Origin of the sequence: Mesorhizobium hunchu (assembly GCF_040081975.1) — a bacterium.
Taxonomy (GTDB): domain Bacteria; phylum Pseudomonadota; class Alphaproteobacteria; order Rhizobiales; family Rhizobiaceae; genus Mesorhizobium; species Mesorhizobium hunchu.
The window spans coordinates 278193-330818 of the sequence record NZ_JBEBMG010000006.1; the positions used below are offsets into that span (position 1 = coordinate 278193).

Consider the following 52626-nt stretch of genomic DNA (forward strand, 5'->3'; position numbering starts at 1 on the left):
ACGGCAAGATCGCCATGAAGTTCGACGAGGAGGGCGATGCCATCCTCGCCGTCGAGACCTGCACGGACAATGACGACGTGCTTCTGACCGCCGACAGCGGCCAGTGCATCCGCTTCAACGTGGGCGACGTGCGCGTGTTCGCCGGACGCTCCTCGCAGGGCGTGCGCGGCATCGCCATGGCTGAGGGCGAACGGGCGATCTCGATGACGATCCTCGAGCATGTCGACGCCGACCCGGCCGAACGCTCCGCCTATCTCAAGCGTTCCGTGGCAGAGCGTAAGGCGGCTTCGGCCGAGGCCGAGGAAGAGGTCACGCTGACCAACGAGGAGGTTGGCGAGGACGCGCAGCTTTCCGACGAGCGCTACGAATTCCTGCAGCAGCACGAGCAGTTCGTGCTGACCGTCACAGAATTCGGCTATGGCAAGCGCTCGTCGTCCTACGACTTCCGCCTGACGAACCGCGGCGGCAAGGGCATTCGCGCCACCGACGTTTCCAAAGTCGACGAGATCGGCCGCCTGGTTGCCGCGTTCCCCGTCGCCAACGAGGACCAGATCATGCTGGTGTCCAACGGCGGCACCGTCATCCGCGTGCCGGTCGGCAATATCCGCTTCGCCAGCCGCACCGCCAAGGGCGTCACCGTATTCAATACGGGCGAGGGCGAGAAGGTGGTGTCGGTCGACCGCATCTCCGAGCCGGAAGATGAGGAAGGGATGGAGGTCGTCGACGAGTCGGGCGACGCCGCCTCTGATGATTCCGAAACGCCGCCGCCGGCTGACGACACGCCGCCTGCCGGGGAATGAGCACGGCGGCGGCCACCGGCGGCGAGACGGGCGTTTTGCGCCTCGCCGGCGCCGGTGACCTGCCGTCTATCTGGGCACTGACGGAAGAGGCGTACAAGCCTTACACGCAAGTACTGGACGCGCCGCCTATCCCGGTCACCGAGGATTATGCGCCGCGTATTGCGCGGGGCGAGGTCTGGCTGCTCGACGTGTCTGGCGAGATGGCGGGATCGATTGTCCTGGAACGCCATGCCGATCACATGATGATCTTCAGTGTCGCGATGGCGCCCAGGTTCCAGGGCAGGGGACTGGGGCTGAAACTGCTGCGCTTTGCCGATGAACAGGCAACGCAGGCGGGCTATGAAGAAATCCGGCTCTACACCAATGCGCGCATGGAGCGGAATATCGCGCTCTATACGGCCTTCGGTTATCGGGAAACGGGACGCAGGCCAAACCCCATGCGGAAAGGTTGGATTCTGGTCGACATGACCAAGAGGCTCTCTCGCGAGAGCCCCGGCCCGTAGATCGTTCAGAAGCGGCGATGACCGAAACGGTCGATGCGCCGAGGCTCGTATTTGAGGCGCTGGGTTTCCTGGTACATGCCGAAGACGGTGGCGATCAGCATGGCGACGGTCATTGCGGCGGCGAGCATGAAAATCATCATGGCATTGGTCTCCTGGTCCCAACAACGGCCGGGCCGCAGATTGGTTGCACCCTTACGCTCACCTCTTGTACGGGCCGAGAATTTAACCAGTGCTGACCGGCCCGTTCATCTGTCGTTCATGGTTTCCGAAAGGTTCACGGCATTCGGGAAGCGAATTGCCTTTGCCGGAGCAGACCGCTAGAAGCCTGCCATGAGCGAACGCACCGCCCTCTATGCCGGCTCTTTCGACCCGCTGACCAACGGGCATCTCGACGTGCTTAAGGCGTCGCTGGCGGTCGCCGACACGATCTACGCAGCCATCGGCATCCATCCGGGCAAGACGCCGCTGTTTTCCTTCGAGGAACGGGTCGCGCTGATCGAGGAGACGGCGAGGGCGGAGATGGGCGGAGACCACAAGCGTATCAAGGTCGTCGCCTTCGGCGGGCTGGTGATCGAGGCGGCGCGCAAATACGGATGCTCGATCATGATTCGCGGCCTGCGCGACGGCACCGACCTCGACTACGAGATGCAGATGGCGGGAATGAACGAGACCATGGCGCCGGACCTGCAGACGGTGTTCCTGCTGGCCAGTCCTTCGGTGCGCACCATTACGGCCACACTCGTGCGCCAGATTGCCTCGATGGGCGGCGACATCCGCCCCTTCGTGCCAGCGGCGGTCGCGCCGGCGCTGGCGGCAAAGTTCGCGAAATAGGTTTCTGTCGGAGACGTTCCATGAAGCTCAAGGGCCTCGCTGCCTCGCTCGTCATTCTTGCCGCCCTAGCGGGCGGCGCCACTTCGGCGCTTGCCGCCGACCCCGAGAACACGATGGTCATCACGTTGAAGGACGGCGACGTGACGGTCGCGCTGAGGCCCGACCTCGCGCCCAAGCATGTCGCCCAGATCAAGAAACTGGTGCGCGAGCATGCCTATGACAACGTCGCCTTCCATCGCGTCATCGGCGGCTTCATGGCGCAGACCGGCGACGTGAAGTTCGGCAACATGAAGAAGGGCTTCGATCCGAATCTGGTCGGCACGGGCGGCTCCGAGTTGCCGGACCTTCCCGCCGAATTCTCCAGTGAGCATTTCGTGCGCGGCGTCGTCGGCATGGCGCGTTCGCAGGACCCGAATTCCGCCAACTCGCAGTTCTTCATCATGTTCGCGCCGGCGCCGCCGCTCGACGGGCAGTATACGGTCGTCGGCGATGTCGAGAGCGGTATGGAGGCTGTCGACAAGATCAGGAAGGGCGACGACGCGCAGAACGGCGCGGTGTCCCAGCCCGACCGTATGGTCAAGGTCCGCATCGCGGCGGACAAGTAATTCAACCGGCATCGATTGTGGCAATCACGAAAGGATTTTAAAAATGGCCGACATCAAGGATCGCGAAAACACGCTCATCATGGAAACGACCCAGGGCAAGGTGGTCATCGAGATGCTGCCGGACCTGGCGCCCAACCACGTCAAGCGCATCAAGGAACTGGCGCGTGAGGGCGCCTATGACGGCGTCGTTTTCCACCGCGTCATCGACGGCTTCATGGCGCAGACGGGCGACGTGAAGTTCGGCAATTCCAGCAGCCCGAACTACGCCCCGTCCCGTGCCGGCATGGGCGGTTCCGACAAGCCGGACCTGAAGGCCGAGTTCAACAACATGAACCACGGCCGCGGCACATGCTCGATGGCGCGCGCGCAGAACCCGAACTCGGCCAACTCCCAGTTCTTCATCTGCTTCGACGATGCCTCGTTCCTCAATCGCCAGTACACCGTCTGGGGGCAGGTGATCGAAGGCATGGACAACGTCGACAAGATCAAGCGTGGCGAACCCGTGCAGGACCCGGACAAGATCGTCTCGCTGAAGGTCGCCGCCGACGTGGCGGCCTGACATCCATTCGCGTCATTCCGGGGCTGCGCAGCGGAATCCGGAATCTAGTACGCCGGTCTTGCTCGCGCAGTCTCGGATTGGCAACGTTACCGCTCTGGATTCCGGGTTCTGCTGCGCAGCCCCGGAATGACGGTCGGTGTGTGCCACTTAAAGCGGGAGAACATGGAATGGGGCTGGTCTGGTCGCTGCTCGGCATCCTGTCGGGCGCTTTCATTGCCGTGCAGGCGCCGATCAATGCGCAGCTTGCGCGCGGGCTCGGCCTGCCCGTGGCCGCCGCCGCCTTCTCGTTCCTGTCGGGTGCGATCGTGCTCGGCATCATCTCGATCGTCGTGACGCGCTTCGACGGGATCGCGCTCGACTGGAAAGCGCCGGCGCCGTGGCTGTTCGTGGCCGGCGGCGTGCTCGGCGGCTTCTATGTCACGCTCTCGACGATCCTGATCCCGCGCATCGGCACGGCCGCCTTGATGGCGTTTCTCGTCGCGGGTCAGCTTATGGCCGGCATGGTGCTCGACCGGATCGGATTTCTCGGCATTGCGGTGCGCGAGATTTCGCTCGGGCGCATCGTCGGTGCGGTGCTTCTTCTGGCCGGCGCGCTGCTGGTACGGCTGACCTGACGGCTGTCCGCTATCGCTTCGTCACCACCACATGCATGGCGCGTTCGGACTGTTCCATTGAAGTGACGGCATAGCCGAGCGCGTCGAGGTCGAGCCCCTCGAACAGGTTCTCGCCACGACCGAGCAGGACCGGCCCGACCGCAAGGTGCATCTCGTCCACCAGACGCGCCTGCAGATACTGCCGCACGGTCGAGACACCGCCGCCGATCTTCACGTCCAGATCTCCAGCCGCCTTTCTCGCTTTGTCCAGTGCGGACTCGATGCCGTCGGTAACGAAATAAAAGGTCGTGCCGCCTTCCATGACAATTGGATCGTGCGGATGGTTGGTCAGCACGAACGTCGGGGCGTGATAGGGCGGATTGTCGCCCCACCAGCCCTTCCAGTCCTCGTCCGGCCAGTCGCCACGGATCGGCCCGAACATGTTGCGGCCGAGGATGAAGGCGCCGAAGCCGTCCATCGCGCGGAAGGCGTATTTTTCGTCTAAACCCTCGGAGTCGCCTGTTTCACCTTCACCGTGCATCGCCCGGAACGTCTTCGTGTGGAAGAACCACTGGAAGATTTCCGGTCCGCGCTTGCCAAGCGGATTTTCAAGGCTCTGGTCTGGGCCGGCCGAATAACCGTCGAGAGATACCGCGAACCCGCCGACACGCACTTTGCCCATGTGATCTCCCGAGCCGTTTTTGCGAAAGCGGCAGAAGAGTACCCTGCCGATTGCGAACCGCAAGTTGATCGCGGGAATTCGCTTCCCTGTCGTTGTTCTTTCCTGACAGAAACTGAAACGACGTGTTCCTAGTGGAGGTGCTGCAACAAGGCGGTGGCGATAGCGGCCGCATCGGTTTATTGCCTCGGCCATGAAAGTTGATCTTTTCGATTTCGATCTTCCCGAGGAACGCATTGCGCTGAGACCGGCGGAGCCGCGGGACGCCGCGCGGCTGCTAGTGGTGCGGCCGGGGGAGAAACCTTCTGACCGTGCCGTGAACGACCTTCCCTCGCTGCTTCGGGCCGGCGACGTCCTGGTGTTCAACGACACAAAAGTGATCCCGGCGCAGTTGCGCGGCATCCGACGGCGCGGCGAGGCGGCGGCGCAGGTCGAAGCGACCTTGCATATGCGCACGGCGCCCGACCGCTGGCTGGCCTTCATGCGGCCGGGCAAGCGCGTCGCCGTCGGCGACCGCATCCATTTCGGCCATGACGGCAATTCCTGCTTTCTCGGCCAACTCGACGCGACGGTTCTGGAAAAGCATGACGGCGGCGAGGCGCTGCTCGGTTTCGATCTTTCCGGCGCGTTTCTCGACGAAGCTTTGCACGCGGTCGGCCATATCCCGCTTCCGCCCTATATCGCCTCGAAGCGTGACGACGATGCGCGTGACCTGAGCGACTACCAGACCGTCTATGCGCGGGAGGAAGGGGCCGTCGCCGCGCCCACCGCCGGCCTCCACTTCACGCAGGCCCTCTTCTCCGCGCTCGACGCCGCGGGCGTGGAGCGCCGGTTCGTCACGCTGCATGTCGGGGCAGGGACCTTCCTGCCGGTCAAGGCGGACGACACGGCGGACCATAGGATGCATTCGGAGGTCGGGGTCGTCTCATCCCAAACGGCCGCCGCGCTGAATGCGGCGAAGCGAAGGGGCAGCCGTATCGTCGCCGTCGGCACCACGTCGCTGCGCCTGCTCGAAAGCGCGGTGAGGGAGGACGGGACGATCGAGGCGTGGTCGGGGCCGACGGACATCTTCATCACGCCGGGCTACCGTTTCCGCACCGCCGACATGCTGATGACCAATTTCCACCTGCCGCGCTCGACACTGTTCATGCTGGTTTCCGCTTTCAGCGGGCTCGAAACCATGCGCGGCGCGTACCGCCATGCCATCGACAGCGGTTACCGCTTCTATTCCTACGGCGATTCCAGCCTGCTGTTCAGGGACGACGCCGTGACGGCATCCGGTCAGAACCAGTAGTCGGCCACGCGCTTTCCGTCCCGCGGCAGGTCCTCGAAGCTGTGCAAACCGTCGAAGTGGTCGATGGGTATATCGGCGACCGCCTCGGGTTCGGCCAACCTGACATTGACGGCAAGACGCCGCCTGCCGTTCTTGCCGATATGGTTCGATCTCCACGAGACCACGCAGCCGCATTCGGGACAGAAGTTGAAGTTCAAATATTTCCTGCCGCGCGCATAGGCCTTTGTCGGACCGTCCACGAACACGTCTTCGCCTTCGTGACCATATATCCACAGCACGCCATAGCGGCGGCAGACGGTGCAGTTGCAGGCCGTCGCGCCTTCCGGCGTCGCTTCAAAGCGCCAGCGCACCGCGCCGCAATGGCAGGACCCCTCGATCACCCTTTGCCCTCGAATACTCTGGCCTCGACCGGCGGAAGCGTATTCGGGTGATCGATAAGCGGCAAGCGTCGCTGCGGCCGCTTAGCGATTGTCTTGGCGCGCCGTGGCCGCTAAGGGCAGGGCCATGAGCACTCCGTTTTCCTTTTCCATTCTCGCCACCGACGGCAAGGCCCGCCACGGCGAGATCTCGATGCCACGCGGAAAAATCCGGACGCCGGCCTTCATGCCGGTCGGCACCGGCGGCACCGTCAAGGCCATGTATATGGAGCAGGTGCGCGGCGTCGGCGCCGACATCATCCTCGGCAACACCTACCATCTGATGTTGCGGCCCGGCGCTGAGCGGGTGGCGAGTCTCGGCGGTCTGCACGACTTCGCCCGCTGGCCGTGGCCGATCCTGACCGATTCCGGCGGGTTCCAGGTGATGTCGCTGGCCGGATTGCGCAAGCTTAGCGAAAGCGGCGTGACCTTCCGCTCCCATATCGACGGCAAGCCTTACGAGATGACGCCCGAGCGTTCCATCGAGATTCAGGGACTGCTCGATTCCGATATCCAGATGCAGCTTGACGAGTGCGTCGCGCTGCCGGCCGAGAAGAAGGAAATCGAGCGGGCGATGGAACTGTCGTTGCGTTGGGCGGAGCGCTGCAAGGCTGCTTTCGGCGACCAGCCTGGCAAGGCGATGTTCGGCATCGTGCAGGGCGGCGATAGCGCTTCTCTGCGCGTGAAGTCCGCGCAGGCACTGGCCGGCATGGACCTCAAGGGCTACGCCGTCGGCGGGCTGGCGGTCGGCGAGCCACAGGAGGTGATGCTGGACATGCTCGACATCACCTGTCCCGAACTGCCGGCCGAAAAGCCCCGCTACCTGATGGGCGTCGGCACGCCGGACGACATCCTCAAATCCGTGGCGCGCGGCATCGACATGTTCGACTGCGTGATGCCGACGAGGGCAGGGCGGCACGGTCTTGCGTATACGCGGCGCGGCAAGGTCAATTTGAAGAACGCGCGCCACGCCGACGACCCGCGCCCGCTGGACGAGGAAAGCGACTGCCCGGCAGCCCGCGATTATTCCCGCGCCTACCTGCACCACCTCGTGCGCTCGCAGGAGGCGCTGGGCGCAATGCTGCTGACCTGGAACAATCTCGCCTACTACCAGAGCCTGATGCAGGACATCCGCGGCGCGATAGAGGCGGGAAGGTTCGAACAGCGCACCGAAGAAATCTCGGAAGGCTGGAAACGTGGCGACCTGCCTCCGGTCACCTGACAAAAAGGTGAAATTGATATTCAAGTTTTTACTTGCTCATGACGGGAATAATCCTCATTTCGAGACGTTGAAACAAGGAAAAGGACCATCAAAGCATGATTTCCAGCCTCGAGACCGTTTGGGCGCCGCGTCTTTTGTCGGTGCTGCGCATCATGACCGCGCTCCTGTTCATGGAGCACGGTACGATGAAGCTGCTGAATTTTCCGGCATCGGACAATCCCGGCCCGGTGTTGTTCTCCCTGATGGGCTTCGCCGGCATGCTGGAACTCGTCGGTGGCCTGCTGCTCGTGCTTGGCCTGTTCACCCGTCCGGTCGCCTTCATCCTTTCGGGTCAGATGGCGGTCGCCTATTTCATGGCACATGCGCCGCACAGCTTCTTTCCGATCGTCAATAAGGGCGAAGGCGCGATACTGTTCTGCTTCGTCTTCCTCTATCTGGCGGCCGCCGGCGCGGGACCGTGGAGCGTGGACGCCGCCCGCAGGTCGAACGCCTGAGGAACCGTCCTACCGCTGTCACCGGCCCGCTTGAAAGCGGGCCGGGAGTTTGCGACAAGGCAGCCTGGCGATGCGGCACAGGCGAGTGAGGCGATGAAGACGTTTTTCGTGCAGATCAAATGCGACCTCGGCCAATCCTATGAGGTCGCCAGCGCGCTGGCCGACGCCGAGATCGCCTCGGAAATCTATTCCACCGCCGGCAATTTCGACCTGATGGCCAAGTTCTATGTCGACGACGACGTGGATGTGGGGCATTTCGTCAACGAGAAGGTCCAGGTGATTTCCGGAATCAAGGACACGTTCACGACCGTCACCTTCAGGGCATTCTAGCGCCGCTTTCCGACGAGTGCCGCGCGCAGAGGCAGCGCTTGCCCGGCCGCCGTTGTGGTTGCCCAAAAAGCGGGCAGGTTCTCCCAATCGGCGCGTCCTGACCCGCAAATAACCGATTGCGCTTGATTTTTCTCCCTTGCCGACTTTCAAATAGCGGCACGGGGAGTGCGCGATTGGTCGCTTTTGACGAAATGCTTCCGGAAACCGCCGGTACGAGACGGCCTTACGCCGCCTATGACGACTGGCTGAGGGAGCAGGACTCCGCCAGGCTGATGCAGAAGATGGAGGATGCCGAGCGCGTCTTTCGCAAGACCGGCATCACCTTCGCCGTCTATGGAGAGCAGGAAGCGTCGGAACGGCTGATACCGTTCGATATCGTGCCGCGCATCATGTCCGGCCAGGAATGGCGGCGGCTGACGCAGGGTATAGAACAGCGCGTCCAGGCGCTGAACGCCTTTCTCGACGACATCTACCACCGGCAGGAGATCCTGCGCGCCGGCCGCATTCCGAAGGAACTCATCGCCGGCAACGATGCCTTCCTGCCGGAAATGATCGGCGTGAGGCCACCCGCCGGCGTCTACACCCACATCATCGGCGTTGACATCGTGCGCACCGGCGAGAATGATTTCTTCGTTCTGGAGGACAATGCGCGCACGCCCTCGGGCGTTTCCTACATGCTGGAGAACCGCGAGACGATGATGCAGCTCTTTCCGGAGCTGTTCCAGCAGATCAAGGTTCGACCGGTCGAAAATTATCCGGCGCTGCTGCGCCAATCGCTGGCGGCGGTGAAGCCCGATGGGGTCGCCGGTGCGCCCACCATCGCCGTGCTGACGCCAGGCAGTTTCAACTCCGCCTATTTCGAGCACGCCTTCCTGGCTGACCAGATGGGTGTGCAGCTTGTCGAGGGGCAGGATCTGCGTGTCTCCGACGGCCATATCGCCATGCGCACGACCGAGGGCTACAAGCAGGTCGACGTGCTCTACCGCCGCGTTGACGACGCTTATCTCGATCCGTTGACGTTCCGGCCGGACTCCGCGCTCGGCGTACCCGGCATCATGGACGTCTACCGTGCCGGCAACATCACCATCGCCAACGCGCCCGGCACCGGCATCGCCGACGACAAGGCGATCTATTCCTACATGCCCGAGATCGTGGAGTTCTACACCGGCCGCAAGCCGATCCTCGGCAATATCCCGACCTGGCGCTGCTCGGAGCCGGACAGCGTCAAATACGTGCTGGAACACATGGCCGAACTGGTCATCAAGGAGGTCCACGGCTCCGGCGGTTACGGAATGCTGGTGGGGCCGGCATCCTCGAAGAAGGAGCGCGAGACCTTCGCGGAAAAGCTGAAGGCAAAGCCTTCCAACTATATCGCCCAGCCGACCCTGGCGCTCTCGACCTGTCCGATCCTCACCGAAAAAGGCCTGGCACCGCGCCATGTCGACCTCAGACCCTTCGTGCTGGTCTCCGACCGCATCCAGATCGTGCCGGGCGGGCTCACAAGGGTTGCGTTGAAAGAGGGATCGTTGGTCGTCAACTCATCGCAGGGTGGGGGGACGAAAGATACGTGGGTGTTGGATGACTGAACCGGTGAATGGTGAATGGTAAAATGGTGAATAGTCGCTTCGATCGCGAAACTAAGCCAAGGCTCAGTGGAGCTGCTCGAGAAATCTTTGTCCATTCGCCATTCACCATTGACCATTCACTCGCCCGAAGGACGGCATGACATGCTTCTCGGCCGCACCGCCAACGGTCTCTATTGGATGAACCGCTATATCGAGCGGGCCGAGAATATGGCGCGGTTGGTGGACGCCGGCCTGCGCATGGCGCTCACCCGCACACAGAGCGCATCCGACGAATGGGCCTCGGTGGTCATCAGCGCCGGGTCGGATGTGGCCTACAGCCAGAAATACTCGGAGCATAATGCCGCCAATGTCTCCGATTTCCTGCTTCGGGACTGCAAAAATCCTTCGAGCGTGCTTTCCTCCATCGAGACCGCGCGCGCCAACGCGCGCATGGTGCGCACGGCGCTGACCCGCGAAACCTGGGAATCGATAAACGAAGCCTGGATGGCGCTGAAGCGTATTCTGGCCAGGCCGATCGATGAGCGCGACCTGCCGACGGTGCTGGATGCCATCAAGCGCGAGACGGCGCTGATCCGCGGCGCCTTCTACGGCACCATGCTGCGCAACGAGATCTTCGACTTCTCGCAGCTCGGCACCTATGTCGAGCGCGCCGACAACACCGCCCGCATCCTCGACGTCAAATACTACGTGCTCTTGCCATCGATCTCCTGGGTCGGCTCCTCGCTCGACAACTATCAGTGGGAATCCATCCTGCGCTCGGTCTCGGCGCACCGGTCCTACCGCTGGGTCTACGACGCCGACTACAAGCCCACCAACATCGCCGACTATCTGATCCTGAACGCGCGTATGCCGCGGTCGCTGACCTTCTGCTACCGCTTCATCCTCGAGCATCTCAATTTCCTCGGCAGCGACTACGACGCGCGCCATGCCTGTCACGCGATGGCCGAAGGAATACACGGCACGCTCAAGGTCGGCTCGATCAAGGACATCTTCGACGCCGGCCTCCACGAGTTCCTGTCCGGCTTCATTCGCGAGAACACGCGTCTCGGCGACGAGATCGCCCTCGACTACCGGTTTCACTGATGCTGCTGAAGATCACCCATCGAACCGAATACAGCTATGATGCACCCGTGTCCTACGCCCTGCAGCGGTTGCGCCTGGTGCCTTCCAGCGGGCCGCTGCAGACCGTGCGCTCCTGGAATCTGGCCATCGAAGGTGCGCGCGAGGAGGTGAAGTTTCCCGATCATTTCGGCAACGACACGCGCCTGCTGAGCGTCGAGGGCGCTCCGCACGCCATCGTCGTTGAGGTATCCGGCGAGGTCGAGACCAGTGACAAGGCCGGCATTCATGGACCGCATACCGGCTTCGCGCCGCTCTGGGTCTTCCGTCAGGAAACCGCATTGACGGCGGCGGGCGACGGCATTCGGGCCATGACGGCCGCTCTCCCCGATGGATCCGAGCTCGACAGGCTGCACGGCCTGATGGCGGCGATCACCGGGAAGGTCGCCTACACGCCCGGCACCACCGGCATCGAGACCTCGGCGGAAGAGGCGCTGGCGCTCGGCGCCGGCGTATGCCAGGACCACAGCCATGTCTTCATTTCCGCCGCGCGCGTCATCGGCTTTCCGGCGCGCTATGTCAGCGGCTACCTGATGATGAACGGCACGATCGAGCAGGCCGCGAGCCACGCCTGGGCGGAAGCCTATGTGAACGGCCTGGGCTGGGTCGCCTTCGACGTGGCGAACGGCATTTCACCGGACGAGCGCTATGTGAGGGTCGCGACGGGCAGGGATTATCGCGACGCTGCACCAGTTTCGGGGATTCGCCTTGGTCAGGCGCAGGAAGCGCTTGCGGTAACGATTACCGTAGAGCAGTAATCCACGCTGGAGCGTGACGCCTGAAGAGATTCCATGACGTATTGCGTTGGCCTGAAGATCGACCGCGGACTCGTGTTCATGTCCGATACTCGCACCAATGCGGGCATCGATTCCATTTCCACCTTTCGCAAGATGCATGTCTGGGAGCAACCCGGCGAGCGCGTCATCGTGCTCATGTCGGCCGGGAATCTCGCCACCACGCAGGCGGTGGTCAGCCTGCTGGACGAGCGCGCCAAGGCAATCTCCGAGCGTCACCAGACACTGCTCGAGACGCCGTCCATGTACCAGACGGTGCGCATGGTCGGCGACACGGTGAAGGAGGTCATCGCCTCGTCGGCGCCGGTCGGCGAGAAGGCGGATTCCTATTTCAACGCCTCCTTCATCCTCGGCGGGCAGATCAAGGGCAGCGAGCCGCGCCTGTTCATGATCTACCCGGAAGGGAATTTCATCGAGTCGAGCGAGGACACGCCCTTCTTCCAGATCGGCGAGACGAAATACGGCAAGCCGATCATCATCCGCGCCTACGACCGGAAGGCCAGCTTCGCCGAGACGGCGAAACTGCTGCTGGTTTCCTTCGACTCCACGCTCAAGTCCAACCTTTCGGTCGGCCTGCCGCTCGACCTGCTGTTCTACGAGAAGGACACGTTCAAGGTGGGGATGAAGAAGCGCATCGCGCAGGACGATCCCTACTATCGCACCATTTCCGAAGGCTGGTCGGACGCGCTGCGGAACGCCTTCCTGCAATTGCCGGACTTTCCCGGCTAGCCTCGTTTTCCGGAACAGCCCGGCCGGTGGCGTCCGTTTTGCACAGGCCAGTCTGGAGTTAGGAAAGAACCAACCCGTCCGCCTGGAGGAGCGCCTTGGACGAGAACAGCTTTCGCGAGTGGTCGCGGCGCGCAGCGGACTGGGGCGTGGACTATCGCCGCTCGCTGCCCGAAAAACCCGTGCGGCCGCGCATGGAGCCGGGCGCCGTATTCCGCTCCATAGAGGCGTCGCCGCCCGAGCAGGCGGAATCGATGGAAACGGTCTTCGCCGATTTCGAGGAAAAGATCCTGCCGGGCATGACGCACTGGCAGCATCCGCGCTTCTTCGCCTACTTTCCGGCCAACTCCGCGCCGGTTTCGGTGGTCGCCGAATATCTGGTGTCGGCCATGGCCGCACAGTGCATGCTGTGGCAGACCTCGCCGGCCGCCACCGAACTTGAGACGCGCGTGGTGGATTGGATGCGCCAGGCGCTCGGCCTGCCTGAAGGGTTTTCCGGAGTCATCCAGGATTCGGCCTCGTCGGCGACGCTCGCCGCCGTGCTGACGATGCGCGAAAAGGCGCTGAACTGGCAGGGCAACGGCAAGGGCCTGGCGGGGCAGGCCGCCGTGCGGGTCTATTCGTCAAACCAGGTGCACACATCCGTCGACCGCGCCATATGGGTGGCCGGGATCGGCGAGGGCAATCTGGTCCGCATTCCCACGGCCGGTCGCTGGCGCGCGATGGACGCTGAGGCACTGGACGCCGCGATCCTGGCCGACCGCGCCGCCGGCCTGCTGCCCGCCGGCATCGTCGCGTGTGTGGGCGGCACCAGCACCGGCGCAACCGACGACATCGCCGCGGTCGCCGCGGTGGCGAAAAGGCACGGGCTTTATCTGCATGTGGATGCCGCCTGGGCGGGCTCCGCCATGATCTGTCCGGAATACCGGCATTTCTGGGCGGGCGCGGAGAGTGCCGATTCCATCGTCTTCAATCCGCACAAATGGCTGGGCGCGCAGTTCGACTGCTCGATCCAGTTCCTGCGCGATCCGCAAAGCCATGTCCGTACGCTGGCGATCCGGCCTGATTATCTGAAGACCCATGGCCATGACGGAATCGTCAACTATTCCGAATGGTCGGTGCCATTGGGGCGCCGCTTCCGCGCGTTGAAACTGTGGTTCCTGCTGCGGGTGCACGGGCTGGAGGGCCTGCGCACCATGATCCGCAACCATGTCGCGTGGAGTACCGGGCTGGCGCGCCGCCTGGCCGCCGAACCCGACTTCGAGATCGTCACCGAGCCGATGCTGTCGCTGTTCTCGTTTCGCCATCGGACGGCAGAAACGGATTCCGACACGCATAACCTCGCCCTGGTGAATGCGATCAACGACGACGGCCGCATCTATCTGACGCAGACGACGGTCGACGGACGCGTCGCCATCCGTTTCCAGGCGGGCGCCTTCGCCACGACCGAGGCGGATGTCGATCAGGCGTTCCGCGCAATCACCGAAATCGCCCGCCGGACGGACCGATAGCGGGCGGGAGTTGGAAAAGCCGCTTTCCGCTTTGCAAACAGGCAGTTTCGATTAGCCGGCTCATGCCTTTGCATCGTTTTCGTTTTCCTTTATGACTATTGAAAACGAAAACGGGAGGGATCGAGATGTATCTGTCGCCGCGTCATTCGGAAATCATCCAGCTTGCCAAGGACAACGGGCGCGTGCTCGTCGAGGAACTGGCCGGGCATTTCGCGGTCACGCCCCAGACCATCCGCAAGGACCTCAACGATCTCTGCGACCAGCGCCTGCTCACCCGCATCCACGGCGGGGCGCTGTTTCCGTCCGGCATCGAGAATATGGAGTACGAGGCGCGCCGCAAGATCGCTGCCGACGAAAAGGAGGCGATAGGCCGCGCCGCCGCACGGCTCATCCCCGACAACGCGTCGCTGTTCATCAATATCGGCACCACGACCGAGGCGGTCTCCAAAGCTCTTCTCGATCATGCCGGCCTCATGGTCATCACCAATAACATCAATGTTGCCAATAGGATGCGCGTCTATCCTTCCATAGAGGTCGTCATCGCGGGCGGGGTCGTGCGCGGCTCCGACGGTGGCATCGTCGGCGAAGCGGCCGTCGATTTCATCAAGCAGTTCAAGGTCGATTACGCCGTCATCGGTGCGTCCGCCATCGATCATGACGGGGCGTTGCTCGATTTCGATTTCCGCGAGGTGAAGGTTGCGCAGGCGATCATCGCGAACGCCCGGCACGTTATCTTCGTTTCCGACCGGACCAAGTTCGAGCGCACCGCGCCGGTGCGCATCGGCCATCTCAGCCAAGTCGACACTTTCATCACCGACCGCTGCGACATTCCCTCGATCCGCCGGATCTGCCAGGAATCCGAAGTCGAGCTTCTGGAAACCGCCTTGGAATAGCGACATCTTCTCTCCGTCGAGACGCAGGTCACGTTTTCGTTTGACATTCGTTCTGATTTCGAAATAATCGCGAGACGGTTTCGAAACAAACAATAATGTTGCAGTGCGAAATCGCGGGAGGGACATGGTGAGCGCAACCCCGATGGTTGACGTCTTCGTCATCGGCGGCGGCATCAACGGCTGCGGCATCGCCCGTGATGCGGCGGGCAGGGGGTTTTCCGTTTTCCTCGCCGAGATGGGCGATCTGGCGAGCGGCACCTCATCCGGCTCCACCAAGCTCATTCACGGCGGCCTGCGCTATCTCGAGTTCTTCGAATTCCGGCTCGTGCGCGAGGCGCTGATGGAGCGGGAGGTGCTGTGGCGCAACGCGCCGCACATCATCTGGCCCATGCGCTTCGTGCTCCCGTTCTTCAGCGGCGGGCAGCGGCCGGCGTGGATGCTGCGGCTCGGGCTTTTCCTCTACGACCATATCGGCGGCAGGAAGCTGCTGCCGGCGACCCGCACGCTCGACATGCGCGGCGACCCGGCGGCGAAGCCGTTGAAGCCGTTGTTTTCGAAAGCGTTCGAATATTCCGACGGCTGGGTCAACGACGCCCGCCTGGTCGCCCTGAATGCGCGCGACGCCGCCGATCGCGGCGCGGTGATCCGCACGCGCACGAAGGTCGTCAGCGCGCGCCGCGAGAGCGACGGCTGGACCGTCGTCCTGGAAGACGCGCAAAGCGGCGATAGGGAAGAAGTGCGGGCGCGCCTGCTGGTCAATGCGACCGGTCCCTGGGTCGATCATGTCCTGTCGGAGGCCGTCGGCCGCAACGACGTTCACAACGTCCGCCTGGTCCAGGGCAGCCATATCGTCGTGAAGAAGAAGTTCGACGATCCGCGCGCCTATTTCTTCCAGAACAAGGACGGCCGCATCATCTTCGCCATTCCTTACGAGGAGGATTTCACGCTGATCGGAACGACCGATCGCGATTATCCCGGCGATCCGCACGACGTGAGGATTTCCGAGGAGGAGATCGACTATCTGTGCGCCGCCGCCAGCGAGTATTTCATCGAGTCCGTGCGGCGGGCCGACATCGTCTGGACCTATTCGGCGGTGCGCCCGCTCTATGACGATGGCGCGTCGAAGGCCCAGGAAGCGACGCGCGACTATGTGCTGAAGGCCGAGGGCGGCGAGGGCAGGGCACCCCTGATCAACGCCTTCGGTGGCAAGATCACCACCTACCGCCGCCTTTCCGAACATATGCTGGAAAAGATCGAGGGCTTTCTCGGCCGGCGCGGCCCATCGTGGACGGCGGAGGCACCGTTGCCGGGCGGCGACTTCCCGGTGACCGGATTCGACGTGGAAGTCGGCAAGCTCAAGAGCGCCTATCCGTTTCTCGATGCGAGGCTGGCGCGACGGCTGACCCGGCTCTACGGTACGCGTGCGCGCAAGCTGCTGGGGCTGGCACGGTCCGTCGCCGATCTCGGGCGCAATTTCGGCGCCGATCTCTATGAGGCCGAAGTGCGCTATCTTGTCGAGAATGAGTGGGCCGTCACGGGGGAGGATGTTCTGTGGCGGCGCACCAAGCGCGGCCTGCATCTCAGCCGCGAACAGGCGGCCGCACTGGACGAATTCATGCGAGAGCTGGACGCCGGAAGGACGGAAGCGGCGGAATAGCGCTCGTATCGGGGGAGAAGTGAATGCTGGAACTGCGCAACGTGTCGAAGGTCGTGGGCGGCGTCACGCACATCCGTGACGTGTCGTTGACGCTGGAGCACGGCTCCCTGAACGTGCTGCTGGGGCCGACGCTGTCCGGCAAGACCAGTCTCATGCGACTGATGGCGGGACTCGATGCGCCGACTACGGGCTCTGTCTGGTTCGACGGCAAGGACGTGACCGACAAGCCCGTGCAGCAGCGCAGCGTCGCGATGGTCTACCAGCAGTTCATCAACTACCCGGCCATGACGGTCTACGAGAACATCGCCTCGCCCTTGCGGGTGGCCGGCGTGGACAAGGCCAGGATCGACGGGGAGGTTCGCAAGGCCGCCGATCTGTTGAAGCTGACGCCCTATCTCGACCGCACGCCGCTCAACCTCTCGGGGGGCCAGCAGCAGCGCACGGCGCTGGCGCGCGCCATCGTCAAGAACGCCAGCCTCGTGCTGCTGGACGAGCCGCTGGCCAATCTCGACTACAAGCTGCGCGAGGAACTGCGCGAGGAACTGCCGAAAATCTTCGCCGAGTCGGGCACTATCTTCGTCTATGCCACGACCGAGCCGCACGAGGCGCTGCTGCTCGGCGGCAACACGGCGACGCTGAGCGAAGGACGGGTGACGCAGTTCGGCCCGACGGTCGAGGTGTTCCGCAGGCCGGTCGATATCGTCACTGCGAAGACCTTCGCCGATCCGCCGCTCAACACGATCGTGCTGCGCAAATCCGGCGGTAATTTCCGCCTGGACGGCGGGGTGGACCTGCCGGTGCCCGCCGATCTGGCCGGCATTGCCGATGCAAGCTACACGATCGGCTTCCAGCCGCATCATCTGTCCCTCGAACGACCCAATGCGGCGGCGGTTCCGGTTCGCGCCAAGGTGTTGATCACCGAGATCACCGGCTCCGAAAGCTTTGTGCATCTGCACTTCGCCGACGCGCGCTGGGTGATGCTGGCACAAGGCATCCGCGAGTTCGCGCCCGACGAGGAGGTGGAGGTGTTCATCGACCCCCGTCATCTCATGGTTTTCGACGAGCAGGGGCGCTCGATGGCGGCCACTCGCAAGATGGCGGCGTGAGGAGCGAAAGATGGCCCGCATAGACCTCAACCACATCCGCCATTCCTATCTTCCCGACCCGTCGAAGGAGTCCGATTTCGCGCTCAGGGAAGTCGACCATACGTTCCAGGACGGCGGCGCCTACGCGCTGCTCGGCCCTTCGGGCTGCGGCAAGACCACCCTGCTCAACATCATATCGGGCCTGCTCAAGCCCTCGCACGGCAGCCTGCTGTTCGACGGCAGGGATGTGACCGGCCTGTCCACGCAAGAGCGCAACATCGCGCAGGTCTTCCAGTTCCCGGTCATCTACGACACGATGACCGTCTACGATAATCTGGCCTTCCCGCTGCGCAATCGCGGCGTGCCGGCCGATGCGGTCGATCGCCGCGTGCGCGAGACGCTTGACATGATCGACCTGGCGGATTGGGCCAAACGCAAGGCGAGGGGGCTTACCGCCGATCAGAAGCAGAAGATCTCGCTCGGTCGCGGCCTGGTGCGCTCCGATGTCAATGCCGTCTTGTTCGACGAGCCGCTCACCGTCATCGACCCGCACATGAAATGGGTGCTGCGCTCGCAGTTGAAGCAGCTCCACCGCCGCTTCGGCTACACCATGGTCTACGTCACCCATGACCAGACCGAGGCGCTCACCTTCGCCGATCAGGTGGTGGTCATGTATGACGGCGGCATCGTCCAGATCGGCACGCCGGCCGAACTGTTCGAGCGGCCGAAGCATACCTTCGTCGGCTATTTCATCGGCTCGCCGGGCATGAATTTCCTGCCGGTCTCGGTCGATGGCCGCCGGGCGAAGCTCGGGTCGCAGTCGATCGAGCTGCCGGGCACGCCCGAGAGCAAGGGCGGCGCCATGGAACTCGGCATTCGTCCCGAATATGTGCGCGTGGGCCGCGAAGGGATGCCGGTTTCGGTATCCAAGGTCGAGGACGTCGGCCGCCACAAGGTGGTGCGGGCAAGCCTCGAAGGACGCGACGTGGCGGCGATCGTCGGCGAGGACGAAGAGATACCCGCCGAGCCGAAACTGAGCTTCGACCCCGCCGGCATCAACATCTACGCCGATTCGTGGCTGGTCGAGATGGGGCGCGTCGAGAAGGGGCGTGCCGGGGTGGGAGGCTGACCGTGGAAAAGACCTGGAACAACAAAGCCTGGTTCCTCGTGCTGCCGGTTCTCGTGCTGGTGGCGTTCTCGGCTGTCATCCCGCTGATGACGGTGGTGAATTATTCGGTACAGGACACGTTCGGCAACAACCAGTTCTTCTGGAACGGCGTCGACTGGTATCAGGAACTGCTGGCGTCGAACCGCTTCTGGGAATCGATGTTCCGCAACCTGATCTTCTCAGGCGTCATCCTGGCCATCGAGGTGCCGCTCGGCATCTTCATCGCGCTCAACATGCCGCGCAGCGGCTGGGGCGTCCCTGTCTGCCTGGTGCTGATGGCGCTGCCGCTCCTGGTGCCGTGGAACGTGGTCGGCACGATCTGGCAGGTGTTCGGGCGCAGCGACATCGGCCTGTTCGGCTATTATCTCAACGCGCTCGGCATCGACTACAACTACGTGCAGGATCCGTTCGACGCCTGGGTCACGGTCGTCATCATGGACGTCTGGCACTGGACGAGCCTGATCGTGCTGCTCTGCTATGCCGGGCTGGTCTCCATTCCCGACGCCTTCTATCAGGCGGCCAAGATCGACGGCGCGTCGCGCTGGGCGGTGTTCCGCTACATCCAGTTGCCGAAGATGCAGCGCGTGCTTTTGATCGCCGTGCTGCTGCGCTTCATGGATTCCTTCATGATCTACACCGAGCCCTTCGTGCTGACCGGCGGCGGCCCCGGCAACTCGACCACCTTCCTGTCGATCGACCTCGTCAAGATGGCGCTCGGCGAATTCAACCTCGGGCAGGCCGCCGCGATGTCGCTGGTCTACTTCCTCATCATCCTCCTGCTGTCATGGGCGTTCTACACGGTCATGACCAACTACGACGCGAAGCGCTGAGCCATGACCGAAGTCAACGAGAGAACGCGGCAGGCGATGGGCGAAGACGACGCCACGACGGTCGACGCCGCGACCCGGGAGCGCCTGGCGCGACGCATGCGCCGGCGCGGCGACGAGCCCCGTTGGTGGTGGCTGGTGCCGACGCTCTACATCGTCTTCCTGCTGGTGCCGATCTACTGGCTCGTCAACATGAGCTTCAAGACCAACCGGGAGATCGTGACCTCGCTCACGCTCTATCCTCATGCGCCGACGCTGAGGAACTACCACATCATCTTCACCGATCCGTCGTGGTATTCGGGTTACATCAACTCAATCAGCTATGTCGTTCTGAACATGGTGATTTCGGTCGCGGTAGCGCTGCCGGCGGCCTATGCCTTTTCGCGCTATCGCTTTCTCGGCGACAAGCACCTGTTCTTCTGGCTGCTGACCAACCGCATGGCGCCGCCGGCGGTGTTCGCGCTGCCCTTCTTCCAGCTCTATTCGGCCTTCGGCCTGATCGACACCTATTGGGCGGTGGCGCTGGCGCACTGCCTGTTCAACGTGCCGCTGGCGGTGTGGATCCTTGAAGGCTTCATGTCCGGCGTGCCGAAAGAGATCGACGAGACCGCCTATATCGACGGCTATTCGTTCCCGCGCTTCTTCATAAAGATCTTCATGCCGCTGATCGCGAGCGGCATCGGCGTGGCTGCCTTCTTCTGCTTCATGTTCTCCTGGGTGGAATTGCTGCTCGCGCGCACGCTGACCACCACCGACGCCAAGCCGATCGCCGCAGTGATGACCCGCACCGTCTCAGCCGCCGGCATGGACTGGGGCCTGCTCGCCGCCGCCGGCGTGCTGACGTTGATCCCCGGCGCGCTGGTGATCTGGTTCGTGCGCAACTACATCGCCAAGGGCTTCGCCCTGGGGAGGGTTTGATGACCGCCACGCGCAACTGGTTCATGCCGCTTCTCGTCGTCGTCGCGATCTATCTCGCCGCGTCGGGCGCGCTCTATCTCGCGCTGCCCGTCAAGGACGGCGTGCGCGACGTCTTCGCGCCTCTGGTCTCCGGGGGCTGGATGGCCTGGACCTTCCCGACGGCGATGTTCTTTCTCACCATCGCATTTATCCTGTCGCTGATGGCGGTGTGGGAGTACGCCTCGCCCGGCGGCAATCCGCGCGTCGGCCTGCTGCGCTTCGAGACGACGCGTGGCGACCGTCTGTTCATATCGCTGCTTGGCAGCGCCTTCATCCATCTCGCTTGGCTGGGTCTCGTCGGACCCAACCTGTGGTGGGCTCTCGCTCTCTCCGTGGTCTACGCCGTAGGGGTGTTCCGCTACGTTTAGGGGGAGAAACAGTCGGAGCGACGGCATGCAGGCCGCCGCCCCGGTATCGCACTTGAAACCTTGTGGAGGAGACTAATGCGACGGCACGTTCTAACATCGACGACGGCTCTCTTGCTATTGTTCGGAGCCAGCAACGCCTACGCCGGCATGGACGAGGCGAAAGCCTTTTTGGATAAGGAAATCGGTGACTTGTCGACGCTTTCACGCGCCGATCAAGAAAAAGAGATGCAGTGGTTCATCGACGCCGCCAAGCCTTTCCAGGGCATGGACATCAAGGTGGTGTCGGAAACGCTGACGACTCACGAATACGAGTCGAAGGTGCTGGCGCCGGCGTTCTCGGCGATCACCGGCATTCATGTCACCCACGACCTCCTGCAGGAGGGCGACGTGGTCGAGAAGATCCAGACCCAGATGCAGACCGGCCAGAACCTCTATGACGGCTGGGTCAACGATTCCGACCTGATCGGCACGCACTGGCGCTACAAGCAGGTGCGCAACCTGACGGACTTCATGGCCAACGAAGGCAAGGACGTCACCAACCCCGGCCTCGACCTGAAGGACTTCATCGGCACGTCCTTCACCACCGCGCCGGACAAGAAGCTCTACCAGCTTCCCGACCAGCAGTTCGCGAACCTTTACTGGTTCCGCTACGACTGGTTCAACGACCCGAAGAACAAGGCCGACTTCAAGGCGAAATACGGCTACGATCTCGGCGTTCCGGTCAACTGGTCGGCCTATGAGGACATCGCCGAGTTCTTCACCGGCCGCGAGGAAGACGGCAAGAAGGTCTATGGCCACATGGACTACGGCAAGAAGGACCCGTCGCTCGGCTGGCGCTTCACCGACGCCTGGCTGTCGATGGCCGGCAACGGCGATAAGGGCATCCCGAACGGTCTGCCGGTCGACGAATGGGGCATCAAGGTCGACGAGAACTCGCGTCCCGTCGGTTCCTGCGTGGCCCGCGGCGGCGACACCAACGGCCCGGCGGCGGTTTATTCGATCCAGAAATACCTCGACTGGATCAAGGCCTATGCTCCCGCCGAGGCGCAGGGCATGACCTTCTCCGAGAGCGGCCCGGTGCCTGCGCAGGGCAACATCGCCCAGCAGATCTTCTGGTACACCGCCTTCACCGCCGATATGGTCAAGCCCGGCCTGCCGGTGATGAACGACGACGGCACGCCCAAGTGGCGCATGGCGCCGTCGCCGCACGGCGTTTACTGGAAGGACGGCATGAAGCTCGGCTACCAGGACGTCGGCTCGTGGACGCTGATGAAGTCGACGCCCGACGACCGCGCCAAGGCCGCCTGGCTCTACGCGCAGTTCGTCACCTCCAAGACCGTGGACGTGAAGAAGAGCCATGTCGGCCTCACCTTCATCCGCGACTCCACCATCCACGACAAGAGCTTCACCGAACGCGCGCCCAAGCTCGGCGGCCTGATCGAGTTCTATCGCTCGCCGGCCCGCGTACAGTGGTCGCCGACCGGCACCAACGTGCCGGATTATCCGAAGCTGGCCCAGCTCTGGTGGCAGGCCATCGGCGATGCCTCTTCGGGCGCCAAGACGGCCCAGCAGGCCATGGACTCGCTCTGCGCCGAGCAGGAGAAGGTCATGGCCCGCATCGAGAAGTCGGGCGTGCAGGGCGACATCGGTCCGAAGCTCGCGGAAGAGCACGACCTTCAGTACTGGCATGACGACGCCGTCAAGAAGGGCAACCTCGCGCCGCAGCTCAAGATCGAGAACGAGAAGGAAAAGCCCGTCACCGTCGACTACGACGAACTGGTGAAGAGCTGGCAGGAACAGTAACCGGGATGCGGGCGTTCGCGCCCGCCTCTTGAATGCGGGGGAGACGGCGGCAAGCCGTCTCCCTTCGTTTGCGGTCTGGAGGAGAGGTCATGACCGGAAATATTCTCGCCATCGACCAGGGCACCACGTCGAGCCGCGCCATCGTCTTCGACGGCGCCATGAAGATCGCGGGCGTCGGCCAGAACGAATTCGCACAGCATTATCCGGCCTCGGGCTGGGTCGAGCACGATCCCGAGGAAATCTGGGAGAGCGTCGTCTGGGCCGTGAAGACCGCGCTGAAGACAGCCGGACTTGCGGCGGGCGACATCGATGCGGTCGGCATCACCAACCAGCGCGAGACCGTCGTCATCTGGGACAAGGCGACCGGCAAGCCGATCCACAACGCGATCGTCTGGCAGGACCGGCGCACCGCGCCGCTGTGCGCGAAGCTGAAGAAGCGGGGGCTGGAGCCGAAATTCACGAAAAAGACCGGTCTTCTGCTCGATCCCTATTTCTCTGGCACAAAGATCGCCTGGATGCTGGACAAGGTGAAGGGTGCGCGCAGGCGCGCCGAGCGCGGCGAATTGCTGGCCGGCACGATCGACAGTTTCCTGATCTGGCGGCTGACCAGCGGCAAGGTGCATGCGACGGATGCGACCAACGCCTCGCGCACGCTGCTCTACAACATCGGTGAAAATCGCTGGGATGACGAATTGCTGGGCATTCTGGGCGTGCCAAAAATGCTTCTGCCGGAAGTGAAGGACTGCGCCGACGATTTTGGAATCACGGACAAAAAGCTGTTCGGCGCCGAGCTGAAAATCCTCGGCGTCGCCGGCGACCAGCAGGCCGCGACAATCGGCCAGGCCTGCTTCAAGCCGGGCATGCTGAAATCCACCTACGGGACCGGCTGCTTTGCGCTGCTCAACACCGGCGCGGATATGGTCAGGTCGAAAAACAGGCTGCTGACGACGATCGCCTACCGCCTGAACGGCAAGACGACCTATGCGCTGGAAGGCTCGATCTTCATTGCCGGCGCCGCCGTCCAATGGCTGCGCGACGGCGCGAAGATGATTGCCAAGGCTGCCCACAGCGGTGAGTTGGCGGCGAAAGCCGACCCGACCCAGAGCGTCTATCTGGTGCCGGCCTTCGTCGGCCTCGGCGCGCCGCATTGGGATGCCGAGGCGCGCGGCGCGATCTTCGGGCTGACGCGCAATTCCGGCCCCGCCGAGTTCGCGCGGGCGGCGTTGGAATCGGTCGCCTATCAGACGCGCGACCTGCTCGACGCGATGAAGAAGGACTGGAAGAGCGGCTCCGGCAAGACGGTCCTGAGGGTCGACGGCGGCATGGTGGCCTCGGACTGGACCATGCAATGCCTAGCCGACATTCTCGACGCGCCGGTGGATCGTCCGACCATATTGGAGACGACCGCACTGGGCGCCGCTTGGCTGGCCGGATCGAAGGCAGGCGTGTGGCCGAAGGAAGCGGCCTTTGCGAAAGCGTGGGCGCTGGACCGAAGGTTCGAACCGGAAATGGACGAAAAGACACGCTCGGTTCGGCTGAAAGGCTGGCGCGATGCGGTCAGGCGTACCCTGTCGACGAAGTGAGCCCGCGCCTGTGCGCGGGCTCCTGTCGATAAGATAACCTCAAGCCGTTAGCGGCGACGTCAGAGAGTGCACTGACGCCGGGGGCCGTTATACGGCTGGTAGGTGTTGTCATAGGCGCGATAGGACCGGTAACGGGCATAACAGCGCTGTTCGTGCGAGCTGCCGTAGGCCGGCCTGTCGTTGGCGATCGCGCCGCTGATGATGGCACCGGTGGCGAAGGCCGCAAGCGGGAACCAGAAATCGCCGTGACGCTTGTAGCCGTGCCGGTAGTGGCGATAGCCCCGATGGCCGCGCCAATAGTGATGGCCGCGCCGGACATAGACGCGGTTATGGCCGCGCCAGGCGACCTGCTGGACATCGGTGGACGCCGAAGCGACCTTGGGCAGGAAGACAGGCGCTGCATTGGCCGGGATGACAGCGGTAGCGGCAAGCGACGTTGCCAGGGCAGCTGCCAGAATGCCGGAAACAAACTTCTTCATCATGGTCTCCTTGAGGGTTCGCGTCCCTTTTTAACAGAATGATCAACGCCGCCAAAAGTTCCGTATTCAACCGATCGATATTTAGGTTTAGAAAACAAGAATTCCGGCGGCGATCCGCTATAGATTTTTGAGTTCGATCGCTCTCGTGGCAGCCGTTTTTTCCGGTTGACCGTGCCAGGCACTCTCCCTATGGTCCGCCGCACTTTCGGGGGTGGCTCGCCGCTGCCGGAATCCGTTGGTTGCGTCTCTGCGCTGCCGACGAAATGTCCTGCCGCTTCGACAGCATCGCCGGTTTTCCGGGCGCTGGTTGCGAAGCTGTCAGGCGGGCCGGTAGCTCAGCGGTAGAGCACGTGACTTTTAATCATGTGGTCGAGGGTTCGATCCCCTCCCGGCTCACCAATCAATCTGGAAAAAGCAGCGAGACCCGGCCGCCGGCGTGACGCTCGATCCGCCCGGCGAGATCCAGTTCCAGAAGCACCATGAAAACCTGCGCCGGATGCAGTCCGGTGTGCCGGATGATCGCGTCCACGTCGGTCGGCACAGGCCCCAGCGCTTCTACGATGCGGTCACGCTCATCGTCACGCGGCGGTGGCACGGCCGAAAAATCCGGAGGCTCTTCCAGAGCGTTGCCGGAAGTGCCGGGATTTCCCTTGAGCGGCGAAAGGGCGGTGAGAACGTCTGCGGCCTCGGTCACCAGAATCGCGCCGTCCTTCAGCAATCCGTTCGCTCCGCCGGCGCGCGGGTCGAGCGGCGAACCGGGCACGGCGAAAACCAGCCGACCCATTTCCCCGGCCAGCCGCGCGCTGATCAGCGAGCCGGAGCGTTTCGCCGCCTCGACCACGACCAGACCGAGCGCCAGGCCCGCGACCAGCCTGTTGCGGCGCGGAAAATCCTGCGCGCGCGGCTGCCAGCCGAACGGCATTTCCGAGACGATCGCGCCGCCCCGATCGGCGATTTCTTCGCACAATCCTATATTTTCCGGCGGATAGGGGCGGTCGAGCCCACCGGCCAGCACGCCGATCGTGCCGGTCGCAAGGCTGCCCTGATGCGCGGCCGTGTCGATGCCGCGCGCCAGGCCCGAAACGACGGCATAACCTTCGTCGCCGAGCTCGGCGGCCAGCGTGCGCGCCATCCTGACGCCGGCGAGAGACGCATTGCGCGCGCCTACGATCGCGACGGACGGCAGCGCAAAGACGCCGCCGCCGCGTATGGCGAGCAAGGGTGGCGGATGCGGAATGGTCTTCAGGACGGCCGGATAGTCGGGCTCGCCGATGGCGACGAAGCGCGCGCCGGCCTTGCGTGCCGCCTCCAGTTCGACTTCCGCCTCGTCAACCGAGGGAATGCGCACGACGCGGCTGGCGCCGCCCGACAGCATCAGTTCGGGCAGCATCTGCAGGGCGGTTTCCGCAGAGCCGAAACGATTGACGAGGTCGCGAAAGGAGGCCGGGCCGACATTCGGCGTGCGGATCAGCCTCAACCAGTTCAGGCGCTGCCGGTCGCTGAGGCGGGGACCGGCGCCGTCGTTCACTTGCCGGCCCCGATCCTGCTTTCGGTTCCCGCCATCAACCGCTCGATGTTGGCCCGGTGCTTGTAGAAGATAAGGGCGCTCATGACGAGGAAGGCAAGCGCGAATGCGGGTTGGCCGAGCAGGTAGAGAGCGACCGGCACGACAACGCAGGCAACCAGCGCCGAAAGCGAGGAATAGCGGAAGAGGAGTGCCATCACGAGCCAGACCGCCGCGAAAAGCAGCGCGACCTTCCAGGCCAGGCCGATCAGCACGCCGAGATAGGTGGCGACGCCCTTGCCGCCCTTGAAGCCCAGCCAGACGGGATAAATATGGCCGAGGAAGGCCCCGAACCCGGCGACGGCGCCAGCGACCGGCCCATAGTGGAGCGCGAGCAGGGCCGGGACCGTGCCCTTGAGCGCATCCAGCACCAACGTCGCGGCGGCAAGGCCCTTGTTGCCGGTGCGCAGCACATTGGTGGCGCCGATATTGCCCGAGCCGATGGCGCGCACGTCACCCAGCCCGGCCGCGCGCGTCAGCAGCAGGCCGAAAGGAACGGAACCGCACAAATAGCCTGCCACGAGAGCGAGAACGGAATAGAAGGACATTGTTCCCCCGATGCGACCCTCGGATCTGCTGTCCGCTAGGCCGTGAATACTGTGCGGCCCGCAACCACGGTTTGCAAGACCCTGCCTTGCAGCCTGGCGCCCTCGAAGCAGGTGTTCTTCGAGCGCGAGCGAATGCCCGCTTCGCTGACGATCCACGGCTCGTCCAGATCGACGACGACGAGATCGGCAGGCGCGCCGGGCTTGAGCGTGCCGCCGGGCAGGCCGAACAGCCGGGCAGGGGCGGTCGACAGGACTTCCACCAGCCGGGAAAGCGGCAGGTCGCCATTGTGATGGAGGCGCAGCGCCACCGAAAGCAGCGTCTCCACCCCGACAGCACCAGCCGCGGCGTCGGCGAAAGGCAGGCGCTTGGTGTCGACATCCTGCGGATCGTGCGAGGAAGCGATCAGATCGATCGTGCCGTCCTTCAGCGCTTCGACCATCGCGAGACGATCCTCCTCGCCGCGCAGCGGCGGCATCAGGCGGAAGAAGGTTCGGTATTCGCCGACGTCGTTCTCGTTGAGCGCGAGATTGTGGATCGCGATTCCGGCCGTCACGGATGCGCCGTCCGCCTTGGCGCGGCGGATCGCGTCGGCGGACATGGCCGTCGATATCTTGGCGGCGTGGTAGGCGCCGCGCGTCAGCCGCGCCAAGGCGAGATCTCGCTCAAGGGGGATCAACTCGGCCTCGCGCGGAATGCCCGGCAGGCCGAGCCAGCTCGCATAGAGCCCTTCGTTCATGACGCCGGCGGAGGCGAGGCTCGCATCCTGCGTCTCATGCGCGACCACCGCGCCGAAATCGCGGGCATAGGTGAGCGCCCGGCGCATCACCAGCGAACTGGAAACCGTATGCCTTCCGTCGGTGAAGGCAACCGCGCCTGCCTCGCGCATCAGGCCGAATTCGGTCATCTCCTTTCCCGCCAGCCCGCGCGTGATGGCGGCGGCCGGAAAGACGTTGACAGCCGCCGTATCGCGGGCCGTGCGCAGCACGAACTCGACCAGCGCCACGTCGTCGATCACCGGGTCGGTGTCGGGCATCATGATGATGGAGGTGACGCCGCCTGCGGCGGCCGCTACGCTGGCGGAAGCGATGGTCTCGCGATGCTCGGCGCCTGGCTCGCCGATGAAGACCCGGCTGTCGACCAGCCCCGGCATGATCGTCCTGCCGGTGCAGTCGATGACGGTCGCGCCTTCGGGAGTGCCCTGGTTAAGGGCGGATTTGCCGGCGGCGGCGATCTTCTTGCCCTCGACGACGACCGTGCCGATTTCATCGATGCCGCGTGAGGGATCGACGATGCGGGCGTGGGAGAAGACAGTGATCGTCATACCGGCTCACCCCCACCCCTAACCCCTCCCCACAAGGGGGAGGGGGATTCTGCGGTGACGCCACGATGCGCGAGCGTTGGTGATCTGGACGAAACGGCGGTGCCAGTGTCTCCCTCCCCCTTGTGGGGAGGGGTCAGGGGTGGGGGTGCGCTGCCAGCGGACATCATTGCGCACCCCCGTCGTTTCGCCGGGGGTCGAGCAGCGCTTCCATCACCGCCATGCGCACGGCGACGCCCATTTCGACCTGCTCCTGGATGACGCTTTGCGGTCCGTCGGCGATCTCCGAGGCAATCTCGACGCCCCGGTTCATCGGTCCGGGGTGCATGACCAGCGCGTCCGGCTTCGCCGCCTTCAGCTTTTCGGCATCGAGCCCATAATAGCGGAAATATTCGCGCACCGAGGGCACGAAGGCGCCCTCCATGCGCTCACGCTGCAGGCGCAGCATCATGACGACGTCGGCATCCTTCAGGCCTTCGGTCATGCTGCGGTGGACGATGACGCCCATACGCTCGATTCCCGAAGGCAGAAGCGTGGAGGGGGCGACGACGCGCACCTGCGCACCGAGCGCATTGAGCAGGATGATGTTGGAGCGCGCCACGCGCGAATGCAGGATGTCGCCGCAGATCGCCACGATCAGCTTCGACAGCGGCCCTTTGGCGCGGCGGATCGTCAGCGCGTCGAGCAGCGCCTGCGTCGGGTGCTCGTGGGTGCCGTCGCCGGCATTGACGACCGAGCAGCCGACCTTCTGGGCAAGCAGCGACGCCGCGCCCGCCGACTGATGACGGATGATGAGGATATCCGGCCGCATGGCGTTCAGCGTGATCGCGGTGTCGATCAGCGTCTCGCCCTTCTTCACCGAGGAACTGGCCACCGACATGTTCATCACGTCGGCGCCGAGGCGCTTGCCCGCCAGCTCGAACGAGGACTGCGTGCGCGTCGAGGCTTCATAGAAGAGATTGATCTGGGTGCGGCCGCGCAGCGTCGATGTCTTCTTTTCCGACTGCCGCGAGATCGCGACGGCACGGTCCGCCCGGTCCAACAGAAGCTCGATATCGTCGGGAGAAAGGGGGCCGATGCCGAGCAGGTGGCGGTGGGGAAAGAGCGGCAGAGCGGTGGCGTCGGTCATCTCAAGGCGCTGCTATAGGATGCAGGCCGCCGCACCGCAAGGCGCAGCATCATGCTTCTCCCCGGTATTTTCGCGACGACGCTTGGTCTATAAAGCCGCGCGAGGCGCCGGATTCGGAGCGGTGCCATCAGGAACAGGAAGTGCGCGTGACCGAAGAGGTGCTGAACCAATCGCCCCCGCTGACCGGCGGCAACGCCTGGCGCAGCGATCCGCTGCTGATCCAGATCGCCGAGCGCTTTTCGAGCCCGGTGCGCAAGGAACTCGACGGCCTCGGCCGATTCGTGCTGACGCAGGAGGCGCAGGATCTTGCCCGTCTCGCCAACACCGAAACGCCGAAGCTCAGGACGTTCGACAGGCAGGGCCGGCGCCTCGATCTCGTCGAGTACCATCCCGCCTACCATGCGCTGATGCGCCGCTCGGTGGCGATGGGACTGCATTCCTCCGTATGGGAAAACGGCGACGCCGAGATCGGCCGCCGCCATCAGGTGCGGGCGGCCCGCTTCTTCCTCACCGCGCAGCTCGAGACGGGGCATCTGTGCCCGGTCACTATGACCAGCGCCTCGCTGGCCGCGCTGATGGCGAACCCGAAGCTGTTTCGCGAATGGGCGCCGCGCGTGACGACGCGCAAATACGACCAGTCACAAAAGCCGCCGGTCGAGAAGACTGGGCTGACGCTCGGCATGGGCATGACCGAGAAACAGGGCGGCACCGACGTACGCGCCAACACGACGAAGGCCGAGCGTGCCGGGTCGAGCGGTTTCTATCGCCTGACCGGTCACAAATGGTTCATGTCGGCGCCGATGTCGGACGCCTTCCTGGTGCTGGGGCAGGCACCGGAAGGGCTCTCCTGTTTCCTGGTGCCGCGCATCCTCGGCGACAGCTCCGGCAACGGCTTCCGTTTCCAGCGCCTGAAGGACAAGCTCGGAAACCGCTCCAACGCTTCCTCCGAGGTCGAGTTCGACGGGGCGATCGGCGAAATGGTCGGAGAGCCGGGCGGCGGGGTCAAGACCATCATGGACATGGTGACGCTGACGCGCCTCGACTGCGCCGTCGCCTCATCTGCGCTCATGCGCGCAGGCTTGGCCGAGGCCGTCCATCATACCCGCCACCGCAAAGTGTTCGGCGCCGATCTGGCGGAGCAACCGCTGATGCAGCGCGTGCTGGCCGACATGGCGTTGGACGTGGCGGCCGCCACGGCCCTGTCGTTCCGGCTGGCACGCTCCTTCGACGAGGCGGCCAGCGATCGGGGCGAGGCGGCCTTCGCGCGCGTCATGACGCCGGTGGTGAAATACTGGGTGTGCAAGATCGCCCCGGCGCTGCTTTACGAGGCGATGGAGTGCCTCGGGGGCAACGGCTACGTCGAGGAAGCGCCGCTGGCGCGCTACTATCGCGAGGCGCCCGTCAACGCGATCTGGGAAGGGTCGGGCAATGTCATGGCGCTCGATGTGATTCGCGTATTGTCGCGCGCGCCGAACCTGTTCGAGGACGTGCTCGCCGGCATCGATCGCGACCTCGGGGACTCCGGCCGCGGCACGGTCGGCGTGCTCAAGGCCGCCATGCAGGTCGCCGCGTCCGACGAAGGGTCGGCGCGGCTGTTGACCGAGCAACTGGCGCTGGCCGCCGCCGCCGCCGAGTTGCGGCGCATGGGGGCAGGGCGGATCGCCGATGCGTTCGTGGAGACGCGGCTGGCCGGACAGTGGCGTACGACCTACGGCATGATGGACGCGCGCCACGATGCACGCCTCATCATCGACACGCTCTATCCGCCGGCGAACTGACCGGCGACGAGTAGCGCGAGCGGGATGGTGGCGAACGACATCAGCGTCTGCAAGGTCGTGACTGTCGCGTAAAGGTCGGCATCGCCGCCCATCTGCTTGGCGAGAACGTATCCGTTCATCGCCGTCGGCATGGCGCCGCATAGCACAAGATAGAGAACCGGCTCGCCGGTCACCCCGACGATCATGGCGACGGCGAGAAACACGGCCGGAAACACGAGCAGCTTGACGATCACCGGAATGAGGACGGCGACGCGCAGGCGTACGAGATTGGCCAGTCGCAGCCCCGCGCCGATGCCGACCAGTCCGCGCCGCGGTCGGCGAAGCGGGTGACGACATAGACCGTCATCAGGTTGATCGGCAGGATGATGACGGCCATGACCAGCGCGACAACCGCCATTCCGGCGGGCGCGAACAGCTTCTGGGCGATGGCCAGAGCCATGAATCCGTTCCAGCGGATCGACGTCTGGAAGACGGACGAGAACTCGCTATGCCGGACCAGCCGGGCATTCCTGAGCGGCGGCCACAGGGCGAGCACGAGTACGAACATCAGCGGCAGGGCGAGGGCCAGGGCCACCATCAGCGGCCCCAGCTCGATGCTGCCGAAATCCGCGTCGAGGATCGTCACGAAGATCAGCGCAGGGTAGAAAAACCAGTAGCAGAGCTTGTTGACGCTATCCCAGCCGGCGTCGTCGGTCGCGCCCAACCAGCGCAGGACGTTACCGCACAGGATCAGCAGGAAGATCGGCACAAGGCTGTCGAATGTCGCTTGCATGGCTGCCCGATTGATTCATCGGGCAGGTCCCGACCTCTGCGGAGCCATATCAGGGCAGGGACGATTGTAAAGCGCCGGCGGCGGAGCACCTTTGGGCAGTTTCCCCTCGTGTCGAGGCGGGCTGTGGACGATCGTTAACCTTAACGAATGGTTTATATTGCGGCCGGTGGCACCAAAGCCCACTGTCATGGTTACCGTAACAGGACCGCCATGCGCCACCTGATGACCTCGTTCCTGGCTCTGCATTGGGCGCTGTTCTTTGCCCTGCTGGCCTATCTTTGCATCGACGACGGCGTCGAGGCGGCCTTGCGCATGCTTGGGGCAAACGGCCTGTCAGGACTGCTGCCCGAAAACGTCGGTGCGGGCGCATTGGCTCTCGGCTTTGCCATGATCGCCGTTCTCTTCCTGTGGGCGCTCATCGAGGCTTGCCTGGGAGCCGGGAACGGTGACGGCTCGGGACTGGACATCACCCGGATCGCGTTCGTCGCGGCCTGTGCGGTCTTTTCGGCGATGGCCCTGGTCTGCGCCATGAAAGGCGCCAGGGCGCTTCCCGGCGTTGTCGTCTATTTCCCCGCGCTGCTCGCCTGTTACCTGGCCGTGCTCGGCGAACGCTGGTTCGCGCTGCGCCGGGAGCCGGCGCCGACCGCAGCGGCGGCCGACATCAGGGGCATGGCGCGGTCGGCGGCGAACACGGCGCTGCTCGGCCGCATTTCCGGCCGGCCGGGCCTCGGAAAGGGCCGCTGATGCGAACGCTGCTCGCTCTCTGGGTCGCACCGCTCGTGCTGTTCTGGGGCTGGTACTTCCTGTCGCTCAACGACATGAATTTCGGCTACGTCATGCTCAGCCGCCCGCTGCATGACCTGGTCTTCCAGCTTTACGGCGAGATGCTGGGAATCGATCCCGCCATCATCCCCGGCATGGTGGCCAAGGCCTGCGTCTTCGATTCGTTCCTGGTGGCCGCGATCGTGGCGTGGCGGCGGCGGCGCCAGATCGCCGGATGGATCAACCGCCTGCGTCCGGCCGACCCGGCGATGACGAGCCGATCGCGCGAAGCCGGTCCAGAACTCCCTGCAGAATGAAGGCCGCGGCGGCCGAATCGATCTTGCCGGCCCGCTTGCGCCTCGAAAAATCCATCTCGATCAGGGTCCGCTCCGCCGCCACGGTCGAAAGCCTTTCGTCCCAGAAGGCGAAGGGAAGGCTTGAAAGCTGCGCCATGTTGCGCACGAAGGCGCGCGACTTCTGCGCCCGCGGTCCTTCCGAGCCGTCCATGTTGATCGGCAGGCCGATCACCGCCGCGCCGGCATTTTCCTTTTCGAGAAGTGCAAGAAGCCCGGCCGCGTCCAGCGAGAACTTGCGCCGCATGATGACGGGCCGCGGATGGGCGAAAGCCAGCCCGCGATCCGAGACCGCCACGCCGATCGTCTTGTCGCCGAGGTCGAGCGCGGCGAGCGGACGGCCGGACGCCAGCAGCGCCGGCAGGTCCTCTATGGCGACGACGTTTCTGGAAATGGCGGCTTTCCTTTGACTTGAGGTGCCCGCGTTCTATCCTTGTCGCGAGCAGAAATCGAGGAGTTGCGCGACGATGAAACTGACATGGTACGGCCATTCCGCCTTCCGCATCGAGGCCGGCGGGGCGACGATCCTGATCGATCCGTTCCTGATCGGCAATCCGTCCTGGAGCGGCGGCTGGGAAGGGCCGGCCGAAGGCGTCACCCACGTCCTGCTCACCCACGGTCATGACGACCATATCAGCGGCGCGGTGGAGGTGCTGAACAAGAGCGGCGCCATGCTGGTCGCCAATTTCGAAGTGTGCATGTTCCTCGTCGGCAAGGGCGTCAGCGACAAGAAGATCAATCCGGGCAACATCGGTGGCACGGTCGATTGCGGCGGCTTCACCACGACCTTCGTGCAGGCGCTCCATTCCTCGTCGTCGCAGGGCGAGGGCGGCTCGAACACCTATCTCGGCAATCCGGGCGGACTGGTCCTGCATTTCCCGGAGGACGAGACGCTCTATCACATGGGCGACACCGATATCTTCTCCGACATGGCACTGATCGAGGAGCTGCACCAGCCGAAGATCGGCATCGTGCCGATCGGCGACCGCTTCACCATGGGCGGGGCTGTGGCGGCGCTCGCCTGCCGGCGCTTCTTCAACTTCGAGACCGTCGTGCCCTGCCATTTCGGGACTTTTCCGATCATCGACCAGAGCGCCGACAAATTCGTCGCCGGCATGAAGGATTCAGGCGCAAAGGTGGAATTGCCGCAAATCGGCCAGGCTGTCACGATCTGACACGCAGCCGGTGAGGCGCCACTCCGCGGCATGGAGTCGTGGCGCGGTTGCGCCCGCCGCGCCTCGCCGCTATAGCGCTGCCAGGCTTTTTTCCAGTCATTTTCCGGGGCCATGCCATGTCCGTCGACACCAAGACCGTGAAGCGCGTCGCGCACCTCGCCCGCATCGCCGTGAGCGAGGAGGACGCCGAGCGCATGACCGGTGAACTGAACGCCATTCTGGGCTTCGTCGAGCAACTGAACGAGGTCGACGTGACGGGCGTCGAGCCGATGACCTCGGTGACGCCGATGGCGATGAAGAAGCGCGAGGACGTGGTGACCGACGGCGACAAGGCGGCCGACATCGTCGCCAATGCGCCGGCGACCGACGAGAACTTTTTCCTCGTCCCCAAGGTGGTCGAGTAAGGCATTGCGGCAGGCGCATGGAGATGGACGATCTTGAAATCCGCATCGAGACGCCGTTGCAGGACGACGTGCGCGCCATGGTGGCCGCGCTGAACGAGACCATGATCCCGCTGACCCCGCGCGAGTTCCAGTTTCAGTTGACCGTCGAGCAGATGGCCGAGCCGGCCGTGACGCTCTTCGTCGCCCGCGACTCCTCCGGCCGTCCGGTTGGCATGGGGGCCTTGAAGACGCATGAAGACGGCCTCGGCGAGGTCAAGCGTATGTTCACTTTGCCTGAAGCGCGTGGCAGGCGCGTCGGCGCGCGCATCCTTGGCCGCATCGAGGCGCTGGCGCGCGACAGGGCCATGTCCAGGCTCGTGCTGGAAACAGGCGAAGCCTCGGGCTTCGAACCGGCATACCGCGTCTATGAGCGCGGTGGCTTCACCCGTTGCGGCGCGGTGCTCGACTATCCCGATTCCGGTTTTTCCCGCTTCTACGAAAAGAACCTTTCATCATGACCGACCTGACGACGCTGACGATCGCGGAAGCCCGCACCAAGCTGAAAGCGAAGGAAATCCGCGCCGGCGAACTGACGGACGCCTACCTGTCCGCCATCGACCGGGCCAACCCCGTCCTCAACGCCTATGTGACCGTCACGCACGACAAGGCGCGAGCCATGGCGAAAGCCTCCGACGCAAGGCTGGAGAAGGGGGGAGAGACAGGCGCGCTGGAAGGCATCCCGCTCGGCATCAAGGATCTGTTTGCGACCGAGGGCGTCCACACACAGGCGTGCAGCCACATTCTGGACGGCTTCGAGCCTCGCTATGAATCGACCGTCACTGCCAATCTGTGGGCCGACGGTGCCGTGATGCTCGGCAAGCTCAACATGGACGAGTTCGCCATGGGGTCCTCCAACGAGACCTCCTATTACGGTCCGGTGGTCAACCCGTGGCGCGTCGGGGGATCGAACAAGCAGTTCGTGCCCGGCGGCTCGTCGGGCGGCTCGGCGGCGGCGGTCTCCGGCTTCCTGTGCGCCGGCGCGACAGCGACCGATACCGGCGGCTCGATCCGCCAGCCGGCCGCCTTCACCGGCACGGTTGGCATCAAGCCGACCTACGGTCGCTGCTCGCGCTGGGGCACCGTGGCCTTCGCCTCGTCGCTGGACCAGGCAGGGCCGATCGCCCGCGATGTCCGCGACGCCGCGATCCTGCTGAAGTCCATGGCCTCGGTCGATCCCAAGGATACTACCTCGGTTGACCGCCCGGTGCCGGACTACGAGGCGGCCATCGGCCGTCCGCTCAAGGGCATGAAGGTAGGCATTCCGAAGGAATACCGCGTCGACGGCATGCCCGACGAGATCGAGGCGCTGTGGCAGAAGGGCATCGCCTGGCTGAAGGACGCCGGCGCCGAGATCGTCGACATCTCCCTGCCGCATACGAAATACGCGCTGCCGGCCTATTACATCGTCGCGCCGGCCGAAGCGTCGTCGAACCTCGCGCGCTATGACGGCGTGCGCTACGGCCTGCGGGTGCCGGGCAAGGACGTCATCGAGATGTATGAAAACACCCGTGCCGCCGGCTTCGGCCGCGAGGTGAAGCGCCGCATCATGATCGGCACCTACGTCCTCTCGGCCGGCTACTACGACGCCTATTACCTTCAGGCCCAGAAGGTGCGTACGCTCATCAAGAAGGATTTCGAGGACGTCTTCCACGCCGGCGTCGACGTCATCCTGACCCCGGCCACGCCTTCGGCCGCCTTCGGCGTCGCCGACCAGGATATGGCAGCTGACCCGGTGAAGATGTATTTGAACGACATCTTCACCGTGACGGTGAACATGGCCGGCCTGCCCGGCATCGCCGTTCCCGCCGGTCTGGACGCCAATGGCCTGCCGCTTGGATTGCAGCTCATCGGACGGCCGTTCGACGAGGAAACGCTGTTCCAGACCGGGCATGTCATCGAACAGGCCGCGGGACGATTCTCACCCGAAAAATGGTGGTAGGTTACTGGCGTCATCCCGGAAGCCGTGCGCCGCGAAGCGAAGCGCGACTATCCGGGATCCATTCCGTAATGCTTCAGATATTCCGAAATGGATCCCGGCCCTCCCTTCGCGGCGCTCGGTCGGCCGGGATGACGCCGGACATTTGGAATCGGACTGACGATGTTCTTCATTCTTTCCAAGCTCTTCTGGGCGATCGCTCAACCAATCAACCTGATCGCCGTCATTCTAATGGTGGGCGTTGTTGCTGGCTGGTTCGGACACCGCAAGGTCCTGCGCGGCGCCGCAACGCTGGCGTTTCTCGCGCTTGCGCTCGCCGCCTGGACATCGCTCGGTGCGCTGATGCTCGGACCTCTGGAGGGACGGTACCAGCGGCCGTCGCCGCCGCCGGCGAAAGTGGACGGAATCGTCGTACTCGGCGGCGGGCTGGAAGGCGCGATCAACCTCGCGCGCGGAGGTTATGAACTGAACTCCGGCGGCGACCGTTTCGTGGAGGCGGCGGTTCTCGCCCGCCGCTATCCCGAAGCAAGGATCGTCGTCAGCGGCGGCGTCGGGACCCTGCTGCTTGAAGGCGAGAGCGACGCCACGAGCGCGCAAAGGCTGCTGACGGCGCTGGGCGTCGATCCGGGTCGATTGATCCTTGAGGCGAAGTCGCGCAACACCTACGAGAATGCTCTTTTCACCAGCGCGTTGGTGAAGCCGAAGCCGGGAGAGACCTGGCTGCTGGTCACTTCGGCTTTCCACATGCCGCGCGCCAAGGCCTTGTTCGACAAGGCCGGCTTTCCGACAGTTCCTTGGCCCGTCGACTATCGGACCTCGGGCAGGGAGGCAATTTCGCTCTTTGCCGATAATTCCGCCGACGCGCTGTCTAACACGACGACGGCGATGCGCGAATGGATCGGGCTCGTCGCCTACTGGTTGGCCGGCCGCATTCCTTCGCCGTTCCCGTCCGCCCTTTGAAGCGACTTTCGGCAAATGGTCGCCGCGTGGACAAAACCGGGCTAGAATAGACATCCGGCTTCCTGTAAGGAGCCGCCATTCCCATATGAGCCGACGGTCCATCGGGAGCGGGGAGCGGGCGCTCGTGTCCGCGCAAGCGTTAGGTGTCGAAATGACGAAATGGTCGCCGAATTCGTGGAGAGACAAGCCGATCAGCCAGGTTCCGTCCTATCCGGACGCGGCCGCGCTAAAGGAAGTGGAGGGCCGCCTCGCGACCTTTCCGCCGCTCGTCTTCGCGGGTGAGGCGCGCAAGCTGAAGAAGCAGTTGGCGACTGTCGCCGCCGGGGACGCCTTCCTCCTGCAAGGCGGCGATTGCGCCGAGAGCTTCGCCGAGCACGGCGCCGACAACATCCGCGACTTCTTCCGCGTCTTCCTGCAGATGGCGGTGGTGATGACCTTCGCCGGCTCGCAGCCGGTGGTGAAGATCGGCCGTGTTGCCGGCCAGTTCGCCAAGCCGCGCTCCGCCGACACCGAGACAAGAGACGGCGTGACGCTGCCGTCCTATCGCGGCGACATCATCAACGGGACGTCGTTCGACGAGAAGGCGCGCGTGCCGGATCCGGCTCGTCAGGAGATGGCCTATCGCCAATCCGCCGCGACCCTCAACCTGCTGCGCGCCTTTGCCCAGGGCGGCTATGCCAGCCTCGAGAACGTGCATAAATGGATGCTCGGCTTCGTCTCCGACAGCCCGCAGGCGGAGAAATACGAATCGCTGGCCAACCGCATCACTGAGACGATGGAATTCATGCGCGCGGTGGGCATCACGTCGGAAAGCAATTTCGCGCTGCGCGAGACCGATTTCTACACCAGCCACGAGGCGCTGCTGCTCGGCTACGAGGAAGCGCTGACGCGCGTGGATTCCACCAGCGGCGACTGGTACGCGACCTCCGGCCACATGATCTGGATCGGCGACCGTACCCGCCAGCCCGACCATGCGCATGTCGAATACGCGCGCGGCATCAAGAACCCGCTCGGCCTGAAATGCGGTCCGTCGCTGGAACCGGACGGTCTGCTCAGGCTGATCGACACGCTGAACCCGGAGAACGAGCCCGGCCGGCTCACACTGATCGCCCGCTTCGGCGCCGACAAGGTGGCCGACCATTTGCCGAAGCTCATTCGCGCGGTCAAAAAGGCAGGCCGCAGCGTGGTGTGGTCGTGCGATCCCATGCATGGCAATACCGTCACCGCCGCCGGCTACAAGACCCGCCCGTTCGACCGTATCCTCAAGGAAGTCCAGGGCTTCTTCGAGGTGCATCATGCGGAAGGAACGCATCCGGGTGGCATCCATATCGAGATGACTGGCAAGAACGTCACGGAATGCACCGGCGGCGCGCGCGCCATCACCGCCGAGAACCTCCAGGACCGCTATCACACGCATTGCGACCCGCGCCTCAACGCGGACCAGTCGATCGAGCTGGCGTTCCTGGTTTCCGACCTTCTCAAGAAGAGCGGCACCCGCCAGGCGCATACGCAAGCGGCGGAATAGGACCGGCCACGGGCCTGACATACGAAAGGGCGCCGTGAGCGCCCTTTTTCATATCCCGGGTCAGCATGTGCGGCGCGCCGGAGCCGGTCAGTCCTTCCTGTAGAGCATCCAGTTCTTGCCGCGCCCGGCCATCGCCGAGTGCCTGGTCACCTGATTGCGTCCGCTGACCTTGGACCGGTAGAGCGCCCGGTCCGCCTTGGTGTAGAGGTCTTCGGGACTGTCGGCCTCGGACGCCATGCACAGGCCCATCGAGACCGTGACCTTGCCGTAGGCGGCTCCGGTCTTGGTGTTGGCGAAAGGCGTCTGCTCGATGAGGAGCCGGATGCGCTCGGCGATCTCGAAAGTGGTGTCTTCGCTGGCGCCTTCGATGATGAGGGCGAATTCCTCGCCGCCGGTGCGCGCCACGAACATGTCGGCGCGGATGCTGCTCTGGAATATCCCGGCCACGATCTGGATGATGCGATCGCCGACCGGATGCCCGAAGCGGTCGTTGATGTCCTTGAACCGATCGATGTCGGCCAGGATGAGGGCGTTGAACAGGATGCCCCTGTTGCTGTTGTAGATTCGCGCGATTTCCTTGTCGAAGGCGCGGCGGTTCCATATCTGCGTCAGCGGATCGGTATCGGCAAGGCGCTTGTATTCCTCGAGCTTGGATTTGACCGTCTCCAGTTCCGCCGACTTGTCGTCGAGGGTGACGGCCATCTGCCGGCCGTGATCGATCGTCGAGGTCGTCGCCGTCGATACCGCGCCGACGATCTTGTTCAGCAAGTCGCGCGACAATTCGTTGCGGCCGTTGAGGCCGCTGGAGGTCTCGTTCAGGATCCGCCCGTATTTTTCGATGTGGCCGCGTTCGTTGCGCAGCAGCGAGGCGATGTCTTCGAGTTCCCTGGCGAGAACGTCGCGCGCCTGCTCGACGATGCCGGGGCCGTGGTTCTGGGCGAAGAACCTGCGCCCGATGCGATCGAGGTCTTCCTGCGTCGGCCTGCTGCTCAGCGCGACCACGGCAAGGCTGAGTTCCGGGTTGGAACCACTCAACGCCTCGTAGAATATCTCGTAATTGCGCGGCAGGCCGACGACGCCAAGCTGCCGCATGGTCGTGACCACCGCGGTTGCCAGGTCGGAATTTCGGTCTGGCGTCGCGACTGCCGGCTGCATGTGAGGCCCGCTGTTCGAGTTCGTTTCCGACGAGGCAGCAAGGGCCTCGTCGCCGTGCGGCGGGGTTGCTTCGATTGTACCAAGTTCAGCCACGAAGGAGCCGCCCCAATTCGATCTCCGTAAGCGCAAATATAGATGCTGTTCGGCTAAAGTTTTCTTAATTTGAACGACTTACGAAAACTTCTCATTTGCCAATTCTGTTCAGTCCTGTCCAGATGATTACCCAAACGTCAGGCTCACGCGTCGCAATCGTGGCCTCGCCATGCCGGACGAGATGGCAGTTTGCACGGGACAACGAAACGGAGAGCGAAATGGCGGAAATTCATGACGGCTCGTGCCTGTGCGGCGCGGTGAAATTCCGCACGCGCGGTCCCTTGCGCGGCGTCGTCTATTGTCACTGCTCGCAATGCCGCAAGCAGACTGGCCATTTCCTGGCGGCCACCAGCAGCGCCGACAGGGATCTGACGATCGAGGAGAACGGGTCGCTGGGCTGGTATGCGGCGTCCGAGGACGCCAGGCGCGGATTTTGCCGCACCTGCGGCTCCGTGCTGTTCTGGAAGCGCAATGACGCGGACAGCGTCTCGATCATGGCTGGCGCCTTCGACAGGCCTTCCGGGCTGAAAGGCGAAAGCCACATCTTCGTGGCCGACAAGGGCGATTACTACGAGATTTGCGACGGCTTGCCGCAGTTCCAGCGCTCGAGCCCGACGATCGCCGTTGCGAACAAATGAAAGACAGGAGATAAGCGCTGCAAAATCGAACCTTGCCGGGCATCGCCGGCGAGGGCAGGGTGTCTCTTCCATGCAGCGACTGATCAGTGCTTTCTACAATTCCATACGCGCGTTCCGGCGGCTGGCGGGCAGCGAGACCGCCTTCCAGCAGGAACTGCTGCTGTTGCTCGTCTCGCTGCCGGTCGCCTGGTTCGTGTCGACGTCGTGGCGCGGCTATGCGCTGCTGGTCGGCGCCGTGCTGGTGCTGATGCTGGTGGAAGTGCTCAACACCGGCATAGAGGCGACCTGCGACGCCGTCAGCCGCGAGTTCAACATCGACATCCAGCTCGCCAAGGATTGCGGCTCGCTGGCCGTCCTGATCACCAGCGTGCTGACCGCCGGCGTGTGGCTGATCGCCGTCGTGGAACGCATCACCGGTGCGCCGATCTAGCTTTCCTCGCGCTTGCGTTCCCGACCGGCGACATGGTGCGCCACCAGAAAGGCGGCGAGCGCGATCACGGCGCCGATCCCGAGAGCGATCAACAAGCGCTCGTGATGGACCAGCGCCCGGCCGACGAACCGTTCGGCGCCGAGTCCGAAGACATAGCCGATGGCGGTGAAAAGCGCGGCCCATATAGCCGACGAGATCGCATTCAACGCCGCGAAACGGATGACGGAAATGCCTGACAGGCCGGAGGCTATGCCGCCGACGAGCCGCATTCCGTAGATATACCGGTTCGACAGCACGAACAGGTTCGGATGGCTTCGCACAAGCTGGTACGCATGGTTGAAGCCGGGCCGCCTGCGAAGGCGCACCACGCGTGGATGGTCGGCGAAACTGTATCCGAGCACGAAAAAGAACGTGTCGCCGACGAAGGCGCCGAAAAAGGCCGCCAGCCAGGCTTGCCATGTCACGAAGACGTGCTGGTGGGCGAAGAATCCGCCCAGGATTGCCGCGCTTTCGCCTTCCGCCACGCAGCCGGCGAAGACCGCGACCAGTCCGTACTGTTCGACGAGATGATGGATGAACCCGGTCATTTCGCCGAGGCGCCGGCGCCGCCTGCCGCCGCGATGCGATCCTCCAGGCGCTGCAACTGCCCGGCTATGCGGCTCACGTCTTCCCGCAAGGCGATGATCTGCTGATGGCGAAGCTCGTCCAGCTTCTCATGCAGGGCCATGATCTCGATCTCGGCCTTGAGGTTCACCTCGTAGTCGTGGGCGGCATCAATGCGATCGCGCTCAGCCTGCCGGTTCTGCGACATCATGATGACGGGTGCCTGAAGCGCCGCGATCATCGACAGGACCAGGTTCAGGAAGATGAACGGGTAGGGGTCGAAGGATTCGCGGCCCAGCAGCCAGGCGTTGCCGATTGTCCATGCGAACAGCAAGGCGATGAAGCCGAGGATGAACGACCATGAGCCGCCAAAGCGCGCTATGGCGTCGGCCACCCTGTCGCCGAAGGTCTGCTTGCTGGCATAGGCTTTGTTGATGTCCTGTGCGATCGGCCGCCGCTCGATCGTGCTTTCCAGAACCCTGTGCTCAAGAAGCGAAAGCCCGTCGGGCCGTCGCTTGAGCCAGCGCTTGGCAAGGTCCTCTATGGATTTGTGCATGGATCGCCTCGTCGTCCTTCGGTCGCGATGAGTGATGTCTTGTGCCTAGAAATACGCAAAGAGCCGGCCGGTCGCCAGCAGCGAAAGGATATGCCGGCCGGTAGAATTCCAGTGCCGGAACGGCCCGGCAATACAGTGGCCGCATGATGGTCCAAGCGAATGCCGTTGTCGTGGCCGCCCGCGCAGGCTAAATCCCGGATATGACGAAGACATCCGCTCCCGACACGCTCCGCATCGCCATCGCCCAGTTGAACCCGACAGTGGGCGACGTCTCCGGCAATCTTGCCAAAGCGCGCGAGGCGAGGGCGGACGCAGCTCGCCAGGGCGCCGACCTCATTCTTTACACCGAGCTTTTCATCTCCGGCTATCCGCCGGAGGATCTGGTGCTGAAGCCCGCCTTCCTCCGGGCCTGCGAGCGCGCGGCCCTCGATCTTGCCGCCGACACGGGCGACGGCGGCCCCGGCGTCATCGTCGGCACGCCGTTGAAACGGCCCTCAGGCACCCACAATGCGGTAATCGTCGCCGACGGCGGCAAGGTGCTGGCGGAGCGCTACAAGATCGACCTGCCGAACTATGGCGAGTTCGACGAGAAGCGCGTTTTCCAGGCTGGGCCGGAAGTCGGCGGGCCGGTCAATTTCCGCGGCGTGCGCATCGGCATACCGATCTGCGAGGATATCTGGGGCGATCTCGGCGTGTGCGAGACGCTGGCCGAGAGCGGTGCGGAGATCCTGCTCGTGCCGAACGGTTCGCCCTATTATCGCGGCAAGATGGACGTGCGCCATCAGGTGGCCATCAGGCAGGTGATCGAGACGGGTCTGCCGCTCGTCTATGCCAACCAGCTCGGCGGCCAGGACGAGCTTGTCTTCGACGGCGCGTCGTTTGCGATCGGCACGGACAAATCGCTCGCCTTCCAGATGAGCCAGTTCGAGGAAACGCTGGCGGTCACGACGTGGAACAGAACCACCGAGGGCTGGATCTGCAAGGCCGGCCCGATGTCGCGCCTGCCGGACCAGGAGGAGGCTGACTACCGCGCCTGCATGGTGGGCCTGCGCGACTACGTCAACAAGAACGGCTTCAAGGACGTGGTGCTCGGCCTTTCCGGCGGCATCGATTCGGCGATCTGCGCGGCGCTTGCCGTCGACGCGCTGGGCGAGGAACGGGTGCGCTGCGTGATGATGCCCTACCGCTACACGTCGAAGGATTCGCTGAAGGACGCCGAAGACTGCGCCCGCGCCCTCGGCTGCCGCTACGACATCGTGCCGATCTTCGAGCCGGTGGAAGGTTTTCAGCACGCGCTGACGCAACTTTTCGAGGGCACGAAATCCGGCGTCACGGAAGAGAACCTGCAAAGCCGCGCGCGCGGCACCATCCTGATGGCGATCTCCAACAAGTTCGGATCGATGGTGGTGACGACGGGCAACAAGTCCGAGATGTCGGTCGGCTACGCTACGCTCTATGGCGACATGAACGGCGGATTCAACCCGATCAAGGACATATACAAGATGCAGGTCTACGGCCTGTCGCGCTGGCGCAACGCGCATGTGCCGCCGACTGCGCTCGGACCGTCCGGCGAGGTCATCCCGGCGAACATCATCGACAAGGCGCCCTCGGCGGAACTGCGCGAGAACCAGACCGACCAGGATTCGCTGCCGCCCTATCCGGTGCTCGACGATATCCTCGAATGCCTGGTCGAGAACGAGATGGGCGTGGAGGAGATCGTGGCGCGCGGCCACCCGCGGGAGACCGTGGCGCGCGTGGAAAATCTGCTCTACATCGCCGAATACAAGCGCCGGCAGGCGGCGCCCGGCGTGAAGATCACCCGCAAGAACTTCGGCCGCGACCGTCGCTACCCCATCACCAACCGGTTCCGCGACAAGGAATGACAGGGATGGTGCGAATATCGCACGATCTGGCCGATCTCGATTTCGAAACGACGTCGCGGCTGCTTCGGGAAAGCTATTGGGGCCGCTCGCGCACCGACGCGATCAACAAGCGGGCTTTCGCGCATTCGGTCTGCGCGGCCGCGATTCTTGACGGCAAGCAGGTGGGGTTCGCGCGCGCCTCCGGCGACCGCAGCGTGTTCGCGCGCATCTCCGATGTCATTGTCTGGCCGGATCACAGGGGCAGGGGTGTCGGCAAGGCGCTGGTCTCCGCCCTGCTGGAGCATCCTGAGTTGCGCACCGTTTCGACCTGGATGCTCAACACAGGCGACGCGCACGGCCTTTACGAGCGTTTCGGGTTCCGGCGTGTAACGGATGGGAACGAGATGCGTCTGGATCGCCAGATTTGACCGCCGCAGTCTCTGTTGCAGATTGACGCGATCGATTCAGCCAGTTGCGATTTGTGACCGGACGGGGCTTGTCCGGCACTGGCGCCGCAAATAGAAAGGCACTTCCGCGATTCCCCCCTCGGGAGGTCACGAATGCCAGGATTCGACATCGCTACAAAGGGCCGCCAGGCCTAGGCACGCGCGCCGCCGTTTTTCGGCGGACTCGGCACATTCGCTCCGACAAGGCGCTTCGGCGCCCGCGGTTTTTCTTCATTCGATACTTTCCGGAGCCGGGCCTTTCTGCCCGGACGACATCATGACTCGTTTCAGGATCGATCTGCGCGGCGGCGCATTCGCCAGCGTTCTGGGGTTCACCTTCGCGCATTGGCGCCGGCAGCCTGGACGGCTGGCGCTCATCATTCTCACCTTCCTCGTCGCGACGCTCGCCGACGTGATGACGCCGCTTTACTCCGGCCGGCTGGTCGACGCGGTGGCGCGCGGCGCGGCCACCGACGCGGCGGCATGGGAAGCGGCCGTCTCTGCCTTCCTGTGGCTGGTCGGTCTGGCGCTGGCGGCGGTGGTGATGCGCAATCTCGCCTTTATCGGCATCACCGACCTGACGCTGAAGATGATGTCGGACATTTCGGCCGACGCGTTCCGGCGCGTCCAGCGCTTCTCGACCGACTGGCACGCCAATTCCTTCGCCGGCTCGACCGTGCGCAAGGTCACGCGCGGCATGTGGGCGCTGGACCTGTTGAACGACACGATCCTGATCGCGCTGTTTCCCTCGGTGGTGATGCTGCTGGGCTCGACCCTCCTGCTCGGCTGGTACTGGCCGTTGATGGGCGCAGTCGTGGCGCTGGGTTCGATCGTCTTCATCGCGGTCACCGCCGTGCTGTCGCTGGGCTACGTCGCCCCGGCGGCGCGGCTCGCCAACATCTGGGACACGCGCCTCGGCGGCTCGCTGGCCGACGCCATAAGCTGCAACGCAGTCGTCAAAGGGTTCGGCGCCGAGGAGCGCGAGGAAGCCCGCTTCGCCGACGTGGTCGGCAAGTGGCGCGGCCGTACGCGCCGCACCTGGATGCGCGGCACGCTGAACGGCACGACACAAGGCACGATGCTGCTGGCACTGCGGGCGGCCGTCATCGGCACGGCCCTGCTTCTCTGGTCGTGGGGCGAGGCGAGCGCCGGCGACGTCGCCTTCGTTCTCACCGCATTCTTCGTGCTGCAGGGCTATCTGCGCGACATCGGCGTCCACATCCGCAACATGCAGCGCTCGGTCAACGACATGGAGGAACTCGTCGACATCCAGGCCGAGCCCTTCGGCGTGGCCGACGCGCCGGGCGCCGTTCCGATCCGGATCGGGGAGGGCGCCATCGCCTTCGAGCACGTGACCTTCCACTACGGCAATCACCGACTGCCGCTCTACCGCGATTTCTCGCTGGAGATCAGGCCCGGAGAGCGCGTCGGCCTCGTCGGCCATTCCGGCTCCGGCAAGACGACCTTCGTCAAGCTCATCCAGCGTCTTTATGACGTGACCGGCGGCCGGATCGTCATCGACGGGCAGGACATCGCGCAGGTGACGCAGGCGTCGCTGCGCCAGCAGATCGCTATCGTGCAGCAGGAGCCGATCCTGTTCCACCGCACGCTGGCCGAGAACATCGCCTATGGGCGACCGGACGCCACCCAGGCCGAGATCGAGGAGGCGGCTCGGCTGGCCAGCGCGCACGAGTTCATCATGCGGCTTCCCAAGGCCTACGGGACGCTGGTGGGCGAGCGCGGCGTGAAACTGTCGGGCGGCGAGCGCCAGCGCGTGGCGATCGCCCGCGCCTTCCTCGCCGACGCGCCGATCCTGATCCTGGACGAAGCGACCTCGAGCCTCGACTCCGAATCGGAAGTGCTGATCCAGCAGGCCATGGAGCGGCTGATGGTGGGGCGCACCACGCTGGTCATCGCACACCGCCTCTCCACCGTGCGCGCGCTCGACCGGCTGCTGGTCTTCGATGCGGGCGAGGTGGTCGAGGAGGGCTCGCACGACCAGCTCATCCGCCTCCACGGCGGCATCTACCGCAGGCTGTTCGAGCGCCAGGCGCTGGAACTGACGAAGGGCCTTGCGGTCTGAGCGGCTCAGAGGCCTCCCGGCGTTACCTAAGGCCGCCGGCTCGGCCGCCGGTCGGCGGCATTCCCGCCGGGGTTCGGGGTTGGGTCTTCCCGCGTATCCCGGACAGGCTTGTCTTTCGGGTCGCTGCCCGGCGGCTTCGGAGGCTTCCTGTTGTCTTCCGCCACGCGTTTCGGTTTTGTCTCGCGTTCCATGACGGACTCCCTTGCATCGCCTCCAACGGCGAACAGGAGAGCAGGTTCCCTCGCGTTCAGAAGCGGAATGCCCAGTAGAGGCAGGCAAGGGTGGCCGCGACGCTGGCGACGAGCATCAGGCTGCGCAACAGCACGTTGCGCCGCAACTCGTTGAGAAGCGCGTGGCACACGACGATCGCCGCCACGAACACGAACTGCCAGTCGAGCAGGCCGCGCAGGATGGCGAACTGCCCGAAGGCGACGCGGCCGAGCAGGCAACCGACGATCGTGGCGAACAGCACCAGCGCAGCGAGATAGGTCGTCTCCACCGCGCTCACCAGCACGAAGGCCGCTGCGCGCAGCGGCAGGATCATCAGCAACGCCACGCCCAAGAAATAGAGCGCTGCCAGCGGTATGAACGAGGCGGAACTGGCCAGCCCGTCCAGGCGTTTCACGCCAATCGCGCCGAACCCGTAGCCCTGCCGTACCAGAAGCAGCGAAAAAGCCGTGAGCAGCGCCGTCAGGACGACAACGAGCGCGAACGTGCTGATGGATCTGGACATGCCACCCCTCGAATCTGGCTAGCGCTTTAGTAGCGCAGCGAAGATGACAGTTCCAATGTCGAAAGTGGAAGGGCGGCAGATCGTTCAACGGCTGACCGGCTCTCGACGGAGCGGACCGCTTCGGGACAAGGTGGGAACGAACGCGGGCGCAACTGGTTGTTCCGGCACCTGCGGCAGACCGGACGAGGAGTCGGCGAGATGACGAAGCGATTTGACATCGGTGATCATGTGACCTGGAATTCCGAGGCAGGTCGCGTGTCGGGTACGATCATCGCGATCCACACGCGAGATTTCGACTACAAAGGACATACGCACCATGCCACCGAAGACGATCCCCAGTATGAGATCAGGAGCGACAAGACCGACCATATCGCCGCTCACAAGGGCAGTGCCCTCGATTGCGCCTGACAGCTTGACGTGACGCTGCCGTTTTTCACCATCGGTCATTCCAACCGGCACATCGATGATTTCATCGGACTTTTGCGCCAGGTACAAATCGAACTCCTGGTCGACATCAGGAAGATGCCGATGTCGCGAGCCAACCCGCAGTTCAACGCGGATCGTCTGCCGGAATCCCTGGCGGCTTTCCAGATATCGTATGATTATATCGCCGCACTGGGCGGCCTCCGCCGCAGGAACCGGGCGCTGCCCCGGGAGGTCAACGGCTTCTGGACGAATACGAGCTTCCACAACTACGCCGACTATGCGCTGACAGCCGAATTCCACGAAGGGCTCGAACGTCTGATTTCCGAAGGGCAAGGGAAGTGCTCTGCGATCATGTGCTCGGAGGCGGTCTGGTGGCGATGTCACCGGCGCATCGTGTCGGACTATCTGATCGCGCGCGGAGAGACGGTGTTCCACATCATGGGAGGAGGCCGCGTCGAACGCGCCCAACTCACGAAGGGCGCGGTTATCGAACCCGATGCGACGGTCGTATATCCCGCGATGCATCGCGGCGAAGCACGCCCCAAAGGGTCATGATACACACTCCGTCAATCGAGTGTGCAGGTCGGAACGAATGGCTTGTTGTAGTCACTGTTCATTTTGAGCGCTTCGGCCGTGTTCTCCAGCGGCGTCATGTTGGGCGGCGGCGGCCAGGTAAACGGTTCGCCGGCACATTTGCGGGCGGCTGCCCAGCACGCCATGCTGCGCGGATCCGGCCCATATGACGAAAATCCGGCGCCGATCTTTGGCATCTGGGAATCCTGCCGTTCGGCCTCCTCGCGTCGACGAGCCGGATCGTACGTCTGTTTGATGTGATGCTCACCATCCGCCGAAACGAAACCATCCTCGACCGCAAACGAGATCGCATGGTCCTTTAGGCAGACGACACGGTCCTTTTCAGCCAGTTCGGGGCCGTACGAGGCCGGCATATGGGGCCAACGGATATCCACCTCCAGAGCATCGCCTATCTGCCGCATGCTCCCGATGTCCACCATCGCATCGGTCGGTGATTTGTCCCCGGCGCTCGCAACCCATTCGGGCGATCCAGCCGCGATCGACGAGGGCTCCACTGTCACCCCCGCTGCAAGGCAGACCTCGCCGAGGCACAAGACCGGTAGAATGAGAAGAATTCCGCGTTTCTGCATTTTGGGCGATCACTTAAGTCGGAACTGTCGTTGTTCCTAATTCTGCGGTTGCGGCAAGGCCGCCTTCAGGAAAACGCCCGTCTGCGCGGCGCGCAATTGTTTCAAGCCGCCAAGGAACGCCTTCGCGTTGGCGTTCCCGTAGGCCCGACGGCTCAGGGCGAACAGCAGGACGCCTGACCTGGTCGGTGCGTAGCGATACAGATTCCACTCGATCACATATTCGCCCTTCGTATCCTTGGCGCTGACCAGGAAGTCGAGGACAACCTCGCCTGTAGCGTCATTTTGCAGGACCTCGAAATGGGTGAGGGGGTCGGCGCCTTTCCGCTTTTCCAGCATTGCGATTTGATTTTTGATGGCGTCGATGACTTTGACATCGCCGGTCAAGCGCTCGACCAGAAGCATCTGGTCGTAGTTTTCGACAGATTGGCCTGTGGGAACGTATTCCTGCTTGCTGTAGTTTTCCGACGGCTGGGAACTCCATGCCAGTTCGTATGATTTCCCGTCCAGTTCGATGGGACCCGGCAGCCCTAGGAAATCGATGGCCTGGGCGACGGCAGGCGCTGTCATCAGGGTCAATGCGAGGAAAAGCAACGCCGATCTTGCTGCCGTCATTGCCCAGCCCTCAGTTTCCGCTGGCCCGGCGGGCCGCAGCACCATCCCGTCTTCCCATTTCCCGCGCCGTCTTCGCCAGCCTTCGGTCGGCCTTCGCCTTTCCGTACAGCCGGACACGCCGATTGTACTCGGGCGCGATCGCCCGCATCATCGCATTCATGTCGCGCCGGCTGGGACGGCCCACACGAGCGGTCGGCTGCCTCTTGCCGGCCCGCCGCGCCCGGTCGGCCTTGCACACGCCTTCGTTCGGCCATTTCCGGCAATAGGCCTTCATGGTCGGTGACAGTTCCTCGGAGTGCCGGGATTTCTGCCCGAGCTGTCGTGCGCCGCCCAGGATCGACTGGCCCAGGGCGGTGGCTCCCATGCCCGTGCCGAGATCGAGCGTCGCACCGGGGTCGTACTGGGCATGAGCATCGAGTGAAAACGTAACAGCCAGCAAGGCGGCAGCGAGCAGCGGAAATCTCATCCTCGTCTCCCCAGCCCCTGCCCAGCGGCGACTATAGCCACCCGGTCGATCGATACAACCAGTCCGTGTCACCTTGGATAGATGAGGAATTCCCTGTTTCGTCCCATGCGACAGTCTTCAGTGAAATCGTCGGCCGTCGACGGATCGGCGCGGAACCGGGCGAACTGGTCGGCGGTGATGGTGAAATAGGCTTCCCACTCGGCGGCGGCCGTAAATCCGGATACAGGCGTCGACAGGTAAGTGCCGCCTGTCCCCTGATCGGTGCCGAGGCTGAAGCGATGTTCCCGGCTGACGAAGTCGTCCTTGAAACGCTGGATCATCGAACGCGCTCCTCCTCAAAATCGAGGCTTCCTTCACAGCATCGATCCATTATGCGACGTTTGCCTTGTTTCGCCATCCCGTCGCCGAACCGCTGTATGTCGCCTTGCCAATGCCTGCTTTCCCGTCACCCGCGCTTCAGGTCCACTGGTCACTCGTGCCGCAGGACGAGGCGGGCCTCCTTGTTTCCGGAGACTGCCGCCTGCTGGCGATCTGGCCGGCACCCGTGAACCATGATGTCTGCTTCGAGCAGGCAGGGTTCACCCTGTTTGCGGACAACGACGCGGATTGGGATCAAGCGGCCGAGAAGCTTTTGAGTCGCGTTCTCGACAATCTCAGCCAATATGGAGACCCGCACCTCGTCAGCAAGCCGCTCCGGGATGATCGGCCCTGGTATCTAAGGCCGTTTCGAGCCGCTCGGGAATTGCCGTTGTTGCAACAGGCCTTGTTGCCCATGCGGCTGGACTTCCTGCCGCAATTCCATGCGCGGTTCGGCGAAAGCGGCGCTGCGCTACGGACCGGAAGCGGACATTTCCTTCTCTGGGTCGCCCTGCCGGACGCCGAACGGCAGGCAGCCGCTCTTGTGAAGAAGGTCGCAGAACCGTGGCCCATCTTCGAGACAACGCTTCGCTGGCCAATTCTCCTGCCGACCGATGATCCACCATCCAGCCCAGCGCATGGAGCGACCTCGCCTTGCGCAACGGCATAACTCTGCCGATGACGGACTTTGGCTTCGAGGCCTCGGCCCGTGCCTCAGTTTCGAGCGCAAGGACATGATGGTCCCCGAAACGGATTCGCCGGAAACGAATTTCCCGATGAAGTCGAATGCCGGGAAGGGAAGATGGCTGGGGAACCTGGATTCGCACCCAGTAAAACATCGCTTCCCGGCTAGATCGTTGATCCCGCTGCGAAATTCATTCTGTCGGAGTGGCCTCGCCACAATTTGTGCATCACTTCTGTGCCCAGATCCTAGAGGGACGTCAAGAGCATAATCTGCAGCCCGTATGGTCACGCACTAAGCTTGGGGGAAGCCTTGGGCAAACTTTGCCTAGTCGCCAGGGGCCGACATAAAAGACAGTTTGCGCATGAGTATGGATGACAGCTTTGCGCCCCGTTTCAGTCGTTCACGCTTGGATTCACACCGTCCAAAAGCGGACACGCCGCTATCGAACGTCGCCTTGGGCCTCTGAGCCGATCGAACTCATTGCGGAAACCATCGTCTCCTATTCACATGTGAGGTTAATTGGAGCAATCTTGACATCGGCCGATTTTCTCCTGTCCCTGTCTGTCTCGTACGAATTCAGCTTGAATGAGGGCTTCAATTGCGCGGCATCACGACAGAATCTACGGGCACACCTGATATTATTGGAGCGCTAGCGTTCTTCTTCGGCGCGATCGTGATCGCCGCAAGTTTTGGCTCGCTTGTTCTGACAGCCGTAGCTCTAGCTGGGGTTGCGCTGTAGTCCTTGCTGCCGGGTTTTTGAACCGCGGCCTGTGTCTGAACTTTGAAACAACATCCTCCGAAGCCGAACATCCGCGAACCTGCGACGTTTCGTGCCTTGCGGATGAGGGTGCGCGCTTGTAAAAAGTGGTATCTGGAATACTACTTTATATCGGAAGCCGATGGATCCGCAGCCTCTCGACCGAATCCGCTCCGTGACGGAGCAGCCGCTGGAGCACCCGCAGGTGGATCGCGCCTTCATCGGGCGGCTGGTGCGTGCCTTCTATGCGCGGGTGCGTAAAAACGAGCGGCTGGGGCCGATTTTCGAGCGCCACATCGCCGACGACTGGGAGCCGCATCTGGAGAAGATGACCGACTTCTGGTGTTCGGTCATCCTCAAGACGGGAACTTACCAGGGCCGGCCGGTTCCGGCGCACCTCAAGCTGAAGGAAGCC

The 52626-nt window shown here is 63.8% G+C and carries 61 protein-coding genes and 1 tRNA gene (1 of these 62 cut by a window edge); 43 read left to right on the forward strand and 19 right to left on the reverse strand.

What is annotated here, in order from left to right; translation table 11 throughout:
• Together gyrA and ABMA46_RS13445 are read left to right on the forward strand one after the other, a co-directional pair.
• A protein-coding gene (gene gyrA, locus ABMA46_RS13440; protein ID WP_349000027.1) for a DNA gyrase subunit A crosses the window boundary here: on the forward strand, window positions 1–800 show its end. Its footprint begins 2008 nt before the window's first position; only the last 800 of its 2808 coding nucleotides appear in the window; its start codon lies off the left edge, out of view; its stop codon occupies window positions 798–800.
• Entirely contained in the window at window positions 797–1303 is a 507-nt protein-coding gene (locus ABMA46_RS13445; protein ID WP_349000029.1) for a GNAT family N-acetyltransferase, read from the forward strand. The genes gyrA and ABMA46_RS13445 overlap by 4 nt, the downstream gene beginning before the upstream one ends.
• 5 nt (window positions 1304–1308) lie before the next feature.
• Here ABMA46_RS13445 and ABMA46_RS13450 read toward each other — a convergent pair whose 3' ends face one another.
• The gene (locus ABMA46_RS13450) at window positions 1309–1443 is read right to left on the reverse strand and encodes a hypothetical protein (RefSeq protein WP_349000030.1); all 135 of its coding nucleotides are present in this window, start codon (window positions 1441–1443) and stop codon (window positions 1309–1311) included.
• A 190-nt stretch (window positions 1444–1633) separates the two neighbouring features.
• On the opposite strand from ABMA46_RS13450, the gene coaD reads away from it, so the two are divergent.
• The 4 genes from coaD to ABMA46_RS13470 all read left to right on the forward strand — a co-directional run bounded on the left by coaD (window position 1634) and on the right by ABMA46_RS13470 (window position 3912).
• Complete coding sequence (gene coaD, locus ABMA46_RS13455) at window positions 1634–2134, forward strand: pantetheine-phosphate adenylyltransferase (RefSeq protein ID WP_349000032.1); 501 nt, start codon at window positions 1634–1636, stop codon at window positions 2132–2134.
• Window positions 2135–2154: 20 nt separating this feature from the next.
• The gene (locus tag ABMA46_RS13460) at window positions 2155–2739 is read left to right on the forward strand and encodes a peptidylprolyl isomerase (protein ID WP_425475738.1); all 585 of its coding nucleotides are present in this window, start codon (window positions 2155–2157) and stop codon (window positions 2737–2739) included.
• 43 nt (window positions 2740–2782) lie between these two features.
• Window positions 2783–3298: a peptidylprolyl isomerase gene (locus ABMA46_RS13465; protein ID WP_349000034.1), complete on the forward strand. Its 516-nt coding sequence runs from the start codon at window positions 2783–2785 to the stop codon at window positions 3296–3298.
• A gap of 167 nt (window positions 3299–3465) precedes the next feature.
• Window positions 3466–3912: a DMT family transporter gene (locus ABMA46_RS13470; protein WP_349000036.1), complete on the forward strand. Its 447-nt coding sequence runs from the start codon at window positions 3466–3468 to the stop codon at window positions 3910–3912.
• A gap of 10 nt (window positions 3913–3922) precedes the next feature.
• Here the strand turns inward: ABMA46_RS13470 and ABMA46_RS13475 are convergent, their stop codons facing one another.
• The gene (locus ABMA46_RS13475) at window positions 3923–4573 is read right to left on the reverse strand and encodes a dihydrofolate reductase family protein (protein ID WP_349000159.1); all 651 of its coding nucleotides are present in this window, start codon (window positions 4571–4573) and stop codon (window positions 3923–3925) included.
• A gap of 190 nt (window positions 4574–4763) precedes the next feature.
• Between ABMA46_RS13475 and queA the strand changes: the two genes are divergently transcribed.
• Window positions 4764–5864, forward strand: coding sequence for a tRNA preQ1(34) S-adenosylmethionine ribosyltransferase-isomerase QueA (queA, locus tag ABMA46_RS13480; RefSeq protein ID WP_349000038.1), 1101 nt, complete (start codon window positions 4764–4766; stop codon window positions 5862–5864).
• Here the strand turns inward: queA and ABMA46_RS13485 are convergent.
• Complete coding sequence (locus tag ABMA46_RS13485; RefSeq protein ID WP_349000039.1) at window positions 5852–6244, reverse strand: GFA family protein; 393 nt, start codon at window positions 6242–6244, stop codon at window positions 5852–5854. The two genes, queA and ABMA46_RS13485, sit on opposite strands and share 13 nt — an antisense overlap.
• Window positions 6245–6368: 124 nt before the next feature.
• Here ABMA46_RS13485 and tgt point away from each other — a divergent pair, with 124 nt between their 5' ends.
• The 17 genes from tgt (at window position 6369) to glpK (ending at window position 24403) form a co-directional block, all read left to right on the forward strand.
• Window positions 6369–7502: a tRNA guanosine(34) transglycosylase Tgt gene (gene tgt, locus ABMA46_RS13490; protein WP_349000041.1), complete on the forward strand. Its 1134-nt coding sequence runs from the start codon at window positions 6369–6371 to the stop codon at window positions 7500–7502.
• Window positions 7503–7597: 95 nt separating this feature from the next.
• The gene (locus tag ABMA46_RS13495) at window positions 7598–7996 is read left to right on the forward strand and encodes a DoxX family protein (protein WP_349000042.1); all 399 of its coding nucleotides are present in this window, start codon (window positions 7598–7600) and stop codon (window positions 7994–7996) included.
• Between the two features lie 93 nt (window positions 7997–8089).
• The gene (locus tag ABMA46_RS13500) at window positions 8090–8326 is read left to right on the forward strand and encodes an Lrp/AsnC ligand binding domain-containing protein (RefSeq protein WP_349000044.1); all 237 of its coding nucleotides are present in this window, start codon (window positions 8090–8092) and stop codon (window positions 8324–8326) included.
• Between the two features lie 173 nt (window positions 8327–8499).
• Entirely contained in the window at window positions 8500–9912 is a 1413-nt protein-coding gene (locus ABMA46_RS13505) for a circularly permuted type 2 ATP-grasp protein (RefSeq protein WP_349000046.1), read from the forward strand.
• 141 nt (window positions 9913–10053) lie between these two features.
• Window positions 10054–10995 carry an alpha-E domain-containing protein gene (locus ABMA46_RS13510; RefSeq protein WP_349000047.1) on the forward strand — a complete coding sequence of 314 codons (942 nt, stop codon included), beginning with the start codon at window positions 10054–10056 and terminating at the stop codon, window positions 10993–10995.
• A complete protein-coding gene (locus tag ABMA46_RS13515) occupies window positions 10995–11789 on the forward strand; it encodes a transglutaminase family protein (protein WP_349000049.1) in 795 nt (264 codons plus the stop codon). The genes ABMA46_RS13510 and ABMA46_RS13515 overlap by 1 nt, the downstream gene beginning before the upstream one ends.
• Before the next feature lie 33 nt (window positions 11790–11822).
• Window positions 11823–12554: a proteasome-type protease gene (locus ABMA46_RS13520; protein ID WP_349000050.1), complete on the forward strand. Its 732-nt coding sequence runs from the start codon at window positions 11823–11825 to the stop codon at window positions 12552–12554.
• Between the two features lie 95 nt (window positions 12555–12649).
• Window positions 12650–14062, forward strand: a complete 1413-nt coding sequence (locus ABMA46_RS13525; protein ID WP_349000052.1) for a pyridoxal phosphate-dependent decarboxylase family protein — start codon at window positions 12650–12652, stop codon at window positions 14060–14062.
• Between the two features lie 125 nt (window positions 14063–14187).
• Window positions 14188–14955, forward strand: a complete 768-nt coding sequence (locus ABMA46_RS13530) for a DeoR/GlpR family DNA-binding transcription regulator (RefSeq protein ID WP_349000053.1) — start codon at window positions 14188–14190, stop codon at window positions 14953–14955.
• Between the two features lie 127 nt (window positions 14956–15082).
• A complete protein-coding gene (gene glpD / locus ABMA46_RS13535; RefSeq protein WP_425475739.1) occupies window positions 15083–16612 on the forward strand; it encodes a glycerol-3-phosphate dehydrogenase in 1530 nt (509 codons plus the stop codon).
• 23 nt (window positions 16613–16635) lie between these two features.
• Entirely contained in the window at window positions 16636–17718 is a 1083-nt protein-coding gene (locus tag ABMA46_RS13540; protein ID WP_349000057.1) for an ABC transporter ATP-binding protein, read from the forward strand.
• Window positions 17719–17728: 10 nt separating this feature from the next.
• Window positions 17729–18826, forward strand: coding sequence for an ABC transporter ATP-binding protein (locus ABMA46_RS13545; RefSeq protein ID WP_349000059.1), 1098 nt, complete (start codon window positions 17729–17731; stop codon window positions 18824–18826).
• A 2-nt stretch (window positions 18827–18828) separates the two neighbouring features.
• Entirely contained in the window at window positions 18829–19695 is an 867-nt protein-coding gene (locus ABMA46_RS13550; protein WP_349000061.1) for a carbohydrate ABC transporter permease, read from the forward strand.
• A gap of 3 nt (window positions 19696–19698) precedes the next feature.
• Window positions 19699–20610 carry a carbohydrate ABC transporter permease gene (locus ABMA46_RS13555; protein ID WP_425475740.1) on the forward strand — a complete coding sequence of 304 codons (912 nt, stop codon included), beginning with the start codon at window positions 19699–19701 and terminating at the stop codon, window positions 20608–20610.
• On the forward strand, window positions 20610–21017 hold the full coding sequence (locus ABMA46_RS13560; RefSeq protein ID WP_349000063.1) for a DUF2160 domain-containing protein: 408 nt from the start codon (window positions 20610–20612) through the stop codon (window positions 21015–21017). Before ABMA46_RS13555 ends, ABMA46_RS13560 begins: the two co-directional genes overlap by 1 nt.
• Before the next feature lie 75 nt (window positions 21018–21092).
• Window positions 21093–22820: an ABC transporter substrate-binding protein gene (locus ABMA46_RS13565; RefSeq protein ID WP_349000065.1), complete on the forward strand. Its 1728-nt coding sequence runs from the start codon at window positions 21093–21095 to the stop codon at window positions 22818–22820.
• 89 nt (window positions 22821–22909) lie between these two features.
• The gene (gene glpK, locus ABMA46_RS13570; RefSeq protein ID WP_349000067.1) at window positions 22910–24403 is read left to right on the forward strand and encodes a glycerol kinase GlpK; all 1494 of its coding nucleotides are present in this window, start codon (window positions 22910–22912) and stop codon (window positions 24401–24403) included.
• A 59-nt stretch (window positions 24404–24462) separates the two neighbouring features.
• Here glpK and ABMA46_RS13575 read toward each other — a convergent pair whose 3' ends face one another.
• Window positions 24463–24882: a BA14K family protein gene (locus tag ABMA46_RS13575; protein WP_349000068.1), complete on the reverse strand. Its 420-nt coding sequence runs from the start codon at window positions 24880–24882 to the stop codon at window positions 24463–24465.
• Window positions 24883–25206: 324 nt separating this feature from the next.
• Between ABMA46_RS13575 and ABMA46_RS13580 the strand changes: the two genes are divergently transcribed.
• Window positions 25207–25281 (forward strand) — tRNA-Lys (locus ABMA46_RS13580).
• A gap of 1 nt (window position 25282) precedes the next feature.
• On the opposite strand, the gene dprA is transcribed toward ABMA46_RS13580, so the two are convergent.
• The 4 genes from dprA to ABMA46_RS13600 form a co-directional block, all read right to left on the reverse strand.
• Window positions 25283–26410, reverse strand: a complete 1128-nt coding sequence (dprA, locus tag ABMA46_RS13585; protein WP_349000069.1) for a DNA-processing protein DprA — start codon at window positions 26408–26410, stop codon at window positions 25283–25285.
• Window positions 26407–26994: a glycerol-3-phosphate 1-O-acyltransferase PlsY gene (gene plsY / locus ABMA46_RS13590; protein ID WP_349000071.1), complete on the reverse strand. Its 588-nt coding sequence runs from the start codon at window positions 26992–26994 to the stop codon at window positions 26407–26409. Before plsY ends, dprA begins: the two co-directional genes overlap by 4 nt.
• Before the next feature lie 35 nt (window positions 26995–27029).
• Window positions 27030–28316, reverse strand: coding sequence for a dihydroorotase (locus ABMA46_RS13595; protein ID WP_349000073.1), 1287 nt, complete (start codon window positions 28314–28316; stop codon window positions 27030–27032).
• A gap of 163 nt (window positions 28317–28479) precedes the next feature.
• Window positions 28480–29442 (reverse strand): aspartate carbamoyltransferase catalytic subunit, encoded by a 963-nt coding sequence (locus ABMA46_RS13600; protein WP_349000074.1) that lies wholly within the window; start codon window positions 29440–29442, stop codon window positions 28480–28482.
• 146 nt (window positions 29443–29588) lie between these two features.
• Between ABMA46_RS13600 and ABMA46_RS13605 the strand changes: the two genes are divergently transcribed.
• On the forward strand, window positions 29589–31220 hold the full coding sequence (locus ABMA46_RS13605) for an acyl-CoA dehydrogenase family protein (RefSeq protein ID WP_349000162.1): 1632 nt from the start codon (window positions 29589–29591) through the stop codon (window positions 31218–31220).
• Here ABMA46_RS13605 and ABMA46_RS13610 read toward each other — a convergent pair.
• Window positions 31202–31453 (reverse strand): AEC family transporter, encoded by a 252-nt coding sequence (locus tag ABMA46_RS13610; RefSeq protein ID WP_349000076.1) that lies wholly within the window; start codon window positions 31451–31453, stop codon window positions 31202–31204. The two genes, ABMA46_RS13605 and ABMA46_RS13610, sit on opposite strands and share 19 nt — an antisense overlap.
• Window positions 31450–31992: an AEC family transporter gene (locus tag ABMA46_RS13615; protein ID WP_349000078.1), complete on the reverse strand. Its 543-nt coding sequence runs from the start codon at window positions 31990–31992 to the stop codon at window positions 31450–31452. The genes ABMA46_RS13610 and ABMA46_RS13615 overlap by 4 nt, the downstream gene beginning before the upstream one ends.
• 210 nt (window positions 31993–32202) lie before the next feature.
• Between ABMA46_RS13615 and ABMA46_RS13620 the strand changes: the two genes are divergently transcribed.
• Together ABMA46_RS13620 and ABMA46_RS13625 are read left to right on the forward strand one after the other, a co-directional pair.
• The gene (locus tag ABMA46_RS13620) at window positions 32203–32736 is read left to right on the forward strand and encodes a hypothetical protein (protein ID WP_349000080.1); all 534 of its coding nucleotides are present in this window, start codon (window positions 32203–32205) and stop codon (window positions 32734–32736) included.
• Window positions 32736–33071: a DUF6105 family protein gene (locus ABMA46_RS13625; protein ID WP_349000082.1), complete on the forward strand. Its 336-nt coding sequence runs from the start codon at window positions 32736–32738 to the stop codon at window positions 33069–33071. Before ABMA46_RS13620 ends, ABMA46_RS13625 begins: the two co-directional genes overlap by 1 nt.
• Here the strand turns inward: ABMA46_RS13625 and ruvX are convergent.
• A complete protein-coding gene (ruvX, locus tag ABMA46_RS13630; protein ID WP_349000164.1) occupies window positions 32995–33471 on the reverse strand; it encodes a Holliday junction resolvase RuvX in 477 nt (158 codons plus the stop codon). The genes ABMA46_RS13625 and ruvX overlap by 77 nt on opposite strands.
• Before the next feature lie 103 nt (window positions 33472–33574).
• Between ruvX and ABMA46_RS13635 the strand changes: the two genes are divergently transcribed.
• From ABMA46_RS13635 to ABMA46_RS13660, 6 genes are all read left to right on the forward strand, one after another.
• Entirely contained in the window at window positions 33575–34282 is a 708-nt protein-coding gene (locus ABMA46_RS13635; RefSeq protein ID WP_349000083.1) for a metal-dependent hydrolase, read from the forward strand.
• A gap of 116 nt (window positions 34283–34398) precedes the next feature.
• A complete protein-coding gene (gene gatC, locus ABMA46_RS13640) occupies window positions 34399–34686 on the forward strand; it encodes an Asp-tRNA(Asn)/Glu-tRNA(Gln) amidotransferase subunit GatC (RefSeq protein ID WP_349000085.1) in 288 nt (95 codons plus the stop codon).
• 23 nt (window positions 34687–34709) lie between these two features.
• Entirely contained in the window at window positions 34710–35183 is a 474-nt protein-coding gene (locus ABMA46_RS13645) for a GNAT family N-acetyltransferase (RefSeq protein ID WP_349000086.1), read from the forward strand.
• On the forward strand, window positions 35180–36664 hold the full coding sequence (gatA, locus tag ABMA46_RS13650) for an Asp-tRNA(Asn)/Glu-tRNA(Gln) amidotransferase subunit GatA (RefSeq protein ID WP_349000087.1): 1485 nt from the start codon (window positions 35180–35182) through the stop codon (window positions 36662–36664). The genes ABMA46_RS13645 and gatA overlap by 4 nt, the downstream gene beginning before the upstream one ends.
• Before the next feature lie 159 nt (window positions 36665–36823).
• On the forward strand, window positions 36824–37621 hold the full coding sequence (locus ABMA46_RS13655; RefSeq protein ID WP_349000088.1) for a YdcF family protein: 798 nt from the start codon (window positions 36824–36826) through the stop codon (window positions 37619–37621).
• A gap of 151 nt (window positions 37622–37772) precedes the next feature.
• On the forward strand, window positions 37773–39146 hold the full coding sequence (locus ABMA46_RS13660) for a class II 3-deoxy-7-phosphoheptulonate synthase (RefSeq protein ID WP_349000089.1): 1374 nt from the start codon (window positions 37773–37775) through the stop codon (window positions 39144–39146).
• An 87-nt stretch (window positions 39147–39233) separates the two neighbouring features.
• Here the strand turns inward: ABMA46_RS13660 and ABMA46_RS13665 are convergent, their stop codons facing one another.
• Window positions 39234–40301: a GGDEF domain-containing protein gene (locus tag ABMA46_RS13665; RefSeq protein WP_349000091.1), complete on the reverse strand. Its 1068-nt coding sequence runs from the start codon at window positions 40299–40301 to the stop codon at window positions 39234–39236.
• A 311-nt stretch (window positions 40302–40612) separates the two neighbouring features.
• On the opposite strand from ABMA46_RS13665, the gene ABMA46_RS13670 reads away from it, so the two are divergent.
• Window positions 40613–41032, forward strand: coding sequence for a GFA family protein (locus tag ABMA46_RS13670; protein ID WP_349000093.1), 420 nt, complete (start codon window positions 40613–40615; stop codon window positions 41030–41032).
• Between the two features lie 70 nt (window positions 41033–41102).
• Window positions 41103–41462 (forward strand): diacylglycerol kinase, encoded by a 360-nt coding sequence (locus ABMA46_RS13675; protein WP_349000095.1) that lies wholly within the window; start codon window positions 41103–41105, stop codon window positions 41460–41462.
• On the opposite strand, the gene ABMA46_RS13680 is transcribed toward ABMA46_RS13675, so the two are convergent.
• Window positions 41459–42049 carry a DedA family protein gene (locus ABMA46_RS13680; protein WP_349000097.1) on the reverse strand — a complete coding sequence of 197 codons (591 nt, stop codon included), beginning with the start codon at window positions 42047–42049 and terminating at the stop codon, window positions 41459–41461. The two genes, ABMA46_RS13675 and ABMA46_RS13680, sit on opposite strands and share 4 nt — an antisense overlap.
• A complete protein-coding gene (locus ABMA46_RS13685) occupies window positions 42046–42621 on the reverse strand; it encodes a DUF1003 domain-containing protein (RefSeq protein WP_349000099.1) in 576 nt (191 codons plus the stop codon). The genes ABMA46_RS13680 and ABMA46_RS13685 overlap by 4 nt, the downstream gene beginning before the upstream one ends.
• 200 nt (window positions 42622–42821) lie before the next feature.
• Here ABMA46_RS13685 and ABMA46_RS13690 point away from each other — a divergent pair, with 200 nt between their 5' ends.
• The 3 genes from ABMA46_RS13690 (at window position 42822) to ABMA46_RS13700 (ending at window position 47012) form a co-directional block, all read left to right on the forward strand.
• On the forward strand, window positions 42822–44504 hold the full coding sequence (locus tag ABMA46_RS13690; RefSeq protein WP_349000101.1) for an NAD+ synthase: 1683 nt from the start codon (window positions 42822–42824) through the stop codon (window positions 44502–44504).
• 5 nt (window positions 44505–44509) lie between these two features.
• A complete protein-coding gene (locus tag ABMA46_RS13695; RefSeq protein WP_349000102.1) occupies window positions 44510–44911 on the forward strand; it encodes a GNAT family N-acetyltransferase in 402 nt (133 codons plus the stop codon).
• A gap of 295 nt (window positions 44912–45206) precedes the next feature.
• Entirely contained in the window at window positions 45207–47012 is a 1806-nt protein-coding gene (locus tag ABMA46_RS13700) for an ABC transporter ATP-binding protein (protein ID WP_349000104.1), read from the forward strand.
• A 247-nt stretch (window positions 47013–47259) separates the two neighbouring features.
• Here the strand turns inward: ABMA46_RS13700 and ABMA46_RS13705 are convergent, their stop codons facing one another.
• The gene (locus ABMA46_RS13705; RefSeq protein WP_349000106.1) at window positions 47260–47745 is read right to left on the reverse strand and encodes a hypothetical protein; all 486 of its coding nucleotides are present in this window, start codon (window positions 47743–47745) and stop codon (window positions 47260–47262) included.
• Between the two features lie 198 nt (window positions 47746–47943).
• Here ABMA46_RS13705 and ABMA46_RS13710 point away from each other — a divergent pair, with 198 nt between their 5' ends.
• Window positions 47944–48153, forward strand: a complete 210-nt coding sequence (locus ABMA46_RS13710; protein WP_349000108.1) for a hypervirulence associated TUDOR domain-containing protein — start codon at window positions 47944–47946, stop codon at window positions 48151–48153.
• 9 nt (window positions 48154–48162) lie between these two features.
• Window positions 48163–48726 carry a DUF488 domain-containing protein gene (locus ABMA46_RS13715; protein WP_349000109.1) on the forward strand — a complete coding sequence of 188 codons (564 nt, stop codon included), beginning with the start codon at window positions 48163–48165 and terminating at the stop codon, window positions 48724–48726.
• An 11-nt stretch (window positions 48727–48737) separates the two neighbouring features.
• Here ABMA46_RS13715 and ABMA46_RS13720 read toward each other — a convergent pair whose 3' ends face one another.
• The 4 genes from ABMA46_RS13720 to ABMA46_RS13735 all read right to left on the reverse strand — a co-directional run bounded on the left by ABMA46_RS13720 (window position 48738) and on the right by ABMA46_RS13735 (window position 50732).
• A complete protein-coding gene (locus ABMA46_RS13720; protein ID WP_349000111.1) occupies window positions 48738–49334 on the reverse strand; it encodes a hypothetical protein in 597 nt (198 codons plus the stop codon).
• A gap of 36 nt (window positions 49335–49370) precedes the next feature.
• Window positions 49371–49991, reverse strand: coding sequence for a hypothetical protein (locus ABMA46_RS13725; RefSeq protein ID WP_349000112.1), 621 nt, complete (start codon window positions 49989–49991; stop codon window positions 49371–49373).
• The gene (locus ABMA46_RS13730) at window positions 49957–50412 is read right to left on the reverse strand and encodes a hypothetical protein (RefSeq protein ID WP_349000114.1); all 456 of its coding nucleotides are present in this window, start codon (window positions 50410–50412) and stop codon (window positions 49957–49959) included. Before ABMA46_RS13730 ends, ABMA46_RS13725 begins: the two co-directional genes overlap by 35 nt.
• Window positions 50413–50480: 68 nt before the next feature.
• Window positions 50481–50732 carry a hypothetical protein gene (locus ABMA46_RS13735; RefSeq protein WP_349000116.1) on the reverse strand — a complete coding sequence of 84 codons (252 nt, stop codon included), beginning with the start codon at window positions 50730–50732 and terminating at the stop codon, window positions 50481–50483.
• 65 nt (window positions 50733–50797) lie between these two features.
• Between ABMA46_RS13735 and ABMA46_RS13740 the strand changes: the two genes are divergently transcribed.
• Window positions 50798–51439 carry a hypothetical protein gene (locus ABMA46_RS13740; RefSeq protein WP_349000117.1) on the forward strand — a complete coding sequence of 214 codons (642 nt, stop codon included), beginning with the start codon at window positions 50798–50800 and terminating at the stop codon, window positions 51437–51439.
• 914 nt (window positions 51440–52353) lie between these two features.
• Window positions 52354–52626 (forward strand): group III truncated hemoglobin (locus ABMA46_RS13745; protein ID WP_349000119.1); only part of this gene is annotated, 273 nt, incomplete at its 3' end.

Coding starts and splice junctions, on each gene's coding strand:
- ABMA46_RS13445 (WP_349000029.1), top strand. CDS start 797: ATGAGCACGGCGGCGGCCACCGGCGGCGAGACGGGCGTTTTGCGCCTC.
- ABMA46_RS13450 (WP_349000030.1), bottom strand. CDS start 1,443: ATGATGATTTTCATGCTCGCCGCCGCAATGACCGTCGCCATGCTGATC.
- coaD (WP_349000032.1), top strand. CDS start 1,634: ATGAGCGAACGCACCGCCCTCTATGCCGGCTCTTTCGACCCGCTGACC.
- ABMA46_RS13460 (WP_425475738.1), top strand. CDS start 2,155: ATGAAGCTCAAGGGCCTCGCTGCCTCGCTCGTCATTCTTGCCGCCCTA.
- ABMA46_RS13465 (WP_349000034.1), top strand. CDS start 2,783: ATGGCCGACATCAAGGATCGCGAAAACACGCTCATCATGGAAACGACC.
- ABMA46_RS13470 (WP_349000036.1), top strand. CDS start 3,466: ATGGGGCTGGTCTGGTCGCTGCTCGGCATCCTGTCGGGCGCTTTCATT.
- ABMA46_RS13475 (WP_349000159.1), bottom strand. CDS start 4,573: ATGGGCAAAGTGCGTGTCGGCGGGTTCGCGGTATCTCTCGACGGTTAT.
- queA (WP_349000038.1), top strand. CDS start 4,764: ATGAAAGTTGATCTTTTCGATTTCGATCTTCCCGAGGAACGCATTGCG.
- tgt (WP_349000041.1), top strand. CDS start 6,369: ATGAGCACTCCGTTTTCCTTTTCCATTCTCGCCACCGACGGCAAGGCC.
- ABMA46_RS13495 (WP_349000042.1), top strand. CDS start 7,598: ATGATTTCCAGCCTCGAGACCGTTTGGGCGCCGCGTCTTTTGTCGGTG.
- ABMA46_RS13500 (WP_349000044.1), top strand. CDS start 8,090: ATGAAGACGTTTTTCGTGCAGATCAAATGCGACCTCGGCCAATCCTAT.
- ABMA46_RS13510 (WP_349000047.1), top strand. CDS start 10,054: ATGCTTCTCGGCCGCACCGCCAACGGTCTCTATTGGATGAACCGCTAT.
- ABMA46_RS13515 (WP_349000049.1), top strand. CDS start 10,995: ATGCTGCTGAAGATCACCCATCGAACCGAATACAGCTATGATGCACCC.
- ABMA46_RS13520 (WP_349000050.1), top strand. CDS start 11,823: ATGACGTATTGCGTTGGCCTGAAGATCGACCGCGGACTCGTGTTCATG.
- ABMA46_RS13530 (WP_349000053.1), top strand. CDS start 14,188: ATGTATCTGTCGCCGCGTCATTCGGAAATCATCCAGCTTGCCAAGGAC.
- ABMA46_RS13540 (WP_349000057.1), top strand. CDS start 16,636: ATGCTGGAACTGCGCAACGTGTCGAAGGTCGTGGGCGGCGTCACGCAC.
- ABMA46_RS13545 (WP_349000059.1), top strand. CDS start 17,729: ATGGCCCGCATAGACCTCAACCACATCCGCCATTCCTATCTTCCCGAC.
- ABMA46_RS13555 (WP_425475740.1), top strand. CDS start 19,699: ATGACCGAAGTCAACGAGAGAACGCGGCAGGCGATGGGCGAAGACGAC.
- ABMA46_RS13560 (WP_349000063.1), top strand. CDS start 20,610: ATGACCGCCACGCGCAACTGGTTCATGCCGCTTCTCGTCGTCGTCGCG.
- ABMA46_RS13565 (WP_349000065.1), top strand. CDS start 21,093: ATGCGACGGCACGTTCTAACATCGACGACGGCTCTCTTGCTATTGTTC.
- glpK (WP_349000067.1), top strand. CDS start 22,910: ATGACCGGAAATATTCTCGCCATCGACCAGGGCACCACGTCGAGCCGC.
- ABMA46_RS13575 (WP_349000068.1), bottom strand. CDS start 24,882: ATGAAGAAGTTTGTTTCCGGCATTCTGGCAGCTGCCCTGGCAACGTCG.
- plsY (WP_349000071.1), bottom strand. CDS start 26,994: ATGTCCTTCTATTCCGTTCTCGCTCTCGTGGCAGGCTATTTGTGCGGT.
- ABMA46_RS13595 (WP_349000073.1), bottom strand. CDS start 28,316: ATGACGATCACTGTCTTCTCCCACGCCCGCATCGTCGATCCCTCACGC.
- ABMA46_RS13600 (WP_349000074.1), bottom strand. CDS start 29,442: ATGACCGACGCCACCGCTCTGCCGCTCTTTCCCCACCGCCACCTGCTC.
- ABMA46_RS13615 (WP_349000078.1), bottom strand. CDS start 31,992: ATGCAAGCGACATTCGACAGCCTTGTGCCGATCTTCCTGCTGATCCTG.
- ABMA46_RS13620 (WP_349000080.1), top strand. CDS start 32,203: ATGCGCCACCTGATGACCTCGTTCCTGGCTCTGCATTGGGCGCTGTTC.
- ABMA46_RS13625 (WP_349000082.1), top strand. CDS start 32,736: ATGCGAACGCTGCTCGCTCTCTGGGTCGCACCGCTCGTGCTGTTCTGG.
- ABMA46_RS13635 (WP_349000083.1), top strand. CDS start 33,575: ATGAAACTGACATGGTACGGCCATTCCGCCTTCCGCATCGAGGCCGGC.
- gatC (WP_349000085.1), top strand. CDS start 34,399: ATGTCCGTCGACACCAAGACCGTGAAGCGCGTCGCGCACCTCGCCCGC.
- ABMA46_RS13645 (WP_349000086.1), top strand. CDS start 34,710: ATGGACGATCTTGAAATCCGCATCGAGACGCCGTTGCAGGACGACGTG.
- gatA (WP_349000087.1), top strand. CDS start 35,180: ATGACCGACCTGACGACGCTGACGATCGCGGAAGCCCGCACCAAGCTG.
- ABMA46_RS13655 (WP_349000088.1), top strand. CDS start 36,824: ATGTTCTTCATTCTTTCCAAGCTCTTCTGGGCGATCGCTCAACCAATC.
- ABMA46_RS13660 (WP_349000089.1), top strand. CDS start 37,773: ATGACGAAATGGTCGCCGAATTCGTGGAGAGACAAGCCGATCAGCCAG.
- ABMA46_RS13665 (WP_349000091.1), bottom strand. CDS start 40,301: ATGCAGCCGGCAGTCGCGACGCCAGACCGAAATTCCGACCTGGCAACC.
- ABMA46_RS13670 (WP_349000093.1), top strand. CDS start 40,613: ATGGCGGAAATTCATGACGGCTCGTGCCTGTGCGGCGCGGTGAAATTC.
- ABMA46_RS13675 (WP_349000095.1), top strand. CDS start 41,103: ATGCAGCGACTGATCAGTGCTTTCTACAATTCCATACGCGCGTTCCGG.
- ABMA46_RS13680 (WP_349000097.1), bottom strand. CDS start 42,049: ATGACCGGGTTCATCCATCATCTCGTCGAACAGTACGGACTGGTCGCG.
- ABMA46_RS13685 (WP_349000099.1), bottom strand. CDS start 42,621: ATGCACAAATCCATAGAGGACCTTGCCAAGCGCTGGCTCAAGCGACGG.
- ABMA46_RS13690 (WP_349000101.1), top strand. CDS start 42,822: ATGACGAAGACATCCGCTCCCGACACGCTCCGCATCGCCATCGCCCAG.
- ABMA46_RS13695 (WP_349000102.1), top strand. CDS start 44,510: ATGGTGCGAATATCGCACGATCTGGCCGATCTCGATTTCGAAACGACG.
- ABMA46_RS13700 (WP_349000104.1), top strand. CDS start 45,207: ATGACTCGTTTCAGGATCGATCTGCGCGGCGGCGCATTCGCCAGCGTT.
- ABMA46_RS13705 (WP_349000106.1), bottom strand. CDS start 47,745: ATGTCCAGATCCATCAGCACGTTCGCGCTCGTTGTCGTCCTGACGGCG.
- ABMA46_RS13710 (WP_349000108.1), top strand. CDS start 47,944: ATGACGAAGCGATTTGACATCGGTGATCATGTGACCTGGAATTCCGAG.
- ABMA46_RS13720 (WP_349000111.1), bottom strand. CDS start 49,334: ATGCAGAAACGCGGAATTCTTCTCATTCTACCGGTCTTGTGCCTCGGC.
- ABMA46_RS13725 (WP_349000112.1), bottom strand. CDS start 49,991: ATGGTGCTGCGGCCCGCCGGGCCAGCGGAAACTGAGGGCTGGGCAATG.
- ABMA46_RS13730 (WP_349000114.1), bottom strand. CDS start 50,412: ATGAGATTTCCGCTGCTCGCTGCCGCCTTGCTGGCTGTTACGTTTTCA.
- ABMA46_RS13735 (WP_349000116.1), bottom strand. CDS start 50,732: ATGATCCAGCGTTTCAAGGACGACTTCGTCAGCCGGGAACATCGCTTC.